The sequence below is a fragment of the Actinosynnema sp. NPDC049800 genome (genome assembly GCF_040656635.1).
Classification (GTDB): Bacteria; Actinomycetota; Actinomycetes; order Mycobacteriales; family Pseudonocardiaceae; genus Actinosynnema.
In genome coordinates this window covers 1-57,671 of the sequence record NZ_JBFAMT010000020.1, presented here as the reverse complement: position 1 = coordinate 57,671, position 57,671 = coordinate 1, and the positions used below count along the sequence as shown (strand labels likewise).

The following is a 57,671-nucleotide window of genomic DNA, read 5'->3' as shown; positions in this document are numbered from 1 at the left end:
ATCGGCGAGGTGTTCACCGTCAGCATGCTCTTGATCTTGGACAGCTGGTCCGCGAACAGGCCGACCACGCCGTCGGCGCCGACCACCCGCTGGTCGGCGACCGCGTAGCCCACCCGGGCGCCGGGCAGCACGGACTTGGCGAAGGAGCCCAGGTAGACGACCCGCCGGTCCTCGTCCAGGGCTTTGAGCGTGGGTATCCGGTCCGAGTCGCCGTGGAACAGCCCGTAGGGGTTGTCCTCGATCAGCAGGACGTCCTCGGCGGCGGCCACCTCCAGCAGTCGCAGCCTGGTCGCCACGTCCAGGCTCAGCCCCGACGGGTTGGCGAAGTCGGGCACCACGTAGCAGGCGCGCGGCCTGCGACCGGCGGCGCGCTCCCGCCGGATCACGGCGACCAGGTCGTCCAGGTCGACCCCGTGCTCGCCGGTGCGCACCGGGCGGACGGGCAGGTCGACCAGCCGCGCCGCGCCGGTCAATCCGACGTAGGTCGGTGACACCGCGAGCAGGACGTCACGCTCGTCGGCGCGCAGCGCGCGCAGCACGAGGAACATCGCCTCCTGGCACCCCACGGTGACCACCACCGATTCCGGGTCGATCGCGATGCCCTCGTCCAGCCGCAGGTTTTCCGCGACCAGTTCGTGGATGATCCCCTTGGTCCGACCGTACTGCAATACGATGCGCCGCACCTGTTCTTCGGTCCGCTCGAGATCTTGTGCGAGATAGCGGCAGAACTCGCGCAGATATCGGTGCACGTCCTCCAGGTCGAAGAACTCCTCGCTCGGCCGGCCGGCCGCCAGCGGTATCGCCTCCGGATAGTGGATCGCGACCTCGTTGAGGAAATTCATCGAGTTGAGCGCCGGGTCCTCCAACGCGCCGAACAACGTCCCGGTGGTCAGGTCCGCGATGTTCTCCGCGGTGACCGGCGGTGTGCTCACCGGAGGTCCCCCTCCGTGGTCCGACGGCGCTCGCGGGCGGCCACGACCGCGCGCAGCAGGTCGTCCAGCTCGTCGTCGGAGAGGTCGGCCAGCGCGGCGTCGCGGGCGGTGTCGTCGGGCGGGCCGGGAGCGAGTTCGGCCGACACGACCTCGGCGAGGGCCGCGATCGTGGGCGAAGTGACGATGCGGTCCATCGGCAGGGTGACGCCGTAGAGGTCGGCGATGCGGGCGGCGAACCGGACCGCGGTCAGCGACCCGCTGCCGCGGGCGAACAGGTTGTCGTGCGGGCCGATCGGTTCGGTGGTGCGCAGGAGCTCAGCCCAGATCCCGGCCATGGTCTCCTCGATCCGGTCACGCGACGGCACCGGGTCCTCGTCCGCCTCCGGCTCCGCGGTGACGGGCCTGACCACGCCGTTCGGCGACGGCTCGGTCACCGCCGACCAGTCCCCCTCGGGAGCGGGCACCGGTAGCTCCGCCACCGCGGTGTCCGCGGAGGCGTGCTCCAGCACCGCCACCACCGACCGCAGCAACCAGGCGGCGAACCCCGGGTCGGTGCGGTGCTCCAGGGTCAGCGTGCCGCGCTCGTCCGCCCGCAGGTCGAGGTCGGCTTCGGCGGTGCCCGTCAGGACGGCGTGGCCGCGCACGGTCACGCCGGGCAGGTCCAGCGCCGGTGCGGCACGCGGCCCGAAGGTGAACCGCGGCGCGGACAGGTCGACCTCGAGTTCCTCGGCGAGCTTCGTCAGCGGGACCTCGTCGTGCGACACCGCGTGCGCGGTGGCGTTCCGCACCCGGACCAGCAGGTCGCCGAACGCCGGTTCGCCCGCCAGGGACACCCGGACGGGGACCGCGTCGGCGAACGGGCCCGCGATCGGCTCCAGCTCCACCCGCACGCGACCGCCCACCGGCACTTCGACCACGAGGTCGTCCACCCGGGCGTACCGGGACAGCACCACGGCGTACGCGGCGAGGGACACCGTGGACAAGGTGGCTCCGACGCCTTCCGCCACGTCGACCAGTCGTCGGACCGCGGCGGGGTCGACCGCCGCCGTCACCCGGTCGGCACGGTGTCCGGTCGGGAGCCGCAGTGGTGCGGGCACGTCACGCAACACCTCGCGCCAGTGCTCCAGCTGACGCGCCAACTCCTCGCCGTCCAACCGCTCACGCTGCCACACGGCGTAATCCCCGTAGTCCATCCACGACGGAGGCAGCTCGGACAGCCCTTCGCCGTACACAGCGGACAGATCGGCGATCAGCATCGCCAGTGCGGAGCGGTCGGCGATGACCCGGTGCGCCACCAGCGTGAACAGGAACAGGTCCGCGCCGACCTCGATCACCGAGGCCCTCAGCAACGGCTCACGGGAGAGGTCGAACGGCTGCCCGACCAGCGCCGCGGCCATCGACTCGGCCCGTTCGACGTCACCGGGCACGACGACGTGCTCCACCACCACGCGACCGGTCTCCGAGACGACCTGCTCGCCGGAGGCGCTGACGCTCGTCCGGAGCGTCGGGTGCCGGGCGACCACGACGTCCATCGCCCGTTGCAGCGCGACGGGATCGACCGGACCGTCCAGCCAGGTCGCGTGGGACAGGGGCTCGGGCAGCGACAGTGCGTGCTCCTGCGCGAACGACAGCGGATACCGCACGAACTACCTCCCGTGGGGCGCGTCCGCCAGAGCCCGTTGCCGCATGAGGAACTTGCGGACCTTCCCGGTCGGCCCGACCGTCAGCTGAGCGTCGGGCACCACGTCGACCCGGCGCACCGTGCGCGCCACCGCCTCGCCGACCGCGGCGCGGACCTCCTCACCCCGGTCCAGCGCGGGGTCGGCGCCCTCGTGCAGCACCAGCAGCACGTCGGTGATCGGCGGACCGTCCTCCCGCCTGGTCGCCAGGACCGTGCAGTCGCGGACGTCCGGGCACCGGGCGAGGATGCGCTCCTCGGTCAACGCGGTGTAGAGCCAGTTCCCGTCGCCGAGGTCCACCGCGTCACTGGCCCGGTCGAGGTGGTAGTAGTAGCCCTCCTCGTCCCGGTACATCAGGTCACCGGTCAGGTAGTAGCCGTTGAGTCGGTTGCGGTAGGTGGCGGTGGAGTCGTTCCAGTAGCCGGGCGCGAGCGTCGGCGACTTGAGCCCGCACTGACCGACCTGGCCCACCGGCACCTCCTCGCCCGTCGTCACGTCCAGCAACGCCACTTCCGCGAACGGGTACGGCTTGCCGACGCAGCGGTCGTAGCGGTCGCTGCCGAGCCGGTGGCTCATGGCGAACGCGGCGTGGCCCATCTCGGTCGAGCCCAGCGTGTCGATGAACTTCGAGCCCGGCACGTCGACCACGCCGTCCGCCGTCCACACGGGGTGGCTGCCGACCGCGACGAGCTTGCGGATGTGCGCCTCGTGCGCGCAGTCGCCGGTGCTGGACCAGTTGCGCACCGAGCTCAGGTCGCGCCGGGACAGGTCGAACCGAGCCAGCTCCGCCCAGGTGACCGCGAAACCGAACACCCCGGTGGGCCGCCACCGCTCGATGGCGTCCAGGACCACCTCGCCGCTGTGCTCGAACGGCCCGCCCTGCCCGGACAGGCACAGCAGTTCGTAGCCGTTGCACAGCGCCTGGTTCACCACGATGATCCCGGCGGCGTGGGCGGCGGGCAGCACGGACAGCTCGCGCACCTGCCCGTGCGGCCTGGCTTCGGTGAGCCGCACCGCGCGCACCGCGGCGAACAGGGAGTGGTGCGAGTGCACGACCGGCGTCGGCATCCGGGTGGTGCCCGACGAGTGCGTGATCGCCACCGGGTCGTCGCCGTGGTGGCGGTAGGGCGGGGGTGCCTGGGCGGGGTCACCGGTGCCGGTCTCCGCGGCGTCACCCAGGACCGGCACGCCCAGTTCGTGGTCCCGCAGCGCGGCGTGGTCGGCGTCGACCAGCACGCCGACGCCGCGCAGCCGGCGGACGAACTCCGCGGCGACCTCGATCGGCATGCTCCCGTTCATCAGCGCCGGGATCGCACCGAGGTGGTTGAGCGCGAAGAAGTTGAGGAACACGTCGGCCGCCGACGTGACGAACACGGCGACGGGGTCACGTCGGCCGATCCCCTTGCGGGCGAACCAGTCCGCGCGCGCGGCGACGCGTTCGGCCAGGTCGCGCAGCGACAGCGGCGTCCACGCGGGGATGCCGTCCACGTCGACGTCGAAGGTCAGCCGGGGGGCGTCCAGGTCGGCGCCGTGCTCCAGCAGCATGGGCAGCACGTTGCCCGCGCCGACCCGCATGTCCTGTGCCAGCGCGGTGCGCAGGTTCGCCCGACTCATCAGACCTCCCGTTTGCGGAGAACAGTGGACCACCGAACGGAAGACACCAAGTCGGGTTCCCGCATCGGCGGCGGTGGGGCGGTGGCGCTCGGCGAACTGCGGCGGTGGCGATCGCCGGTCTCGTGAACCTGGCGACCGCGGGCGCGGGCGTGTGCACCGAGACTAGGTTCGCGATTCCCCTGTGGCAATCAGGCTTTCGGACGTGTCCGCAGTGGCTGCGGAGGACTTCGGGTTCCCGGCCAGCCGGGCCGTGATCGCGGCGCCGATCCGCGCGACCGGCTCCGGCAGCAGCATGTGCTCGTGCAGGCAGTCCACTTCGACCACGTCGACCGGTCCGCTCACGCAGTCGTCCCACGAGCCCACCTTCGCCTCGGTGGTCTGCTCGTCCTCGGTGGCGGACAGGAACAGCACCGGGCAGCGGACCCGACCGGGGCGATGCCGTTGTGCCACCGCGAGGTTGTTCCGGATCACGTGCGGCAAGGCGAGCAGTTGGCGATCCGGCCAGTCGTGCAGCCCCAGCCCGGGCCGACCGCGGACCACCTCCAGCATCCGGCGCACCGGGTCGGGGTCGTCCGGCTCGACCACCGGCTGGTAGCCGAGCTCGCGGAGCACGAAGTCGCACACCAGCCACAGGTCGTCATCGGCCACGCTGAGGCTGTTCGGCAGGCCGGGCAGCGTGTCACCGATGACGAGCAGGCCTACCTCGTGGCCGCGGCGCTCCAGTTCCTCGGCGATCGCGTGCGCCGTGTTGCCGCCGATCGACCACCCGAACAGGTGGTACGGGCCGTGCGGCTGGGTGAGCCTGATCCGGTCGGCGAAGTCCCGCGCCACCTCGGCCATGTCCACCGGGAGCGGTTCGGGCCTGCGCAGACCGCGCAGTTGCAGGCCGTACACCGGGTGCTCGGGCGCGAGGTGCGGCAGCAGCGCGAGGTAGCACCAGCTCGCACCGACCAACGGCGGCGCGCAGAACAGCGCGGGGCCGCCACCGCCCTCCCGCAGCGGCAGCACCAGGTCCAGGACGCCACCGGCGCGGCGGATGTCGGCCCGCCGCTGTCTCGCCCACGCGAACTCCTCGGCCGCCGGCAGCGCCTTCACCCTGGACCCGTCCACCGGACCGTCCTCCCGCTCGCGTGTGGTCACGTGCCGGACGCCAACTCGACCAGGTGGGCGGCGGCGGCCGCCGCGCCACCGGCGGCGGCGAACTCCGCCCCGATCCGACGGGCGTTGCGCCGGTAGTCCGGCTCGTCGAGCACCGCCCGCACCGCGGCGTCCAGTTCGGCCACTGTGACGTCGAGGATCGGCACCTCGATGCCCGCGCCCGACCGGGCCACCTGCCGCGCCAGCGCCACTTGCTCGGCCCGGACGGGCGCGACGACCATCGGCACCCCGAAGGTGAGCGCTTCGTTGACGGCGCCACCCGCGTGGCACACCACCGCGTCCAGCTTCGGCATCAGGTCGAGCATCGGCACCAGCTCGGCGGTGATGGCGTCGTCCGGGAAGGACTCCGCGGCCACGCCCGAAGTCACGAACACCGCCTGCACCTCGTCCGCCATGGGTGCGAGCACCGCGGCGGCCCGGTCGTAGAAGTCGCCGATCATGTGGCCGACCAGCGTGCCGACCGTCACCAGCACGTGCCTGCGGTCGGGATCCCAGCGGTGCCAGGGGAAATCGGGCGCGTTCGGCCGGGTGCCCAGCGCCGCGCCGGTGAGTACGCAGCGGTCCGGCAGCACAGCGTCGCCCACGAGTCCGGGCGTCATCAGGGCGATCACCAGGTGCGGCGAGAACCGGGGGTCGATCGGCTCGTCGGACAGGCCCGCCATCGCCACCGCCTGCGCCATCTTGTCGGCCAGGTAGTCCTCGAACCCGACGAGGTCTTCGGGCGGGGTCAGCTCCAGCGTGCCCGTGCACAGGGTCGCCCACGGAATGCCGTGCCGGTGCGCCACCAACGCACCGGCCAGCGCGTACTGCTCGGTGACGACGACGTCCGGCTTGTGCTCCAGCACAGCTTCATCGACGGGGCCGAGGGTGAAGCGGGTGAACGGGATCAGGTACCCGTCCCACATCGCCCGCACCCCGGCCATGCCCATCTCGTCGTAGCGGCGATAAGCCCGTGCGCCGGTGGGGTGCACGGTCACGTCCGGACCGACCAGCGGGCGCAGCACGTTCTCCGGACCGCACCAGACGACGTCGTGACCCGCGCGGGCGAGTTCCTGCCCGATCGCGAGCATGGGGTAGAGGTGGCCTTGCAGCGGCAGTACGACCAGCAGAAACCGCGACACCGCAACATGGTGGCACACATTGACGTTCCCCGGAACGACGTGGTGGGATCCCGAAGTGTGACCGCTCTCGACGCGGTGTCGGTGTACACACCGGCTTTCCGCGTTCCCCTCGAGGACTTGGCCGACCCGCTCGGCCTGACCGACATCCAGGTCAGGCTCTTCCGGCGGTTCCACGGGCTCGACCAGGTCCGGTTCGACCCGGACCGTTCGCCCGCCGAGCTGTTGCGCGCCGCCGTGGAAGGGCTCGCCGAACTGCGCGGCCAGGAGCACCGGGTCCGGTACGTGATCCACGGCCGCGCGATGCCGGTCGTCGTGCCGTACCCGCACAACCCGCTGCACGACGTCTGCCGTGAGCTGGGACTCGGTCACGCGCTGGCTTTCACCGTCACGCAACAGAGTTGTGCGAGCGGGCTGCTGGCGGTCGAGCTGGCCGGTCGGCTGCTCGCCCGCGACCCGGACGACGCCTTGGCGTTGGTGCTGACGGGCGAGAAGGCGTTCACCCGCCACGCCCGGCTGATTCCCGGCACGTCGCTGTTCGGCGAGGGCGCGTCCGCGTGCCTGGTGAGCGCCAACGGGCCGCGCGACCGGATGTTGTCCTTCGTGTGCGCCCAACGCGGTGAATTCGACGGCGAGTTCGGCGACCGGGAGGAAGAGTTCCAACGCCAGTACCGCCCGTCCCTGGCCGAGGTGATCAACCGGGCCGTCGCCGACGCGGGGCTCACCCTGGACGACATCCGGTTGGTCCTGCCGCACAACGTCAACGTCGTGACCTGGCAACGCCTCTGCTCGCTCATGGATTTCCCGGTGCAGCGGGTGCTGCTGTCGAACGTGCCCGACCACGGCCACCTGTTCTGCACCGACGCGTTCGCCAACTACCGCACCGCCAGGGAGCGCGACCTGCTCCGCGAGGGCGACCACTACCTCGTCGCGACCGTCGGCGCCGGAGCCGGGGCGACGTTCTCCGCGATGGTGTTCCAGCACTGATCCCACGTCCCACTCAGGAGGCCGCCATGACCGCACCGGACGCCCAGGTCGACAGCGCATTACGGGAACGCGTGGTCGAAGCCATGACCACCGTCCTCAAGCGGCTGGTCGAGCGCGAGGAGCCGATCACCGAGGACATGCAAATGGCCGACGAGCTGGGGGTCAGCTCGTCGCTGGGTTTGGAGCTGCTGCTGGAGGTGGAGGAGCAGCTCGGCATCCAGATCGACGTGGAGCGGATGCGCCCGGACGAGTTGCTGACCGTCGGCGAGCTGGCCACGTTCATCGCCGGCCACAGCCGGCCCTGGTGATGCGTCTGGTTTGCGCGGGGCGCAGGGCTTTCACCGGCAACGCCGACGTCCTCGCCGACGACGACCACCGCGCGCAGGTGACCGACTACTTCGCGGACCTCGTCCGACCCTTCGACGCCGGACCCCTCACCGACCTGTCCGGCCAGTCCTACGGCGAGATGGCGAAGGCGTTGGTGTCGGACGTCGTGCCCCCGACGGAGCCGGTCGACCTGCTGGTGCTGGCGTTCTCGATCCACGACGTGTGGCCGGGCCGGGCGACGGCGACCTACCTCAGCCACGTCTGCCCCGGCACGCCGATGTCGTTCGCCGTGTGCGACCAGGGCAGCGCGTCGCCGTTCACCGGTTTGCGGTTGATCGGCGACTACGGCGTGCGGCGGGCGCTGCTGGTCGTGGTCGAACAGGCCGCGCTGCCCTACGAGTCGGCGGCGGCGACACCGTTGGCACACCGGGGCGTGGCCATGTTGTACGAGGGGAGCGCGGGTGCCCGGGCTACCGAGGTGCTCCAGTACCCCGACGTGGGGCCGGATACCGTAGCCGAACTGGCTCGGCGAGGGGTGGCCGAGCTGTCGGCCGGCCACCCCGGCGCACGGGTCGCGCTGAGCGACTCGCTCGCCGCGGTGTGGCCGGACCACCCCGACCACACCCGCGCGCCGGCCGGGCAGCCCACGACGGGTGTGTGGTGGGATCTGGCCGGTGCGCAGGAGGACACGGTGCTGGCGGGCGACTACGACCCGGAACTGCGCTACCTCTGCCTCGCCCGGGTCGCCGCCGATCAGTCCTCAGTGGACTGATCGGCTGCCTCGGTCAGGCGCCGGTGACGGCCGGTCGGGGTTGTGCGCCGGTCGGCACGTCCGACCGGAACGCGGCCTCGACGGCCACCTCCTCCACCGCGTACAACATCGCTTCCACCTGCTCGGGAGGGAAGACCTCGGTGTCGTTGACCACCTGGAGGTACACGGCGTCCGGGTGGTCCTCGATGTTGACGAACAGCTGGTCGGTCCACCGGTAGACGAACTTGTGCCACATGACCTGCGTTTCGGGGAGCTTGGCCCTGATCTCGTCCTCGGTGAGGGGCGCGGCGTCCGCCACCGCGTCGGCCTGGGCCCTGGTGCTGAACCGCCGGTCGTTGATCCGGCACGTGATCCGGGCCGGGTAGCCGCGTTCGGCGTCCAGGCGCGCGGCCAGCTCCGCCAACTGGTCGGGGTCGTAGTAGGAGTTCATCAGGGCCGCGGTGCTGGCCTGGCGCGCCTGCGCGATCACGTCGTCGACCGTGCCGTCGAGGTCGAGGGTGAGCACGGCGTTCTGGACCACCGAGCCGATGACATCGGCCAACCCGGGCCGGTACCGGTTGCCCGCGGCCACGTGCAAGGTCAGCGGGTTGACGCCGGTGGTCCGGGCGATCGCGGTGGCGATCACCGCGAGCAACACCCGTCCGGTGTCCGTGCGGGTCCGCCGGGCGATCTCGACCACGGCCAAGTAGGCGGCCCGCGACTGGAACCGCACGTTGCGGCACCGCCGCCCCGCCTCGTAGTCCGGCGCACCCGACCCGCCGAACGTCAGCGGTGGCAGGGAACGGAGGTGGCCCTCCCAGTAGCGCATCGCCCGGTCGCTGACCCGCCGCAACTCCGGCGTCGCCTCCCGACGGGCGAGGTCGGCGAGCCGCACCGCGTCCGGGTCCAGCGGGCGGCCGACCAGCTCGCCGAGGTCGAGGTCGGTCATGAGCAGCAACCCGCCCACGCCGTCCACGACCATGTGGCCGAGGGTGAGCACCAGGTACACCGCTTCGCCCCGGTACTGCATCACGCCCATGCGCAGCGGCCACGGGGTGTGCTCTTCCAGCGGGGCCGCCATCCACTTGAGCCACAGCCTGTTGCCGTGGTCGACGGCATCGGTGCGGTCGAGGTGGTCGGCGAAGGTCATGACTTCCAGGTCGATCTCGCCCGACCCGTGCACCACCTGGCACGGCTTGCCCTCGTCGTCGGTGCCGAACCGCGTCCGCAGCGCGGGGTGCTTGCTCATCAGCCGGCTCAGGCGATCGGCGACGTCGGCGACGGTGAGGCCCTCCGGCAGGTGGTGCGCACCGCAGATGTTGTAGGTCCAGTCGCTGGTGCGCATGTCGTGGAGGATGGTCTTCTGCCCCCAGGTCAGCGGCGCGGTTCCCGCTCCGGGCCCGGAGAACGGCACGGGCACCAGGTCGTGGACGATCCGTTTACCCATCGGCTCTCCCGAAGATCACGCTCACGTTGTGGCCACCGAAGCCGAACGAGTTGGACATGACCGCGCCCACCGCGGCGGGCAGCGCCTCACCGCGGACGTGGTTGAGGTCGCAGGCCGGGTCGGGATCGTCCAGGTTGTGGGTCGGTGGGAGCAGCCCTTTGCGCATGGCGACGATGCCGATCGCCGCTTCGACCACACCCGACGCGCCGAGCATGTGCCCGGTGACACCCTTGGTCGAGCTGACCGGCGGCATGGCGTCGCCGTACACGCCGCGGATCGCCGCCGCCTCGGCGGAGTCACCCGCCTTCGTGCCCGTGCCGTGCGCGTTGAGGTAGTCGATGTCGCCTGTGGACAGTCCGGCATCCCGAAGTGCGATCCGCATGCTCTGCGCCGCGCTGGAGCCGTCGGGCCGGGGCGTGGTCGGGTGGTGCGCGTCGCTCGTCGCACCCCAGCCGAGCACCTCGGCGTGCACTGCCGCGCCGCGCGCCCGCGCGAAGTCGGACCGCTCCAGCACGAGCACGCCGGCGCCCTCACCGAGCACGAAACCGTTGCGGCGCCGGTCGAACGGGCGGCTCGCGGTGGTCGGGTCGGGCCAACCGCGGGCGAGGGCGAGCGCGTTGCCGAAGGCGTCGGCGAACGTCGGGAACAGCGGTGCCTCGGTGCACCCGCACACCACCACGTCCGCTTCGCCCGCCCGGAGGATGCGCATCGCCTCGCCGATGGACTGCCCACCGGCGGCGCACGCCGTGCCGGAGGACGACGTGTACCCCCGGATGCCGAACTTGATGGCGACCCGCGCCGCGGCCATGTTGGGCAGCACGCCGGGCAGCAGCAACGGGCTCACGCCCAGCCGACCGCGCCGGGACCGCTCCACGGCTTGTTCCGCGAGCGTCGCGAGCCCGCCGACCCCGGAGAGCACCACCGCGACGCGGTACGGGTCGACGTCGCGGCCGATCTCGATCCCGGCGTCGGCCAGGGCGTCGTCCGCGGCCCGCACGGCCATCACGATCGAGCGGTCCACGACGCGCGATTCCTTCGGCGGCAGAACGCTTTCCGGGTCGATGGCCGGTCCGATCGCGGCCGCGTCGAGCACGCCGTGCAGCGGGTGGTCCTCCGGCGGGCGCACGATCGCGGACCGACCGGAGCACACCGCCTCGAAGACCTCCTCGACCGCCGCGCCGACCGGACTGACCAGCCCGATCCCCGTCACGGCGACGCTCGCGCTCACGTCGCCGTTGCGGTCTGCGCGCGCCGGGCCACCTCGGCGCAGAACTCGCCGACCGTCATGGCGGCGAACCGCTCGGCCTCGTCCTCGTCGAACCGGACGCCGAAGTGGTCCTCCACCCGCAGCGAGAGCTCGGCCAGGGCCAGCGACTCGAGGTCGGCGCCTGCCGGGCCGAGCACCGTGTCGTCGTCCATGTCGGCGGTGCTGTACTTCATGATCGTCAACGAGTCGAAAAGGAACTGGCGGATCTCCGAATTCATGGCGGCACTTCCCCTCTCCGGGAGGTCAACGGGAATCTGCCCCACGGGGGTCTTGGCCGTCAAGCACGAGCCCGTACCCGAATATGGGCTATGGACCGCGGTTCGGAACAGCCTCAGAATGTGCGCCATGCCCTCGGCGATACTGGATCTCGTGACGCTCGGAGAGGCGCCGCCGGGGTCCCCTGCTGTCCACCTCGTCGGCGGGAAGACGCTGTCGTACGGCGACTTGGCCGCGCTCGTCGGCGAGGCCGAGAGATCACTGCGCCACGACACCAAGGCGTTGGTGCTGTGCGCGGGGGATCGTGACCTGCCCACCCTGTTGACCTACCTGGCCGCGCTGCGGCTCGGCCACACGGTCGCATTCCTTCCCACCTCCTCCGAAATACTTTCGAAGTACCACCCGGAATTCGTCGTGCCGGAGCCCGGCGGCGGGTCGGACCTGGCTGCCCGTGGCTACGTGCCCGTCGGCGAGGTGGGAGGATCGCACGTCTTCCGCAGGCGTTCGGCGCGACCGGCGGGTGGCATCTTCCCGGACACGGCGCTGCTGCTGTCGACCTCCGGTACGACGGGGAGCCCCAAAGCGGTGCGGCTGTCGTACGACGCGATGGCCGAGAACGCCGACGCCATCGTCCGCGCGTTGGGCGTCACGTCCGCCGAACGGGCGCCGACCACGTTGCCGATCACCCATGCCTATGGCTTATCGGTGGTGAACAGCCACCTGAGCGCGGGGGCGAGCATCGTGCTGACCGACCGGTCGCCGTTGTCGTTGGCGCTGTGGGACCACGTGACGAGGGCGGGTGCCACCTCATTCGCCGCCGTGCCGACGACCTACGCGGCGTTCGGACCGGCGCACGTGAACTTGTTGGAACGCACCGAGATCCGCACGATGACCCAAGCGGGCGCACGCCTCGGCGACGAGCTGACGATGCGGCTGGTGCGGATGATGCAGCGGCGGCAGGGCCGGTTCTTCCCCATGTACGGCCAGACCGAGGCCACCTCGCGGATCACGTGCCTTGACCCGGCCGCCCTCCCCGACCGCCTCGGCTCGGTCGGGACGGCGGTGCCCGGCGGCGTCGTCACCATCGCGCCCGTCGAAGCACACGGCCGGGCCGCACCCGGCGAGGGCGCCGTGCACTACCGCGGTCCGGGCGTGATGCTCGGCTACGCGACCGGTCGCGACGACCTCGGCCGAGGGGCCGAGGTGGACGTCCTGGACACGGGCGACCTCGGATACCTGCGCGACGGCTACCTCTACCTCACCGGCCGCACCAAGCGGATCGTCAAGGTGCTCGGTGTCCGCACGAGCCTGGACGACCTGGAGCGGATGGTCGAGCGGTCCGACCACCCGTCCGCCGTGGTCTCCGACGACGACGTGGTGTACCTGTTCGGCGCGGGCGACCCGGATGTGCACGAGCAGCAGCGGCGGCACCTCGCCGAGGCGCTGGGGGTGCCGAGCCGGCACGTGGCGGTCCGCCACGTCGACCGCCTGCCGCGGACCCCCGGCGGCAAGGTCGACTACCCGGCGCTGGCGGCGGCCGTGGACGCCCGGGAGGTCGGGTAGTGGAACTGACGCACTGGCGACAGCTGTCCGATCGCGGCCCGGACCTCGTGCTGTGCCTCGACTTCCCTGGCGGACGGGCCGCGGCGGGGTTCGCGGACCTGGCGTCCGGTGTCCCGGTGGACGCCTGCTTCCTGCACATCGCCCAGCCGGGCTCGGGGTCGCTCGACGCGTGCGTCGACCGCTGGGTGGCAGACGTGGCGGCGACCGGCCGCCCGGTGCGCGCGGTGCTGGGGTACTGCGCCGGGTCGTCGCTGGCCACCTGCGTCGCCGATGCCGTCGCCGAGTCGGCGCCCGCGCCGGTGACCCTGCTCTTCGACGCCGCGGCGACCACGGCCGGTTCGTTCGGCGACCAGTTCACGTCCACCATCGAGACCTCCGCGGACCACCTGACCGCCGAGGAGCTGGACGACGCTCGTGCCTTGGCGGACGGGCTGGTCGAGGCGCACCCGGACGACCTGCCCCGCATCGCCGCGGCCCTGGTCGACCGGTACGACGCGTTGATGGGCGAGGTCGCCGCCCGGCTGTCGCTCAACCAGTTCTTCCGGCAGCAGCTCACCGGCGGGTTCACCGCTTACGTCGACTACATGCTGCTGGCCGCCCAGGGCCGGTTCGACACGCGCTCCGGGACGCCGTTGTTCGTGTCCTCGAAGGACCACGAGCCGCCCGTGGACGACGTCCGACGCCTCCCGCTGGACTTCGACCACGCCGACCTGCTGCGCGAGCCCGCGGTGCACGACCTCGTCGCCGAACTGCTGATAGGAGAGCGCCCGTGGTGAACGTGGCCGAGATAGCCGACGTCCTGTCCGCGCACCCCGGCGTCAGCCGGGCCGAGGTCGCCGTCGTGCGCCACGACGGCCGTGACGTCACGGTCGCCGCGGTCGAGCTGACCGAGTACCTGAGCGGGCCGGTGCTCCGCAACCACGTGCACCGACAGCTGGGCGAGGACTGCGGGCTCAACGGTGTGTTCGTCGTGGACCAGGTCCCGATGATGGACGGCGCGGTGGACGCCGGGCAGTTGGCGGCGGCCGTCGCCGACGGCCGGTGCACCCTGTTCGAGGATCCGCGCGACGACGTCGAGCGGCGGGTCGCGGAGATCTGGTCGGCGCAGATGGACGTGCGGCCGGTCGGCGCGACCGACGACTTCCTGGAGCTGGGCGGCGACTCGCTGTCCGCGCTCGGCATCATCGCCGCGCTCGAAGCGGAGTTCGACCGGCCGTTGGACGTGTACGAGTTCATGAGCGCGTCCAACGTCCGGCGGCTGGCCGAGGTTTTGCGGTAGCGATGACCCTCTCCGTGCACCGGCGGATCGCCGACATCGCCCGCGCCGAACCCGGTCGGACGGCCCTGATCGGGTTCGACGCCGACCTGGCCGAGCAGACCATGTCGTGGGGGGAACTCGCCGGGTCGGTTGACGACGCGGTGGCCGCGCTGCGGGCGGCGCTCGACCCGGACGTGCCGTCGTGCGTCGTCGTGGAGGCGGCCAACACCCTGGCCGCCGCGACCGGCATCGCGGCGGCGCTCGCGGCCGAGGTGCCCGTCTTCGCGCTGAACCCGGCCACCCCCGCGGCCGAGCGGGACGTCCTGTTCGGACTGATCGGCCGCCGGTACGGGCACGTCCACCTGATGGACGCCTGGAACCGGCCGGGGCCGCCGATCGTGTCGGCCACGCCGCCGTCAACCCGGGACGGCGCCGCGGCCTACCTGCTGGCGACCGGCGCGAGCACGGGCGTGCCGAAGGTCTCGGCGCGACCGGGGCCGTTGCGCTACGACCCCGCGCGGACGCCGTCGCTGGTGATCCGGCAGACCGGTTGGCGGACCGGCCAGCGGCAGCTCATCGTCGGTCCGCTGTACCACGCGGCGCCGTTCACCGTGTTCGTGGACGCGCTGCTGGACCTGAACACCGTTGTGCTGCAACCGTTCTTCGCTGCGCAGTGGACCGTCGACCTGGTGCGGCAGCGCCGCATCGAGTGGGTGCAGCTGACGCCGACGCACATGCGCGAGATCCTGATGCTCGCCGACGCGGACCCGGCGGCCTTCACCAGCGTGCGCGCGCTCCTGCACACCGCGGCCGCCTGCGACGCGGAGACCAAGCGCGGGTGGATCGACCTGCTCGGCCCCGAGCGGGTCTTCGAGCTGTACGGCGCGACCGAGGGCATCGGCGTGACGCTGGCCCGCGGCGACGAGTGGCTGGCCCGGCCCGGCACCGTCGGGCGCGGTGTGCTGACCCAGCTCCGCGTCCTGGACGACGACGGCAGGCCCGTCGCGCCGGGCGAGGCCGGCACCGTGTTCATGCGCACCCCACTGCGGGTGGGCCGGTCCGACTACGTCAACGACCAGGTCGTCCGCACCACCCCGGACGGGTTCGCCACGGTGGGCGACCGCGGCAGACTCGACCGCGACGGCTACCTCTACCTCGAACCCCGCGACCACGGCACGATCAACGTCGGTGGTGAGAAGGTCGACCCGAACGAGGTCGAGGCCGCGTTGCTGGCCCACCCCGCGGTGGTGGACGCCGTCGCGCTGGCCGTGCCGCACGGGACCCTTGGGTCGGTGGTCGGCGTGCAGGTGGTGCTGCTACCCGAGGTGAGCGTCCGCAAGGCCGAACTCGCCGCGCACTGCGGCCGGCGCCTGGCCGGCTACAAGATTCCCAAGCACTTCGCGTTCGTCGACCGACTCCCCCGCTCGGCGGCCGGGAAGATCCAGCGCTGGCGGCTCGCCGCCGATCACGAAGGCGGTGCACCCACACCATGAACCCGACCGTGGACGACGTGCTCGACACCGGTTACCGGCACCCCCGCGACCCGGTGGAGCTGTGGCTGGCCCGGCAGTGGCAGGAGGTCATCGGGTTCGCCGTCGGCATCCGGGAGAACTTCTTCGAGCTGGGCGGCAACTCCCTGGACGCGGCGCGGGTCGTCAACGCCGTGTTCGAGGAACTGGGCGTCCAGCTGCCCCTGAACGTGATGACCGAGCACCCCACCGTGGAAGGCCTCGCCGCCCGGCTGCGCGACCACAACGGGCAGCTGTCCGACCCGCTGGTGGAGATCCAGCGCGGCGACGGGACCGCTCCCCCGTTGTTCCTGGTCCACCCGGCCAACGGGCAGGTCGGCCCGTACGCCGGGCTCGCTCAGGCGCTGGGCGAGGAGTTCACCGTGTTCGGGCTCCAGGCGGCCGGGCTCTACTCCGAAGTCGACCCGGTCGCCTCTGCAGGTTCCCTGGCGCAGACCTACGTCGAAGCCGTCCGCGCGGCGTGGCCGACCGGCCCCTACCTGCTCGGCGGCTGTTCTACCGGTGCGGCGGTCGCCCACGAGATGGCCGCCCGGCTCACCGAGGACGGCGCCGAGGTTCGGCTGCTGGTCCTGGTCGACGCCGAGCTCCTGGACATCGGACCCCGGTTCGACCAGCCGCCCGATGACCTGGTCGCGGTCCTGGACCGGTGGAAGGAACTCGACCTCGTGCCGTCGGACGCGACCCCCGAGTTCGTCCGGCGTTCGGCGCGCGTGTGGCAGGCGAACGAGGTCGCCGTCCGCGACTGGGAACCCCGGCCGTACTCCGGTCCGCTCGACGTCTTCCTCAGCCCGTCGGGAGACCGGCCGGCGTTCGTGGACTGGCCATCGGCGGTGACGCGCGAGCACACGCCGCATGACGTGGCCGGCGCGCTGCGCGGGTTGATCGGCTGATCGGGATGAGCACCTCGATCGACACCGGTCAGCGCAGGCGGCGCGTGCGGCTCACGCCCGTCGACGCCATCCAGGTCAGCTCCGAGGGATCGCGCGCGGGCGAGGGACCCGTCACCCTCGGCCAGCTCAACATCCTGCAGTGGTTGGGGCGCGACGCCGACCACCCCAACGCGGTCCTGCGCGTCGAACTGCCCGTGCTCGACGGCAGGTCCGTGGACGACGTGGTCGAGACGGCCGCCGTGCTGGTGGCCAGGCACGAATCCCTGCGGACCACCTACGTCCGGGGCGAGCACCCCCGTCAGGTGGTCGCGGCGACGAGCACGTTCACGCTCCACGTGTGCGCCCTCGACGGGGGTCCGTGGGGGCCTCGCGACCGCTCGGCGGTGGCCGGGAGGCTGCTCGTGTGGTTGGGGGAACGGCGCGACACGGCGGCCACCACGCTGCGGATGGCGGTGGCCACCGACGAGCAGGGCACGGTCATCGCCTGCGTCGCGGGGTTCTCTCACCTGGCCGTCGACTTCGGCGCCATCGAGGTGCTCAAGCGCGAGTTCACCGAGATGCTCGCGCACCCGGACCTCCGGCAGGTGGGCGAGCCCCGCCACCAGCCGCTGGACCAGGCCGAGCTGGAGGCGACACCCGCCGAGCGGCGTCGGACCCGTGCGGCGAACGACTACGTGCGGGAGCTGGCGCGGCGGCAACCCCGCTGCCTGCTCGCGCTGCCGGGGGCCACGCGGTCCGGCGAGTCGCTGGCGGTGGAGCTGTCGTCGCCGGCCGCCGCGATGGCGGTGCGACAGGTGGCGGCACGCACCCGGTCCAGCCGGTCCTCCGTCGTGCTCGCCGCGACGTGCGCGGTGCTGGCACGGCGCACCGGCTACCGGGAGCTGGTGTTCCCGTCGCTGTCGAGCAACCGCTTCGACCGCCACCTGGTCGACTTCGTCGGTCCCCTGGCGCAGGGCAACCTCGTCGCCGTCGAGGTCGGCGACCGGAGCTTCGACGCACTGGTCAAGCACACGTGGACCGCGGTGCTGGAGGCGAGCAGGCACGCCAGGTACGACGGCGTCGAGCGCGGCGCGTCGGACGAGCGGATCCAATACGAGCGGGGTGTGCACTTCCTCTACGACCCGTTGTTCAACAGCCTCGTGCCCGAGTCGTGGTCCGGGGTCACTGCGGGCCTCCGGCACCGGCCGGATGAGATCACCGCCGCGCTGCGGCGGACGGCGCTGCGGTGGCGTCCGTTGCCCTACGACGCGACGCCGGTGCGGTTGAACCTGCACGAGGTGGACGGCCGGGTCCTGCTCGACCTGTGGTGCGCGGACACCGGACTGGTGCCCCGGGCCGAGGTAGAGTCGTTGTTGCTGGCCGTCGAGCGCCTGCTGGTCGGTGCGGCCGTGGGTGACCTCGACGCCTCGCGCACCCGCGAGGTCATCGGCCTGGACCCCGTCACCCGCACCTCGAACTGGGTGCTGGTCGACTCGTGCTGGGTCGACCTCGCCGAGGTGCAACAACTGCTGGACGAAGCCCTGGCGCCTTCGACGGCCCGCGTCTTCGGCTCGGTCGACGGCCGCGACCTGGTCGCCTACCTGACCGCGACCGACGCCGTGCGGACACCCGAACAGGCCCATGCCCGTTGCCTGGCCGCACTACCCGGCCGTCTCAACGCCATCGCCCCACGCCACTACGTCCTGTGCCCCACCGCCCCGTCCGACGCGTCGGACCCCGCCGCGTGGCCGCCACCCCTCACCACCGGCACCGGGCGTTGACCACTCCGAAGCCCAGCACGGCAATGGCGTCATGCGCGACGTGGAGCGATCCGCTTGGCGGTTCTGCCGCGGTTCGGACTGGGCCTGCGGGCCGTTCGGGTGGTCGAGCGGCGAGTTCGGCGGGCCGTACGGCCCGCCGAAGATCCTGGACTACGGCGGTTCGGCCTCGTGCGGCGCGGGTTGCCACCGGGCTGTGGCCGCCACCGAGTACCGACACCAGGTGAGGCAGTACCCCCGCAGTCAGTTCTCGATCGCCTGGTAGACAGCGGTCCAGAGGTCGTGCCACATCGGCAACCTCTGGTCACCAGTGTGCGCTCGCTGCATGAAGAAGATCGCCGTCATGTCCTGCTCAGGATCGTTGTACCAGGCGGTGCCGTAGAAGCCGCACCACCCGTAGCTGCCGACCGACTGGCCGAACGGGCTGCGGTGGGACCGGACCGACATCCCGAGACCCCAACCCATCTCGTCGAAGAACCCCGGGTGGAACCCGGAGCCGGCCCGCTGCTCCGAGGTGAGCTGGTCGGTGGTCATCAGCGTGACCGACGGTCGGGAGAGCACCCTCCTGCCGCCGTGGGAGCCGCCGGCCAACAGAGCCGAAGCGAAGGCGAAGTAGTCCTGGGCGGTCGAGACCAGTCCGGCGGCACCTGATTCGAACGTCGGCGGCCGGCTCCACTGCCCGTCGGGGCCGTCGTCCACGACCTGCCCGCCGGTGACCGCACTGGCACGTTGGTACGCCGTCGCGAACCGGCCGATGTCCTCGCCGCGCACGCTGAAGGCGGTGTCCTTCATCCCGAGCGGATCGCAGATCCGCTCGCGGAGGGCGTCTCCGAAGGACATGCCGGTGGCCCTGGCGATGAGCACGCCGATCACGTTGGAGGCGGTGTCGTACATCCAGCGCTCACCCGGTTGGTAGGCGAGCGGAAGCGCGCCCAGCCCTCGCATCCACTCGTCCGGCGACGTGTAGTCGAGTGCGTTCAGCGCGTCGACGATCGGTACCCTTCCCGGTCTGGTCGGGATCATGCCGATGCCGCAGGTGAACGACAGCAGATCCCACAGCGTGATCGGGCGTTGCGCCGCGACGGTGTCGTCCAGCGGCCCGTGGAAATCGGCGAGCACGGTCATGTCCGCCAGCTCCGGGAGCAGGTCGTCAACCGGCTCATCCAGGCGCAGGGTGCCGTCGTCCACGAGTGTCATCGCGCACGCGGCGACCATCGGCTTGGTCATCGAGGCCGTGCGGCAGATCGTGTCGGCCGCCATCGGCGTCCCCGCGCCCTCGCCCTCGAAGGCGATGGTGCCCGCCGCTTCGACGTGCACCTCGCCGTGGCGGCCGAGAACCGCCACCGCACCGGGCACGAAGCCGGACTCGACTTGGCGCTCCAGCAGCTCTCGCACCCGAGCCAGCCCTCTCGACGAGAAGCCACCGGTGACCACTCCCCCGCACCTCATCCCATCCGTCCGCGCTCGCCTGGTCGCGCAACGACCGTAGCCCTTCCGCGACCAGGCCGGGAGAAGACTTCGTCCCGCCACTACGGCTTGGCGGCACGTTCGGCTGCACGCCCTTCGGCATGTGCGGATGTTCGTCGACATGCCAGGTTCGGTGCACGTGGTCGGGCATCCGCTCGATCCGGAATCATCGGCAGACGGGCTTCCGGCGGTTGCCGTACGTCCGCTATGCCGACGACACCCTGCTCGGGTTCGCCGGACCCGAGGATCGGGGATCGTTCGGCACCCTGGTTGATCATAGGTACAGCCCTTGGTTGGAGATCTTCTTGCGACAGAAGGATCTCCGACCAATGGCTGCGTGATCAGTGTGGGACCGACGGGCGTCGAATCGCAGGTTCAGGGCCGTATGCGGGAAGGTCCCGGACACGGACAGGTTCACCCGCTGCCGGACATCGCCCGGTTACCCTCGTACCGTGCGGATCCTCTTCTCCAGCCTCGGCCATTACGGGCACACCTACCCCCTGTTGCCGCTCGCGATCGCCGCGAGGGAGCTGGGCCACGACGTCGACTACTTCACCGGCGCCGCGTTCGCCAACACCCTCACCGCGCGCGGCATCGAGCACATCGTCGGCGGCATCGAGGTGCCTGAGGCGTTCGCCATCGCGACCAGTGACGCCCGGCCGAGGAGGCCGGAGGACGTCACCGAGCGGGTCGCGTACACCTTCGCCTCGGTGATGCCGCGCCGCTTCGCCACCGAACTCGCGCCGGTCATCGCCGACCGCAAGCCGAACCTGGTCGTGCACGAGTTCGGCAACCCGGGCGCGGGCCTCGCCGCCGACGTCGCGGGCGTACCCGCGCTGTGCCACTCGTTCGGCCGGATGTGGCAGGAGCCCGACTTCGCCGAGGCCGCGCTCGCCCACCTCACCGACCTCGGCGCGGAGTTGGGCGTCGAGATCCCGCGGAGCGATCCCCTGGTGCTCGGCCACCCGTACCTCGACGTCTGCCCACCGTCGTTGCAGAACCCGGCGTTCCTGACCTCGTCGGTGCACCGAACCCCACTGCGGCCGGTGCCGTTCACCGAGCCCGGCGAGCTGCCTTCGTGGGTGCTCGAACACCGCGAAACCCTGGTGTACCTGACGCTGGGCACGGCCTTCGGCGTCGTGGAGGTGCTGCGCACCGCTGTGGAGGGTCTGGCCGCGTTGGACGTGAAGGTGCTCGTGGCGACCGGACCGACGGTGGAACCGGACGCGCTCGGCGAACTGCCGGACAACGTCGTGGTGCTCCCGTGGGTCCCGCAGGCCGACCTGCTGCCGCACGTCGACCTCGTGGTGCACCATGGCGGGTCCGGCACGACCATGGGCACGCTGGGCGCGGGCGTGCCGCAACTGGTCATACCGCAGGCGGCGGACCAGTTCAACAACGCCGACATGGTGACCGAGGCCGGGCTCGGCGACCGCGTGCTCGGCGCGGACGTGACCGCCGAGGTGTTCACGGCCAAGGCGAAACGACTGCTCACCGACGACGTCGTGCTCGGCGCGACCCGGGCCGTCGCCGCCGAAGTGGCCACCATGCCGTCACCGCACGACGTGGCCCGCACGCTGCCCGACTACGCCTGACGGGACTGTGGAACGAATGGCTCGGGCGCACTTTCGGTGGCCTCGGACCACGTTGGGGTCCCCGGCCTCCTCGGGCAACTCGGTAGCACGCCGTTGGACGCCATCTCGGCATCGAGCTCGGCGATCCGCCGACGAGTGCGACGTTGTCGATGCTCGTCGTCTCCAGCAGCTGCCCGGTGGCGATCAGCTCGTCGCAGCGCCAGGTCAACGCAGGCAGAGCCGAGCCGTTGGACACCGTCGCCGGTGACAACGACTACGGCGACGGCACATCCGGCGGCGCGCACCGACGACAGCCCTCGTTCAACTCACCGCCCGGGACATCGTCCTTGCCGGCCAAAAGTTCCCCATAACCGCGCGACTTCCACCGGACACACGAGACGCCATCCGGATCACCGTAGTCAACGAGCCGCTGGACCGACCGGAGCAACATCCGGTGAGGTGCGCGAGAAGACCGTGCGGATCCACGAAATCACTTCCTTGGAGGTGCTCGCACCCCTGTGCTTGTATGCCCCGGGGACTCCTGGCAGCCGGTTGAGGATCGGTGCCCGTACGACGTGAGAAAACGCGGCAATGCACCTGCGGCCGATTCGACGAGCGGTTGGTCGACGAACCGCACCACCAGAGGATCCGCGGGAGCGCCATGACGACCGGAACACCTCCCGCGACGGCCGGGTTGCGCGTCACGTGGGCGAACTGGGTGGACGAGGCGGTGCGGCCGCGGTTGCGGATCGCGAGGCTGTTGCCGTCCGGTGGTGTGGGGCTGGTCGTGTTCCTGGCCGTGCTCCACTTCGTGTTGGGCCTGTTGCCGGTGGCCTTCGTGGTCGCGACGAGCGTGATGCTCGGCGAGGTGCCCGCCGCGGTCGGCGGCGGGGTCGGCAGCGCGGCCTGGGACCGGCTGACCTCGATCTTCCTGCTCGCCGCCGGCGCGTTCCTGCTCACCCAGATCCTCACCCCCGTGGGCAACGCCCTGGGCCAGCAGTTGCGGCGACGGGTGGACAGCGCGCTGCGGGACGACGCGATGGCGTTGATGCTGCGGCCGGTCGGCACCGGACCGTTGGAGGACCAGCGCACGCTGGACGAGCTGAACGAGGCCGTGCGCGCTTTCGAGCGCGACTGGGGCACACCGGGGCAGGCGTGTTTCGGCCTGGTGGCGCTGATCGCCCGCTACACCCGGCTGGTGGCGCTGGTGGTGGCCATCGGGCTGACGATCGGTTGGCCCGCGGGGCTCGGGGTCGGTGCGGCGGTGCTGGCGTTCCGCTACGGCCAGCGCGGCGGGCTGCGCAAGTACTCGCGGGTGGGGCGCGACCTCATCGGCAGGATGCGCGAGATCGGTTACCTGCACGAGCTCACGATGACCGACGTGGCGGCGAAGGAGATCCGGGTGTTCGGCCTCACCGGCTGGCTCGCGGATCGCTACGCGGCCGTGTGGGAGACCGTGCGCAACACCTTCGAACGTGCGCGCCGCCGCGTCTACCTGACCCCGTACCTGCTGCTGACGGCGCTGGGCCTGTTGGCGGCGGGTGGCGCGATGGTGTACGCCGCCCAGCTCGCCGCGACCGGGCGGGTGGGCCTGACCGCGTTGGCGCTCGGGGTGCAGGCGGTGGTGCTGGCGATCTCGCTGGGCGGCTACTACGCCGAGGCGGACACCAGCACCCAGTTCGCGATGCTGTCGCTGACGGCCCTGCAACGGTTGCGCGACCGGCTGGACGAGTTGGACGACGGTCAGCCCCCGCCGGGTCGGGCGCAGGTGCCGCCGGGCACGCCGGCCGCGTCGCTCAGGTTCGACCGCGTCGGCTTCCACTACCCCGGTTCGGACCGCACCGTGCTCGACGGCATCGAGCTGGACCTGCCCGCCGGGCGGTGCACGGCCGTGGTTGGCGTCAACGGCGCGGGCAAGACCACGCTGGTGAAGCTGCTCGCGCGGCTGTACGAGCCGACATCGGGTGCGGTGCGCGCGGACGGCGTGGACATCGCGGAGTTCGACCCGGTGCTCTGGCGGCGTCAGATCGGCGTGATCTTCCAGGACTTCGTGCGCTACGAGCTGACCGCGGCGGAGAACATCGCGCTGGGCGCGGCGCACGTCCCGGTCGACCGCGCGGTGGTGCTGCGCGCCGCCGAACGCGCCGGGATCGCCGAAGCACTGCTCGCCCTGCCCGACGGCCTGGACACGCCGCTCTCGCGGGCCTACCCGGGCGGGACGGACCTGTCCGGCGGGCAGTGGCAGCGGATCGCCATCGCCCGTGCGCTCTACGCCTTGGATGCGGGTGCCACGGTCCTGGTGCTGGACGAGCCCACCTCGGCGCTGGACGTCCGCGCCGAGGTGGCGTTCTTCGACCGGTTCGTGGAGCTGACGCGCGGGGTGACCTCGCTGCTGATCTCGCACCGGTTCTCCAGCGTCCGGCGGGCCGACCACATCGTGGTGGTGGACGGCGGGCACGTGGTCGAGCGCGGCACGCACGACGAGCTGATCGCGGCGGGCGGCCACTACGCGCGCCTGTTCACCTTGCAGGCGAAGCGGTTCGCGCACGGCCTGGACGACTCGGAAGCCGACGACGTGCCGGACGGTGACACGGCCACCGGGTACCCGGCGGTCGACGGCGCGGCGGCGGACGCCGTGGTGGAGGGGGTCAGCCGGTGATCGAGGTCGTCCGCGGTGGCTGGGAGCTGTTCCTCATCGCCTGGCAGGAGAGCCGGTACCGGTTGGTGCTCGCCGTCGTGCTCATGATCGCCCAGGCGTCGGCGATGCCGCTGGCCGCGCCCGCCCTGGCCGCGCTCACCGACTCGGCGCTGGCCGGCGACGTCCGGGGTGCGACCGTGGCGGCGGTGCTGGTCGTGGTCGCGGTGATCGCCGCGCTCACCGCCGGGCACTTCGCCCACATCTTCTACTTCGAGCTGGGCGACCGCGCCGTGCCGCGCCTGGAGCGCGAGCTGATCGAGATGACCAACGGCTCGGCCGGGTTGGAGCACCACGAGCGGCCCGAGTACGCCGACAAGATCCAGCTGCTGCGCCAGGAACTGCACCGGGCCGGGTGGGGCTCGATGGAGGGCCTGCTGAACAGCCTCGGCCTGCTGGTGGCGATCTCGATCACCGCGATCCTGCTGGCACGGCTCAACCCGCTGCTGTTGCTGCTGCCGCTGGCCGCCGTGCCGCCGCTGCTGCTCGGGCGGCGGGCGGAGTCGATCGTCAACGCCGCACGCGAGCGTTCGGCACCGCCGTCCCGGCACGCCAAGCACCTGTTCGAACTCGTCGCGAACGCGGCCTCGGCCAAGGAGCTGCGCGTCAGCGGGCTGCAGTCGGAGCTGCGCTCGCGCCAGCGCCGGGCCTGGGACGAGGCGTCGGCACAGCTGTGGCGCGGTGAGCGCCGGGCCGTGGTGCTGCGCACCAGCGGCGAGCTGTTCTTCGCGGTGGCCTACGTGCTGGGCACGCTGCTCGTGCTGCGGGACGCGGTGGCCGGTCGCCGCGGCGTGGGCGACGTCCTGCTCGTGCTGACCTTGGCGTCCCAGGTGAACCAGCAGGTGACCTCGTCCGTCGCCACGTTGCAGGAGATGCAGCGCACCGGGCGGGTCATGGGCAACGTGCGCTGGGTCCGCGCGCTAGTCGCGAGCCAGGCACCTCCCCCGCCCGACCGGGACGTGCCCCGACGCATCCGCGAGGGCATCGAGGTGCGTGGTGTGTCGTTCACCTACCCGGGCACCGACCGGCCGGTCATCGCCGACGTCGACCTCACCCTGCCCGCCGGCGGCACGGTCGCGTTCGTCGGTGAGAACGGCGCCGGGAAGACCACCCTGATCAAGCTGCTGTGCCGGTTCTACCCGGTCACCACGGGCACGATCTCGTTGGACGGCACGGACTTCGCCCGCTTTCCCGTGGACGGGTGGCGTGCCCGCGTCGCCACCGGGTTCCAGGACTTCGCCCGGTTCGAGCTGCTCGCCCGCGAGAACGTCGGTGTCGGCGAGCTGGCCGAGATCGAGTCGGCCGACGCCGTGCACGACGCCCTGCGCCGCGCACGCGCCGAGGACGTCCTGGACCGCCTCGAGGACGGTGTCGAGACCCAGCTCGGCAAGACCTACGCCGACGGCGTGGAGCTGTCCGGCGGGCAGTGGCAGAAGCTCGCGCTCGGCCGGGCGATGATGCGTCGCGACCCGTTGCTGCTGGTCCTCGACGAACCGACCGCGGCGCTCGACGCGCAGGCCGAGCACCGGTTGTTCGAGCGGTACGCGGCCGGTGCGCGTGAGGTCGGCCGGCGGACCGGTGCCATCACGTTGCTGGTCTCGCACCGGTTCTCCACCGTGCGCATGGCCGACCTGATCGTGGTGGTGGCCGACGGACGCGTGCGGGAACAGGGTTCGCACGACCAGCTCATGGCCGCGAACGGCCTGTACGCCGAGCTGTACTCGATGCAGGCGGCAGCTTATGCGTGAGGTGTGGTCGACGGCCGACGTCGAGCGGTCGGCCGCCGAGCGGTCCGCGCCGGACGTGTGGGACTACATCGCGGGCGGCAGCGGCGAGGAGGTCACGCTCGCCGCGAACCGGGCCGCGTTGGACCGGGTCGCGGTCGTGCCGCGGGCGCTGGTGGACGTCTCGGCCTGTGACACGGGCTGCGAGCTGTTCGGCGTCACGTCCTCCCTGCCGCTGGCCGTGGCCCCGATGGCCTACCAGCGGCTGATCCACGACGGTGGCGAGCGCGCGGTCGCGGCTGCCGCGGCGGCGGCAGGTGTGCCGTACGTGGTGAGCACGCTCAGCTCCGACCCGATCGAGGACGTGGCCGCGGCGGGCGGCACGACGTGGTTCCAGCTGTACTGGCTGCGCGACCGCGAGGTGGTGGTGAAGCTGCTGCGCCGTGCCGAGGAGGCGGGGTGCCGTGCGGTGGTGCTGACAGTCGACGTGCCGGTGCTCGGGCGGCGGCTGCGGGACCTGCGCAACGGGTTCGCGCTGCCGTCGTGGGTCAAGCCGGTGAACACCGACGGCGAGGTCGGCGGACGGGTGCCCGGTGACTCGGTGATCGCCCGGCACACCAGCGCGGTGTTCGACCCGTCGTTGAGCTGGCGTGACCTGGAGTGGATCCGGGCGCACACGAACCTGCCGCTGGTGCTCAAGGGGGTGCTCGACGCAGGTGACGCGGCCCCCGTGCGCTTGCGGTCCCACCGGTCCACCAGCGCGCCAGCGACCAGCCCCAGCAGCAGGTACGGCAGCGCACGCACCGCGGCCAGGGCGCCCGCCGCCGCGGGCGATCCCGTGACGGCCAGCACCAGGAGGGGATACGCGAGCTGTGACACGGCGTTGCCGAACTCGGACAGCGCCTGACCGGTCCACACGGTCCGATAGACCCTGGCATTCCCCACCCGCGACGGGCGAACCCTTGGCCGAGAACGCCGGGCAAGTCCTATGGTGCGGTCGGTCGTGGGCGTGTGACGTGCAGGCAGGCCGCGGTCATGAGCAGCAGGCGGCCCGCGAAGGCCAGCGGCAGGTGGACGGTCGCTCCGCCGACCACGAGCGCGATGCCGAGCAGCGCCGCCCACGCCCTGGTCGAGGTGCGGTGCGCGGGTGGCGGGATGGTCGTCCGGCCGGAGAGCGCGCCGGCCAGGAGCGGGTCGGTGGTCTCCAGCCGGCGTTCGATCCGGCGGAGTTGGCGGCGTTCGTACCGGGTCACCGGGTCCTCCTTCCCGCGACATCAGCCGTCGTGCTCGGTGTCGCGGTCGGTCGGGGCGAGGTACTTCTCGGTGGTCGGGTCGATGCCGGTGTCGTCCTGGTCACGGTTGAGCACGGAGTAGTGGGATTCGGCGCGCATCCGTTCGACCATGTGCGGGTAATGCAGCTCGAACGCGGGCCGTTCGGAGCGGATGCGGGGCAGTTCGGTGAAGTTGTGCCGGGGAGGCGGGCAGCTGGTGGCCCATTCCAGCGAGTTGCCGAAGCCCCACGGGTCGTCGCGGCCCGCCGGTTCGCCGAAGCGGTAGCTGCGGAAGACGTTCCAGATGAACGGCAGGACCGAGGCGCCCAGGACGAACGAACCGATGGTGGAGATGGTGTTGAGACCGGTGAACTGGTCGCTCTGCAGGTAGTCGGCGTAGCGGCGCGGCATGCCCTGGTTGCCCAGCCAGTGGTGCACCAGGAAGGTCAGGTGGAAGCCGATGAACGTGGTCCAGAAGTGGATCTTGCCCAGCGTCTCGTCCAGCATCCGGCCGGTCATCTTGGGGAACCAGAAGTAGATGCCCGCGTAGGTGGCGAACACGATCGTGCCGAACAGCACGTAGTGGAAGTGGGCCACGACGAAGTAGGTGTCGTGGACGTGGAAGTCGATCGGCGGCGAGGCGAGCAGGATGCCGGACAGGCCGCCGAACAGGAACGTCACCAGGAAGCCGACGCTGAACAGCATCGGTGACTCGAACGTCAGCTGTCCCTTCCACATGGTGCCGATCCAGTTGAAGAACTTGATGCCGGTCGGGATGGCGATGCCCACGACCAGGCCGGAGATCCACAAGTCGGCGCCCACGCCGGGGCTGTGGATCGCGCTGGACAGCGGCGTGTAGGCGGTCCAGCCGAAGTCCGGCGCGCCGGCGGGCGTGAGGAACGAGCCGACCGCGATCAGGCCGCCGAACAGGTACAGCCAGTACGACATCGCGTTGAGCCGCGGGGAACGCCACGTCCGGCGAGCCGGTCTGCAACGGCAGGACGAAGTTCGCGAACCCGAACACGATCGGGGTCGCGTACAGCAGCAGCATCACCGTGCCGTGCATGGTGAACAGCTGGTTGTACTGCTCGTTGGACAGGAACTGCAGCCCCGGACGCGCAAGCTCGCCGCGCATCAGCAACGCCATCAGCCCGCCGACCAGGAAGAACCCGAACGACGTGGTCAGGTACATCAGGCCGATCATCTTGTGATCGGTGGTGCGGAACAGGCGCAGCAACGCCGATCCCTTGAGACGGGGCCGGGCGGCCTCTCGGGGGACGATCGGGGTCGGTTTGAGCGTCGTCATGACCATCCTCGACTCACAGGGGCGGTATACCGGCCCACCGGCACGACCGACCGCTTCCACGTTCCGGATTCGAACTCCGACCGTTCCGCCATTGACGAGCCGACCACCGCCAGGCCGACCCTCCCGCCGAGGTCTCCGCGGTGCCGACCGACGTGGTCCCGGCGAACCCGCGGCCGGAGCGGCAAAGTGCATCCGGCCCCGGCGGGTCGGGCGCGCCGGCGTTCGACGTCGACCGGCACCCTCAGGCGGCCCGGGACAGCGCGGTCAGCGGCGCGGCGGCGTACGGCGCGAGTCGACGGGCCAGGTCCGCCTGCGCCAGGCCGGGCGATCCGAACCCGGTGTCGGGGTGCCGGCCGCCCTGGAGCAGCGCGTCGACCGCCCGCGGTCCGGGCACGAGGTCCGTGCCGAACCACGCCTGCACGATCAGGTCCTCGCCGCTGTGCGTCTCCACCGCCGCAGCCCAGCCGCTGCGCTGGTCCCACAGCATGGCCGCCTCGCGGTCCGGGAAGACCGGGAGCCTGCTGTCCAGTTCCAGGAACACGGTCGCGGGCCCCTCGGCTTGCACGTACGAGCACTCCGGGATGATCCCCAACTCGTGGGTGACCGACCGCGCGTAGCCGCGCGGCGCCCTGACCAGCAGGTCGTTGAACTGCGATGTCATCTTGCGTCGCCGTCTTCGTCCAACCGTCGGGTGAACGCGCCGGCTTCTTGACGCACTGGATCAGTACCCCACACGGGGAGACGAAACCACCCATTCGGGTGACAGGCCGGATGGCTGACGTCCGGACGTCGCCGCTCCAACCGTCGCTGCCGCTCGACGGTGGGGGTGCTCGTCCGGCGCCGCGGCGGGAGCATCGCCGCATGTTCGTTCCGGCAGGTGTGACGACGGTGTGCGCAGGGCAAAAGTGGTATATGCAACGGGCCGGCGGTGCCCGGTGCGGCGGAGGAGGCTGGGGAGGTGGGCGGACAGCGGGATGGAACCGGTGACCAGGTCGCGATCGGGTTGGCTCATCGGATCGACGAGGTCACGGGCGCCTTGGCGGAGCTGTCCGCGGTCCTCGGACAGGAGGAGCAGCTGCCGGTCGTCCTGGACCGGGTCTGCCGACAGGTGGCGCAAGCCGTCCCTGGAGCGGATGCCGTCAGCGTGACCGTGCTGGGCCCGGACGGTCCGCAGACCGCGGCGGCGACCAGGCAACCGGCGCTGGACGTGGACTCCGCGCAGTACCGCACCGGGACGGGGCCCTGCCTGAAGGCCGGCCGGACGGGCCGGGTCCTGCAGGCGATGGTGACCGAGACCCGGGACCGGTGGCCGCTGTTCTCGGAGGCGGCCAAGAGATCGGGCACACCGCCTACCTGTCGGCTCCGCTGCACGTCGACGAGACGCGGTCCGGTTCGCTCAACCTCTACGGCACCGGGGAGCACGGGTTCGGAGAACTCGACGCGGCGATCCTGGAGCTGTACACGACCAGCGTCGAGGCGGCGTTGCTCAACGCCCGGCGCTACCTGCGAGCTCGCCGGCAGGCGGCCGAGCTGGGCCAGGCGTTGACCACCCGGGCCGTCATCGACCAGGCCAAGGGGATCCTCATGGCGGTGCAGCGCGATTCCGACACGACGGGGAGGCAGCCGTGACCGGCAACCGCGACCAGCACGAACACATCGCCTCGGGTGCCTCACCCGAGGACGTCGGACGCCGGAACGACGATCTGGCGGTCCATCTCGCCGAGGTCTCCCGCACGCTCGAAGACCAGGACGACGCCCAGGACACGCTGGACGAGATCGCGCGCGCCGCCGTGGACATGATCCCCGGCGCGCGGGACGCCGGGATCATGATGGTGGTCGGCAAGCGCGAGGTGCGGACCGTGTCCCAGACCGGTGACGTGGTCGGCCAGGTGGACCAGGCCCAGTACGACGCCGGGCAGGGACCGTGCCTGACCGGCCTCTTCGAGCACAAGACGGTCACCATGTCCGACATGGACGCCGAGCAGCGGTGGCCCGCGTTCACCGAACGGGCCCGCAAGCTCGATGTGGCCGCCATGGTGTCGTTCCGGCTGTTCGTCGCCGACGACAACCTGGGGGCACTCAACCTCTACTCCCCGAACCGCAGGCCTTCGACGAGGACGCCGAGCACGTCGGCATGCTGTTCGCCTCCCACGCTGCGGTCGCCCTGGCCGGCGTGCTGAAGCAGGAGCACATGTCACAGGCCGTCCAGGGCCGCGACCTGATCGGCCAGGCCAAGGGCATCCTCATGGAACGCCACAAGCTCACCGCCGACCAGGCGTTCACCGTCCTCGTGCGCACCAGCCAACGCACCAACATCAAACTGCGCGACCTCGCCACGCACCTCGTGCACACCGGCGAACTCCCCACCGCACCACGCTGACCCACCTGGACGCCGGACGACCATGCGCCCCGCGGGCAATGGCCCACGCTCGCACCGCCTTGCGGACCGTCCGCGGGTCGCGTGACCGCGGCGTCAGTCCTTCGGGGAGTCATGCCCAGTTCATCGGCGAGTAGCGCCACTTCCCGTGCGCCACGTCCCGTCTGGGCGAGGTGCAGGACTGCCGCCGTCATGTTCACGGCCTCGTCGAACTCCTCGCCGACGACCCCTCCCCGATGCGAACGACTCGCGCACCACGTCCCGGCGGCCGTCATCGCGTACCCGGCGCCGGAGTGTCCGACGACCACCACCCACCGCACAGCCACGTCGTCCCCGACACCACCCACTCCCCGGCACGGTCCACACCACAGCTCGCTGCGCAGCGGAAATGCCGAGGTCCGGCAACGGATCTGCCTGATCGCCCGGACGTCCCCCACCCTCATGGGGCATCACCGCGTTCTCGACCTGGTCGCTGTCCAAGCTGCGCGCCCAATCTGCTCGACCGCGGCACCGTCGCGGCGATCAGCCGGGAGACCCTGCGCCGCATCCTGCACACCGGCGGCGTGTCCTGGCATAGCACCTCCACCTGGAAGAGCTCCACCGATTTGGGCTTCCTGACGAAGATGCACCGGATCCTGAGCCTCTACGACCATCCGCCCGACGACGGCCGGGTGATCCGCGTGGACGAGTTCGGACCGCTGAACCTGATGCCCGGCAAGCGCAAAGCATGGCGTCAGGTCAGGTCACCGCGCCGATTGCGGGCGACCTACAACCGCCACCACGACGTGATGCCCATACTCGCCGCACTCGACCTGACCACCGGGAAGATCCACTACCGGATCCGGCGGCGCGGCGAGCTTCTGGGACTGCTCTGAAGCCTGCGGACACGGTGGCCGCACCAACGACTCCGCCTGGTCAGGGACAACTTCTCGCCCCACCGTCATCCCGATGTCCGCGACTGGGCCGCCGTCAACGTCGTCGAGCTGGTGTTCCTGCCGACCTACAGCTCCTGGCTGAACTGGATCGAGGCCGAGTTCACCGCCGTGCGCTACTTCGCCCTCAACGGCACCGACCATCACACCCACGCCGAACAGGCCGTCGCCATCGCCGCCTACATCCGCTGGCGCAACGCCCGAGCCCGACCCAAGACCGGCTTCGCCACCGACTCACCTGATTCGCGGCTGGACCCATTACTTGATCAGAGTTGCGCGACGCAGCACTTGGTGCGGGCTGCTGGTGCGACAGGTCAGTGTATTAGGGCGTGCGCGCCGGTCCGGTGGTTCGGCGCTTCGCGGGGCGGAGGTAGCGCTCCAGTCCGTTGAGCTTCTGGTCGGCGATGAACGTCGACCGCTCGTTGATGATGACGTCTTCGGCGTGTCGGATGCAGGCCCACGCGGAGTCGCCCCACGAGTCGGCGACCTTGACCTCGACGGGGTTGTCACAGGGGTTGGACAAGCCGAGCTGGCACGTCCGGGGGTGCTCACCGTCGAGATGGCCGGCCGCGAGGTGGCGCAACTGGCCCGCCAACTTCGCCGACGCGGTGGCGTGCGCTCCGGGAGCCTCGTCCAGGCCGCGTTCGGCACGCACCGCCTGGATGGCGGCCAGGCGCAGCTCCAACTGGTCGGCGACGATCCCGGCCAGCGCGGTGAGCGTCGCGACCTGGGTGTCGGTGACCTCGCGGGGTTCGCGGTCGATCACGTTGACCGTGCCCAGCCGGTGCCCGTCGCCGGTGATGATCGGCGCGGCGGCGTAGAAGCGCAGGCCCAGCTCACCGCGCACCAGCGGGTGGTCCAGGGTGCGGGGGTCGACCGCACCGTCGTTCACCACATACGCCTCGTCCTGCAACACGGCTGAGGCGCACAGGCCGGGCTCGGTGCCGATCTGGGTCACGCCCGACAGACCGTGACAGGCCGCGAACCACACGCGGTCGACGTCCACGATCGTCACGGTCGCGATCGGTGTGCCGAAAACCAGCGCGGCCACTTGGGCGATGCTGTCGAAAATACCATCGGCGGGCGCGTCCAAAATGTGGTACCGATGGACCGCCGCCAGACGCTCTGGATCGGTGTGAGTGGGCACGCTAGCAACGATAACCGAGGATCACCGCAGGCCCGGACCGTGACCAATCTTGTGACCGTGCCGCGCGCCACGTTTGACCACCGATAGCAGCGGGTATACGCGTCGGATCGACTCTCGTTGCCGGACGAGCAGGTAAACGCCGTAGCACGGTCAAACGTCGACGCATGCCGGTCAGTGTTTCATCAGTGAAGCCGGTACCCACGTGACCGATGTAGACCAGGCCCGATTCGTAGTAGGAACCCAGCAGAAGGGACCCGACGGTGCCGGAACAGCGCTGTGCCTGCCGATAACTCCATTCATGCAGGTGAGAAGCACGGCCAGGACACGAGTCGCGACCTGCATCCGCTAGCGCAACGCCCGACCCGCCTCAAGACCGGCTTCGCCACCGACTCACCAATTCGCGGCTGGACCGATTACCCGGCCAAGGTTGCGTGACACCGCACTACGACCTGCGGCCACGTGGCGTCTCGGACAGTTTCACGGCGAACTGCCCGCTGGCCGCGACGGGCCTAAGCGACCACGACGCGACGAGATACGACGGATCGAAACAACACCACGCACCATCGGTGATGGTGTGGTTCTTCCTGGCCACGCTGCTGGACGAGGATTTGATGCGCCGTACCTCGCCTTACGGCGAGAATCTTCGGCGGTCGTGCACGACCGGGTGCCACGAAGGTGACACACCGCTGTATCGATGCTCACGAAGAACCCTCGACCTTATCAGGTTACAGCACAGACCTCGCATCCGCTGTGGAATGCGGAATCTTCGCCCCGCCGAACCGTCCGATCGGCGCACGTGCCGCGGCCGATGTCCGAGGCCGCCCTCAACGACCCGATCGGAACCCGATCACCCTCCGGCTCGGCGTCAGTACCCACTGCGCATCGACCACCCCGCCACACGTGCCCGCTCGGCAGAGGGCCGGCGAGCCCCGGCGGCGGACATGATCACCTCTCGGGTGAGCGCGGTCGCGACGTAGTTACCCTTTGACCGCGCGGGTCGGAGCCCGCTCAGGACGACCGCGCTCAGCGGCAGTGGGAACGGGGTGCGGTGATGACCGAGCCGACAGCAGGCGGCGCGGACGAAGTCCTTCAACGGCTCGACGAGGTCACCGGAGCCCTGGCGGGGCTGTCCTGTCCCGGGTGTTGGACGAGGAAGAGGACTGGACCGCGTCTGCCGCCAGGTCGTCGGCGCCATCCCCGACGCCGACCTGGCCAGCGTCACCGTGCTGCGCGACGGCACCCCCGAGTCCCTCGCCTGGGCCGACCGGCACACCCTGGAAGTGGACCACGCCCAGTACCGGGCCGACGAAGGCCCCTGCCTGGAAGCCGCCGAGTCCCGACGAGTGCAGCGCGTCGCCGTGGCCGAGGCCGCCGACCGGTGGCCCGCCTTCAGCAAGGCGGCAGGTGACCTGGGCATCGGCAGCTACCTGTCCGCGCCGCTGGTCATCGACGACGTGTACCACGGCTCGCTCAACCTCTACGGCCGGCACACGCACGGCTACCGCGAACTCGAAGCCGCCCTGCTGGAGCTCTACACCACCGCCGCCGAGGCCGCCCTGCGCAACGCCCGCCGCTACCTCCACGCCCGCCGACAGATCGACCAGCTACGCGACGCGCTCACCTCCCGGGCCGCCATCGACCAGGCCAAGGGCATCCTGATGGCCGTCCACCGCGTCTCCGCCGACGACGCGTTCGCGATGTTGGTCGACCGGTCGCAGCGGGAGAACCGCGAGCTGCGCGACCTGGTCGAGCACTTCGTCGACGAGACCACTCGCCCCGAGGGCTGAACACCCGGCCTGGTGGCCCCCCGCCGCGCGTCGACCGAGCCCGCACGCGCATCGGTCATGTCGAACACCCGGTCGGTTTCGAGGTCGCGCACTGTCGTGCGCGGTGTCGGCAGCGGCGTGCGCCGTGGTCGTCATACGACCGGATTACCCGTGGCCGCGGACGGCACACCGGGGCGATCAGTCCTTGAGGGGGTCGTGGCCCCAGTTCATCAGGGAGTAGCGCCACCTCGTGTGCTCGACGTCCCCGTCGGGGCGCTGCGCGAGGTGGCGGTGGACGTAGCCGACCACCTTGCGCATGTGTGCCTGGTCGTCGTCGGTCAGCTCGCCCTTCTTCTTGCGCAGCAGTTCCACGATGCGCCTGCCGGACTCGTGCCCGACCGACTCCCCGCCGTCGGACTGGCCCACCGACTTCGACTCGTCGGTGGCCAACCACCGCTCCAGCTCGGTCGCGGTCATGTTCACCGCGTCGTCGAACTCGCCGCTCACGAGTCGTCCTTGAGCGCGGAGGGCTTGTGCACCGCGTCCTTGCCGCTCTTGTCGCTGCGCACCCGGTACTGCGGGTTGTCCTCGGAAGCGCGCACCGTCCGTCCTGCGGCCTCGGTGTCCTCGGTGATCCCCTCGACCACCTCACCGTGCACCGTCTGCCCGTGGCTGGACCAGGTGACCTCGTCACCCTTGTCGAACTTTTCCTCACCCATGAGCGCAGTCTGTGTCGTCCGACCGGCCCCCGCACGGCGGTGGGCGCCGGCCGTGCCACTTTCACCCGGTGGGATGGCCGCCGCGATGAGCGGGCCGCGGTCGCGCGGATCGTCGGGACGTGGTCAGCGCCAGAGCGGCTGCCCCACACCGAGAAGTCGGTTGAGGGCCACGCCCAGCACGGTCGCCAGCAGCACGCCCGCGGCGATGGCGAGCAGTTCGCGCGTCGGGGTGAGCAGGCCCAGGCTGATGATGAGCGTGGTCGCGCCGGCGGGTGGGTGGGGGCAGTCGAGCAGTCGCAGGACCAGCGCGGTCAGGGCTACGGCGAGGGCCGCGGCGCCGACGCGCACGCCCGTGACGCCCTCCTGGATGACCGGTGGGTGCTCGGTCAGGCCGAACAGAGCCAGGCAGCCCGCCCCGGCCAGGATCGCCACGCCGTGCCCGATCAGGGCGCTGCGGGGCGCGGCCGACTTCTGCAGAGGCGATTCGAAGAACAGCATCACGGTCGGGCCGAGGCTGGGGAAGAGGTAGGGCTGCTTGACGAGCAGCGCGACCCCGCCCACCGCGGCGAGCACCGCCAGGCACAACGCGAAGGCGTAGCCCCCGGCCCCGAGGCTGCCCACACGGCGTTCGGCGGCTCCGAGCACGCCGCCCGGCTTCTCGTCCGCGCCGCTCACCGGGCCGCGATGAGGGCTTGGGGCGCGGCCTGCTTGATGCGGGTGCGCAGCCAGGTCAGCTGGCGGGCGGTCTCCTGCTCGCACGAGGTGACGACGTCGAGCAGTTCACGGTCGCGCAGCCCCTGAGCGGCCTGGCCGACCACCGTCCAGGTGATGTCGGTCAGGCTGGCCAGGGTGTAGAGGTCCTGGAGGTCGCGCAGCAGGCCGACGGGGCCGCTGCGGGTGGACTCCAGTTCGGCGGCGTGCAGGCGCTCGGGCTCTTCCTCGCGGTGCTCGCCGTAGCGCTCCACGACCGGTGCCAGCGCCTCGGCCTGCCGATCGACGCGACCGGCGAGGACCTGGCAAGTGTGCCACACGTCCGGCTCCTCGCCGTGACCGCGGCCGACCTCGCGGAAGGCGTCGGCCAGCGTGGTCAGGGAAGTGTGCAGCAGTCCCAGGTAAGTGGCCAGGTGCATGGGTCAGCCCTTCGGCGCGGCGTGCGGCAGCACGTTCGGGGTGCGGTCGGGGGTCGGCGGCGGCGAGGGCGGGTCGACGGGGGTGGCGTCCTCGTGCACGTCGTCCTCCCCCGTGGTCGCCGGGACACCGGCCGGGTCGTGCGGCGCTGACGCCGTGGTGGTGGGCCCGGGAGCGGGGCCGGTGGCGTCCACCAGCTTGGTCACCCGCGCGGCGGCGATCTTGAACAGCGGCTGCTTGGACACCGGGTCCCACTCCGTGAGCGTCAGCTCGTTGGCCGCCCGCGCGTGCTCGTCGCCGTCGGTGTCCCAGTAGCCGTAGTGGAAGGGGACGAAGACGACACCGTCACGGCCACGCCCCACCCGGGCGGGTGCCTCGACGTGGCCGCGGGGTGATTCGACGCGGACCAGATCGCCCTCGGACACGCCCAGGGCGGCGGCGTCGGCCGCGGACAGCTCCACCCAGGGCTCGGGTGCGGCCCGGCGCAGCTGCCGGGCGCGGCCGGTCTTGGTGCGGGTGTGGAAGTGGTAGGCCGTGCGGCCGGTGGTGACCAGGAACGGGTACTCGTCGCTCGGCTGCTCCGGCGGCGGCGCGTAGGCGGCGGCTTTGAGGAAGGCACGGCCGTCGGGGCGTTGCGCCTTGTACTGCTCGGGCGAGGTGGTGCCGCCGGTGAGCAGGTCGTGACCGTAGTCCTCGCACACGTCGGGGTGGGTGGGGAACACGCCGTCGGGGTAGAGCCGGTCGCAACCCTCGGGGTGCTCCTCGTTGCAGGGCCACGGGATTCCGCTGCCGCCGCGCAGCTTGTCGTAGGACAGGCCGGTGTAGTCGCACAGTCGACCCCGGGAGCACTCCTGCCACGCCTTGAACGCGCCTTCGGCGTCCTGCCACTTGATCAGCGGTGCGCCGTCGAGGTCGCGGAAGTCCATGCGGCGGGCGTAGTCGAGGAAGATGTCCAGGTCCGACCGCGCCTCACCCGGTGGGTCGACGGCCTTGTCGGACAGGTGCACGGTGCGGTTGACGTTGGTGAACGTGCCCTGCTTCTCGCCCCACAACGCCGCCGGCAGCACCACGTCGGCGTACTCGGCGGTCTCGGTGCGGAAGCCGTCCTGCACCACCACGAACAGGTCCTCCCGCGCGAGGATCTCGCGGATGCGCGGCAGGTCCGGCAGCGACACGGCCGGGTTGGTCGCGGAGATCCACAGGAACTTGATGGAGCCCTGCTCGGCGTAGCGCCAGATCTGCATGGCGTGGGTGGGCGGCGCCCAGTGCGGGATGGTCAGCGGGTCGACGTTCCACAGCTCGGCCAGTTCGCGGATGTGCTCGGGGTTGTCCCAGTTGCGGAAGCCGGGCAGGTCGCCGTCCGCGCCGCACTCACGGGTGTTCTGCGCGGTGGGCTGCCCGTTCATCTGCAGGATGCCGCACCCCGGCCGGCCGATCAGGCCGCGCAACAGGTGCAGGTTGTTCACCTGGCACGACGCCGCCGTGGCCTGGTGGGACTGGTAGAAGCCCTGCAACACGGTCGACAGCACGCGGCCGGAGGTGCCGAAGATCCGCGCCGCGCGCCGCAGGTCCTGCGGGTCGACCCGGCAGATACCGGCGACGTGCTCGGGCGTGTACGGCTGCACGGTGGCGGTCAGGTCGCCGTAACCGAGGGTGTGCGCGGCGACGTAGTCGTGGTCGACCCACCCGTTGGCGATCAGCTCGCGGATCAAGCCGTTCATCAGCGCCTGGTTGGTGCCGGGCAGCGGCGCCAGGTGCACTCCGCCGGACTCCACCGCCGCCTCGGCCACCTTGGTGCGGCGCGGGTCCACCGCGACCACCACGGGCCGGTCCGGGCCGTGCAGCCGGTCCAGCACGCGCGCCCACAGCACGGTCTGCGTCTCGGCCATGTTGTGCCCGAACAGGAACAACGCGTCACAGGAGTCGATGTCGGTGTAGCTGCCGGGCTGGCCGTCGGAGCCGAAGCTCTCCTTCAACGCCGCCGCCGCAGTGGCCGTGCACAACCGGGTGTTGCCGTCCATGTGCGGCGTACCCAGACCGGCTTTGCCGATCACGCCGAGGGTGTAGTACTCCTCCAGGAACAGCTGCCCGCTGGTGTAGAAGCCGTGCGACAACGGGCCGATCTCGTCCAGCAGTTCGCGGGAGCGCCGCACCACCAGGTCCATCGCGGTGTCCCAGTCGGACTCCACCAGCACACCGCCGCGCCGCACCAACGGACGGGTCAGGCGGTCGCTGCCGTTCCACTGCCACGACCCGTAGAGCCCTTTGGGACCCAGGCGACCGTGGTTGACCACGTCACCGGCGCGACCACGCACGCCGACCATGCGCCCGTCCTTGACCGCGATGTCGCAGCCGCAGCCGTTGCTGCACAACACGCACGCCGACTGCACCCACCGCTCCACGTCGGACTCCGCCACACCAGCGTCCAGGTGCAGGTCGACCCGCACCGGCCACGGCGCGTCCTTGGCGTGCGGCGTCCGGGCACCCCAGATGTCCGCGATCCGGTCGGCCACGTGCCCTCCCTCGGTCCCGTGTGATCACCGTGTCGACTACCCGCCACGACGACCGTCAACCGCACCGTCCACCGGACCGCGATGGTGCGATGGGCAACCGTCGGCCCTCACCGCTCCACGACTGGTCGGTCTGCGCTTCCAGGACCGGGTCCGACGCCACTGCGAGCAGCGCTTCTCGCGTGCCACCAGCGCCGATGCGACAACGGTCCACGATGTCGCGGTAGATCCGGTGGAGGTCGGTGGCGACGCGCGTGGGTGTGTGGCGCTGTTCGACCCGGTCGAGCGCGGCGACGGCGAACGCGGCCCGTGCCGTGCGGTCACCGAGCAGCCGCCGGGCCGCGCGGCCGAGCGCCGCCGGATCGCCCGCGCCGACCAGCAGCCCGGTCACCCCCGCGATCACGGTGTCGCTCAGGTCCCCGGTGGTCGAAGCGATGACCGGTTTCCCGCGCGCCATCGCCTCCAGCACCGGGGTCACCGGGCCCGGTACACGGGGGACGTGCACCACGACGTCGGCAGAGTCGATCAGGCGCTCGGCGATCAGGGAGTGGCGGTCGACCTCCCGGATCCGATCGGCGACGCCGAGCTTGCGGGCGCCGTCGAGCAGCCGGGTGACCTCTGCTCGCGCCCCGGAGGTGACGGTTCCGCCGTGGACCACCACCAGTTCGGCTTCGGGCAGCCATCGCAGCGCGGCGATCGCGGTGTCGGTGCCGTCCTCGGGCCGCAAACGGCTGTGGCAGAGCAGTCGTGGGCGCCCGGCCGCAGCACTCGTCTCGTTCTGCGTCCGCCGGAGTTCGTCGTCGACGGTGTCGACGACGATGCCGATGTCCGGTCTCGCCACTCCCCGGCCGGCCAGCCCGGTCGCCTCGGCCTTGCCGGTCACCGTGTAGTGGTCGGCTTCGGGAACGGAGTGCGCGGCGGTGGCGTAGGAGCACCAGTCGGCCACCAACGGGATTGCGCTCTCCGCGATCATGGCGCGGGCGGTCGCGGTGGAGCGCACGCAGAAGGCGTGCACCACATCGGCCCGCCCCAGCTCCCGCCGGTCGCTCGACCCCGCTGTGCCGTCCTCGCCGCCGGCCATGCGGACCTGCTCGTACCGCCCCGGGCCGGGTGGTGCCTGATGGGTCGGCGCGTAGTGGACCACGTGGTGCCCTAGCCTGGCCAAACCACGGGCGAGCAGACCCGCGTCCCGGTGCCCACCGCCGTCGAGGTCGACGAACGCCACCGTCACGGACGCTGTCACGCCCTCGGTGGCGTCCTCGAACGGCATGGCACCTCCACTGCTGCGTCACCGCGCTGCCGGGCCGGGGTCCCTCGGCCGGTCGACAACGTTCTCTTGACCGTAACCGGGGAGAACGGGCCGTGCAGGACGTCACGTGCCCGGAAGCGCCCGTCCATGCCGGATGCGCCGCCCTGGTGGTCCGTTGGCGTGTGCGGAAAAAGCAGGAGGCCCCTGCAGATTCCGCTGCGAGCACCGACCTCCGAGCATCACCGGCTGGCCGCGGACAGTTGGTCAGCCGTCGCCCGACTACGCCCGTCGACGACCGCAGGTCCGACCGCGGGTCGGCTATGCGCCGCCTCCTCGACCGCGCCCGCTGCAGGTCTCGGCGGACCTTCGAGGTGCGTTACCGTGGAGGTGTCGGCGGGTGTTCAAACAGCAGCATCCTGGTTTCCGCCCCATTGCCCGGCCTCGCGGCCATCGTACGGGGGTATGAGCTGTCAAGGAGCCTGTTGATGACGCGTGATCCGGATGTGCCGGCCTTCGAATCGGCCGCGAGGAGGAGGCCTGTTCCGGAGGGGTCCTCGACATGACCGCACCAGGGCAAGCGGCCGGCATGCGCAGTTCTGGACTGGTGGACCGGACGTCAGGGCTGGGTGCGCACGACCACGTGTGCTGGCGCTACACCGCGCCCGACGAGCTGCGCGCCCGCGCCCGCGACTTCCTCGCCGACGGCCTCGCCCAGGGGCTGCAGGTCTGGTACGTCGCCCCCGGCACGGCCGCCGAGCTGACCGGGGACCTGCGCGGGGTCGACGGGCTGGATGTGGGGTTGCGGACCGGACCGGAGCGGAGCGGTCCGGGTCGTGTCGCTCGACGCCACCTACCCGGTCGACGCCGTGAAGGTAGAGCCCGGCGCTCGCGACGCGGAACAGGTTGAGCGGCAACGTGTCGAGTCGGCCACCGACGACGAAGAACGCGTAGAAGACGTCGTTCCAGACATAGAGGCAGATGAGGATGGTGGCGGTGGCCGGCACAGGGCGCAGCATGGGCAGCACGACCCGGCGGAACTCGGTGAACGGGCCGGCGCCGTCGATCTGGGCGGCCTCCTCCAGCGACACCGGGATCGTGCGGACGAAACCGGTCACGAAGAAGATCACCGTGGACAGGTAGATGCCCCTGTAGACGCCGATCATGCCGACGGCGGTGCCCGCCAGACCGAGGTGACGCAGCAGGAGGACCACGGTGACCACGGCGGACGGCAGCACGATCCCCCTGATGGCCAGGGCGTAGAGCACGGCGGTAAGGCGGGTGGCACGCCGGGCCGGCACCCGGGAGGCGAGCGATCCGACGGTGAGGACGCCGGCGACGGTGGGAACGACGACCAGCAGGCTGCCGAAGAACGCGGCCGGGACCTCGCCGTCGGTCCACACGGTGGCGAGGTTCTTCCACAGGTGCCACTCGGAGGGCAGCGCGAGGTTCGGAGAGAGGGCTTCGCCCTGCGATTTGCAGGCGGTGACGACGACGAGCCACAGGGGTATGCCGATGACGGTCGCGCCGAGCAGGACCGCCACGATCGGCTGGAGTCGGGTCCACACGCGTGCGTCGCTGAGCCGGGGCGCGGTACGGCGTGGTGCCGAAGTCGTCACAGGATCTCCTCGCGCTTGCGCAGGAAGCGGATGACCGGGAACGCCATGAGCGCGACGAGCAGGAACAGCACCAGGCTCATGGTGGTGGCCTGGGCGAACAGGCCCTGGCCGAAGGTCCGGTAGATGAAGATGTTGAGCAGCTCGGTGGTGCGGGCCGGTCCGCCGCCGGTAGTGGCCTGCACGATGTCGAAGCCGTTCATCGAGCCCAACAGGGCCGTGGTGACGTTGAACGTCACCGCGGGGGCCAGCAGCGGCGACTTGATCGCCCAGAACGCGCGCCAGCGCGACGCGCCGTCGATGTGGGCCGCCTCCAGCAGGTCTTCCGGGATGGCCGCATCGGGCACTTGGCGCCCGCCGAAGCCGTCTAACCACCGTCAACGCCGACGAATCGCGGCTGGAGCAATCGACATCGAGTCTCCATTGCACGTCGCCGTAGATCGATCGTGTTTGAGCCGCTCCCGCCGCACACGATCTTGGCGTCGCACTGTCTTACGCTTCACGCTCTGATTGAGACGTAGTGGGATCAGCGGTGTAGACCCGGTGACGGCCACCGTGTGCGGGAGTTCGACGGACGGAGTCGCGTGGGGTGCCGTCCAAGCGGGTGAACTCCACTATCTTCACCAAACACTCGAAGTTAAACTGGGGTTCGACGGGCATCGAAACTTTCGTGAACGATTGATCGACCACAGGTTCGAATGGAAAGGACAATGCTCGCGCAGTCATCCGGGAGGTGCGACAGCATGATTGAAGGCGGCGTGGTGGCGGCATACTTGGCTGCGCTACTCGGTGGGGCGGCCAAGCGTTTCGTTGATGGCCGTATCGACGGTGGCCTCAAGAGCCTCTATGATCGCGTGACGAACAGACTTGGTGGTGGAGTTGTGCGCGATCTGCAGGACAATCCCAACGATGCGAGCACGCAAAATCGGGTGGCCAGGGCCGTGGAGAACGTAGCGGCAGTGGACCGGCGCTTCGCGGAAGATATCGCCGCCATCGTTGATCAACTCGATCGGGCGGGCGGCAGATCATTTGTGAACAGCATTCAAGCGCACACGGTGATCCAGAATCAAGGTGGTGACCAGGCTACGCATGGCGGCGTCATCCACAAGACCTCGATGCGATCTTCTCGCCATCCGTCCGATTATTCCGGTGCGCCTGTATGGGTCAAAGTGGTGACGGCACTCGGCGCAGTCCTGGCGTTGGGCGGGATGGTCTTGCTCGTCGTGGATGTGGCCACAGTGATGTCGTCGGGACAGGACGAATTCGGGCGTCCCCTGCCTCCGGGTCTTGCGGACCTCAAGAGAGGGGGCCTCTTGTTCATGTGCGGCTTGGCTGTCCTCCTGTTGGGAGCGGTAGGGCGGTCGATGTCCCGACGCGGTTGGTGAGCGATACGGCAGCGGGAGACGCGCCCGCCGCCTGGACCACCACCCGCTGCTCATCAGGCCACCATCCCCTTCCGCAGCGACCGCTGGTGGTGGACGCGACTGCGGCCTGGCAGCCCGCCGAGTGCTCCACCACGACCGCCCGCCCGGTCAGGTCCGCCGGCACCGCCCGCAGGACCTCCGCCGCGTAGCGGACGGTGATCGGCAGCCCGGTGTTGGGACTGCGCCCGAATCCCGGCAGGTCCGGTGCGGCGACCGTGCGGACCGCGCCGGCCGCACCGGGGTCGGCGCCAGGTGGCTCGTGTCCACCGCCATCCCGTGCACGAGGGGCAACCTCACCTTGATCCTCCCCTGGTTGTTCGGAGTCGGTGATCCTCCCCTCGTTGCACGGAGTCGGGTTACTGGATGATCACTCATCTCAGTAGCCCAGAGGACAACCCACGATGCCCAAGCGGTACCCACCCGAGTTCCGGCGCAAGGTGCTCGACCTGGTCGCGTCCGGCCGCCGCGTCGCACAAGTCGCGGCGGACCTCGACATCAGTGACCAGACCATCTACGCCTGGCGCCGCCAGGAGCTCATCGACACCGGACAGATGCCCGGCACCATCAGCACCGACAACGCCGAACTGGTCGCCGCGCGTTGCCGCCCGATCACCCCGCGCCGCAGAGCGGGCGCTGCCCGGACGGCCGAACCGCTCCACGTTCTCCGGCGTGTCGGGCACGTCGAAGGTTGTGCCGTCGATCGCCAGCACCCGCCAGGTCCGATACCACGAACCACGGCTCGTCGGTTCCGCCAACGGCTTCGCGACCTGTTCGAACAACGCCTTCAACGGCGCCGCGCCCAGCCTGACCCGTGCCCGGGAGATCGCCGCGGTGGTCGGCACCCACCACGGCCGCGACCACCGCGCCGCTCACGACAGGCCCTCGGTCAACAACCGGGCCACCTCTTCATAGCCCTGACCGGAGAACAGACACATCGCCAGCACGAAATAGACCACCACCCGAGACGGCAACAGCCGGTCACGCTGCCCCTCCCGCCCGGACTCGGCAACGACCCGGTCCACCAACTCGGACGGAAACGTCCTGGTCAACAGGCCGATCACGATCCGATCCGACAACCGCGCATCCGTGACCGGCTTAACCTGACCAGGCCGTGGTATCCAGGCACCTCCTGGACGATCAACCTACCCGGTTGACCCTTAAGTCACTGGTATTGCATCTAGGCGCGGTTGTGGGACTGCAACGGTGGCACCAAACAGCGCTTCACCTAGACCTCGGGCAAGCAGCTCCAGGTGAACGGCATGTGCCCGGACGCCTCCAACCGGGGCACCACCAATGGCACCGCGATGGTGGTCTGGGACTGCAACAACCAGACCAACCAGCAGTGGAGCCTGCACGTCTGAACCGACGGTCGAGCTCGGGCAACAGCCCCGCCTGGCCGGCTCGTTCCCTCTCGCAGGGAGCGATCCGCCACGAAAAGGCGTGGCTGTTGCGCCCGAGCCGGCCTTTCCTCGACCGGGATCCGGTCCGATCGGCATCTGGGGTGCACAGCGCCGGAACGCTACGCGCCGCCGGGCGTCCGATTGTTTCGGGGGCACAGGCGAAACCGCTCGCCGCACGAGGCTCCCACCAGCTACCGTCGTGGATCTACGGGGGTGGGAGCGTGGCCGGTTTACATCTGGTCGGGCGCGAAAGCGAACTCGCGGCTGCGGGCGACGTGCTGGCGCGGGCCGAGGGAGGTGCCGCCCGGCTGCTGTTGTCCGGCGAGCCGGGCATCGGCAAGAGCGTGTTGTGGGAACGCGTGCTGGCCGACGCCGTCGGGCGCGGCTACGCGGTCCTGTCGTGCCGCCCGGTCGAGTCGGAGGCGCGGTTGGCCTTCGGCGGCCTGGTCGACCTGCTCGACCGCGTGCCGGACGACGTCCTGGCCCTGCTGCCCGGGCCACAGCGCACCGCGCTGGAAGTCGCGCTGCTGCGTCGCCAGGCCGACGACGGCGCGGGCGACCCGCGCGCGGTGTGCATGGCGGCGCTGAACGTCATCCGCTCGCTGGCCGCGCGCACGCCGGTCGTGCTGGCCGTGGACGACGTGCAGTGGTTGGACGAGGCCAGCACGCGCGTGCTGGAGTACGTGCTGCGCCGGCTGGCCGACGAGCACGTGGCGGTCGTGGTGTCCGTCCGAGACAAGGAGGGCGACCCCGCGCCGCTCGGGCTGGCCGGGCAGGACGACCTGGTGCACATCCGCCTGGGCGGGTTGAGCATGGGCGCCCTGCACCGGATGGTGCGCTCCGCGTTCGGCCTGCCGCTGCCGCGCCCCACGCTCATCCGGCTCCAGCGGACCTCGGGTGGCAACCCGTTCTACGCCTTGGAGCTCGCCGGTGTGCTCGGTCGCGACGGCGGCGCGACCGTGCCAGGCCTGCCGCTGTCCGCGCCGCGTGCGTTCAGCGAGCTGCTGGAGGACCGGGTGGTCGCGCTGCCGGATCCCAGCCGGGACGCCTTGCTCTACGCCGCGGCGCTGGCGCAGCCCAGCCTGGAGCTGGTGGCCCGGGCACTGGGCGACGCGGAACTGGCCGAGGAGGCGCTGGCCGACGCCGAGGACCACGGCATGGTCGAACTGGTGTCCGGCGCCGTCCGCTTCACCCACCCGCTGCTGCGCTCGGCGGTCTACTCCGCCGCGCCGAACGGGCGACGGCGGCGGGTGCACCGACGACTGGCGGCCGTCGTGGACGATCCCGAGACCCGCGCGCTCCACCTGGCTTTCGGCGCGAGCGGCCCGGACCCTGTGGTGGCCGAGGCGCTGGACGGCGCCGCGCTCGCCGCCCGGCAACGCGGCGCGCCCGAGACCGCCGCCCGGCTGTGGGAGCTCGCGGCCGGCCACGTGGTCGACCCGGTCCGCAAGGCTGGGCTGCTCGTCTCGGCCGCGCAGTGCCTGTTCTTCGCCGGCGACGCGAACCGGGCCCGTGACCTGTTCGAAGCGGCCGTCGCCGACCTGCCGGCAGGGCCGGAACGGGTGGCGGCGCTGCTGGAGCTGGCGGTCGTGGTGTTCTACGGTGACGGGCCGGTCAAGGCCACCGCGCTCAGCGACGAGGCGCTGGCCTCAGCGGACGACCCGGTGCTGCGGGCGACGGCCTACCTGCGCCGGTCGTGGTTCTGCCAGAACGACACCGCCCTGCGCTACCGCAACACCCGGCAGGCGCTGGAGGCGATCACCAGCCACGAGGCCGCGGCGCCCGACGACCTGGTGGCGTGCATCCTGGTCAGCAGCGCCTACTACCGGCTGCTGGCCGGCGAGGGGCTGTGCGACGACGACCTGCGGCGGGCCGCGGCCCTGGTGTCGCCGGCCAACGAGTCCCGCGACGCGCGGATGGCTCGCAGCCTGCTGCGGGTGATCACCAAGTACACCGATCCGGTGCGGGGCCGGCAGGAGTTCGCGCGGTCGCGGCACGCCTCGCTCGACCGGGGCGACGAGGCGGTCGCCATGCACGAGCTGGTCCACCTGACCGAGCTGGACGTCTGGCTGGGCGACTGGTCCCTGGCCGACCGGGAGGCCGCGGAGGCCGTCGACGCCGCCGAACAGGCCGGGCAGCGGCCGTGGATCGCCTACTCGCTCTACACCCGCGCGCTGGTGGACGCGCACCGCGGCGACGACGACACGGCGCTCGCCGCGGCGACCGAAGGGCTGCGCATCGCCACCGAGTTGGACGACTCGTGGGTCGTCGTGCACGTGCGGGCCGTACTGGGCTTCGTCGAGCTGTCCCGGCACGAGCCGGCGGCGGCGAGGGCGCACCTTACCGCGGCACTGGAGGTCTGCGCGGCGGTCGGGCTGGCCGACTTCCCGATCAGCTCGCTGTACGGCGACCTGATCGAGGCGACCGCGGAGCTCGGCCTGGTGGCCGAGGCGGAGGCGCTGCTGGCCGACCTGGAGCGCCGCCGCGACCTCGCGCCGCGGCCGTGGATCACCGCCGTGGCGGCCCGGTCGGCCGCGCTGGTGCGGATGGCGTGCGGTGACGTGGCCGGCGCGCACGAGGCGCTGTGCTCCGCGCCGGTGCTGCCGATCCCGATGCCGTTCGAGCAGGCCCGCACCGACCTGGTGCGCGGCCGGGTGCTGCGGCGGCGCAAGGAGAAGCTCGCGGCACGCGAGGTCCTGCTGGCCGCCGGGCGCGAGTTCGACCGGCTGGGCGCGCCCCGCTGGGTCGAGAAGACCGACACCGAGCTGCGCAGGTTGGGGCTGCGCCGCGACGACGAGCACGGCCTCACCGCCGCCGAGCTGCACATCGCCCGGCTCGTGGCCAGTGGGCTGAGCAACCGGGAGGTGGCCGCGGCGGCGTACGTGACCGCCAAGACCGTCGAGGCGCACCTGAGCCGGATCTACCGCAAGACCGGCGTCGGCTCCCGCCGCGAGCTGGCCCGACTGGAGTTCCTGCGCAAACCGCCGGACTAACTGTGGGGTCGCTCCCCGATTCGTCGGGGGGCACCCGGACCGCACGATCGGTGCATGACAACGACGGAGACGACAGGGCGGCGGGCGACGCGGCTGTTCCTGGTGGAGTGCTACCTGCCCGGTGCGGACCCGGACGAGGTGGCGACCGCGATGCGCTCCGTGGTGGCGGCGGGTCGGGAGGCCGCCGCGTTCGCCTGTTGCCTGGCGATCCCGGGCGACGACAGCTACTTCTGCCTCTTCAACAGCGGCACGACGGAAGACCTGGAGCTGACGTTCCGCCGGGCCGGGGTGCCCTTCGAGCGGATCGTCGAGGCCACCCAGGTCAGCCTGGGCGCGGCGGAGGCAGCACTCGCACGACTGGGGGAATGATGCGCAACCCGGAAAGCCTGACGATCCCGATCGAGCTGGACCGCACCACGCACCGCCCGTTGCAGGAGCAGTTGGCCGAGCAGCTGGCCGGGGCGGTCGACCGCGGCCTGCTCACCGTCGGTTGGCGGCTGCCGTCCACGCGGACGCTGGCCGAGCGGCTGGACATCTCGCGCGGGGTCGCCCTGGCCGCCTACGAGATCCTCTACGCCCGAGGTTACCTCGAGGGCCGCCGGGGTTCGGGCAGCTACGTCGCCGACCGAAGGGCGGACCCGCCCACCACGCCCCTCACGCTCCCGGCGTCGACGCGCAACGCCGACCGGATCGACTGCACACCCGGGCGGGCGACCGAGGACGGGTTCCCGCTGGCCGCGTGGCGGGCGGCGTGGCGGCACGCCAGCTTCCAGCCGCCACCGCTGGGCGAGCTGCCGCGCGGCGGCCTGCCGGAGCTGCGGCGGGCGATCGGCGAGCACCTGCGGCGGACCCGCGGCCTGGCGTCCGACGAGCACGAGGTGCTGATCACCGCCGGCATCTCGCACGGGATGCTGCTGGCGATGGAGACCTTGGGCGGCGGGCGGCCGCGCGTCGCGGTGCCGGACCCGGCTCCGCCGGCGCTGAGACGGGCGGTCGAGCGCGGCGGCGGCACCGCCGTGGCGCTGCCAACAGACCGGGACGGCGGGTGGACCGGCGCGGTGCCGCCGTCCTGCGCGGCCGTGTTCGTCTCACCCGACGGGCAGCCGCCCTTCGGCCCGGTCATGTCGGCGCTGCGCCGCCAGCAGCTGGCTGACTGGGCGCGCCGGGAGGACGGCTACCTGCTGGAGGTGGCCGACGACCACGTCGTGCCCTCCGCCGCGCCGTTGCCCCGGCTGCTGCACCTGGCCGGCGAACGCACAGCGGTGGTGGGCGACTTCCGCACTGTGTTCACCCCGTCGCTGCGCGTCGGCTACGTGCTGGTGCACCGCGACATGCTCGACCCGGCCCGGTGCACGCTCCAGGACCACGAGCAGCCGTCGCACACGGCCCAGTCGGCCATGGCGCGGCTGCTGGCCGAGGGCAGCGTCGTGCGCCGCCTGCACCAGCTCGGACGTCTGTTCGAGCACAAGGACGCCGTGGTGCGGGCCGCGCTCGCGCCGCTGGAGCCCGCGGTCCGGCTCGCGCCGCCCGGCGCACCGGGCACGGTCGTGGTGCACCTGCCCGACCGGATCGACGCCGAGCAGGCGCACGCCGAGCTGCTCGGGCGCGGCGTGGTGGTGCCCACGCTGGCGTCGTTCCACCTGCCCGGCCGCCCGACGGGCAACGGGCTGGTCCTCGGGCACGGGCACCTGCCCGACCGGGCGTTGCGCACGGCACTGGGCGAGTTGGTCGCCGTGCTGCGCGCCGCCCACCCCGTGATCGACCGGGCGAGTGGCCTGTAGCACCGGCCGTCCCGGTTCCCCGCGCGGTGATCCGCGCGGTGCAGCACGACGAAACGAAGGGGAGGAGTTTTCGTGAACATCCGCAAGGGAATCGCGGGAGCCGCGCTGGCCCTGGCCGCCGCCGCGCCCGCCGTGACCACCGGCGAGGCATCGGCACTGCCGGCATCCGCGTGGATGCCCGCCTACGGCGCCTACACCGCGGTCTACGACGAGTGGCACGCGATCGTGGGCGAGTCGTCCTGGGAGGACATCTACGTGTCCTGCCAGACGCACGGCCCCGGTGGTGTCTGGGGCACCCAGCTGTACCTGTGGTCTTGGGTTCCCGGCGCGACGCCCTCGGGTGGCGTGTGGGGGTACGTCGACTCGCGCAACGTCGACAACTACAACCAGAACGGCATCTCGGGCATCTCGTGGTGCGTGTACGGCGACACTGGCGGCGGCGAGGGCGGCGGCAGCCCCTGGTGACCCGTCCGAGGCCGGCCCCGCCCCTTCCTGGGGGGAGGGGCGGCGCCGGCCGTCTCGTGGTCAGACCTCGTCGTCATCGCCTCGGCGCAGTTCCCGGCGCGCGTCGGACACCGACCGCGCCAGCTTCGGCAGCCTGCTCGCGCCGAACAGCAGCACCAGCACCAGCAGGATCAGCAGGATCTCCGTCGTTCCCAGCGGCACGGCACGCTCCTCTCAGGACAGGGGGACGGTGTCGGTGTGGACCAGCCGGGTGGCGGCGATGCCGTTGTTGCCGTTGCGGTGCTGCTCGAACTCCTCGACGGCCAGCCTCAGCGGACCGGCGCCGGTGGGCAGCGACACCGTGCCCGACCAGGTCAGCTGACCGCCGCCGGTGGTCGGGTCGGCCAGCACCGCGGTGTAGGACAGCCCGGCCGGCTGCCAGCGCAGCACCGGGTCGGTCACGCCGTCGAGCGGCCGCTCCACGGTCACCCTGATCTCGTTGAGGTGGCCCGACTGGGTGAGCGTCGCGCCGGGGCCGGTCACCTGGACGGTGCGGGTGGGGCCGCTGCCGGTCACCACGACCGTGCGGTCGGGCGCGACCTGCATGAAGTCCGCCGTCACCACCGAGGACAGGTGGCAGTCGACGACCGACTTCGGCTGGAAGCGGGCCAGGGCCAGCCGCACGAACGGGAAGTAGCCCTCCAGCGCAGTCTCACCCTGCCGGGTGATGCGGATGTCGGAGTACCACAGCTTGCGCTCCGCGTCGAAGGCCACGTCGTGCGCGGCGACCTTCAGCCCGGTGGTCGGGAACTCGGGGACCGTCATGCCGGTGCCGAAGTAGGTGGCCAGCGGGAACGAGGTGTCGAGCACGTCGTCGGGCACCGAACCCGAGTGCTGGGTCGCGTCGTTGCCCCACATGGTCACCGCGCCCCGCAGGTGTTCCGGCACGTCGCTCGCCGGGTCCGGCCACAGCAGCACGGCCAGCTTCTCGCCGTCGCCGCTGGACCACCACGGCCGCTCCAGGTACACCCGCAGCCCGCCGCCGCGCCGCACGCTCTGCCCCGGCGCGGGGTTCTCCCAGCGGAAGATCGGCACGACCTGGCGGATCTTCGGCGCGGCGGGGCGCGCCGAGCTGAAGATGTCCTGCTCCAGCACCGCGGCCGCGCTGCGGGTGTCCGGGCGGACGAACGACACCTCCAACGTGCGCGGCGACGTGAGCCCGCCGTTCGCGGTGCGGCGGAAGGTACCGGTGGCCGCGTCGGTGACCACGTAGTCGCCCGGCGCATTCCGCGGATCGCTCCCCGGCGGGGCGGGCTGGTACTGGTCGCCGGTGGCCTTGTCCACCACGACCAGGTGGGCCGGGTCGACCGGCACGCCGAGCACGTGCTGATCGCCGCTGAAGGCGACCTCCCGGCGCTCCTGGAAGAACTCGCCGAAGCGGGTCGCGGCCCGCACCTCGTACCGCACGTGGCGGTACTTGGTGTCGCCGAACTCGTGCCGCGCCTGGAACTGCACCGCCTCGGTGGCCGGCGTCGCCCCCTGCACCGGGTCCAGCGCCACGGTGATCGGTGCGGCCCGGAAGTCGCGGGTCGGGACCTCGTCGGACACGCCGTCGTCCACCGGCATCCGCCAGCGCGCGGCGAACTCCACGCTGCCGCTGCTCTTGCGGCTGACCCGCATGGACGACCCGAGCAGCGCGTGCGTGGAGCCGATCCGCCCCTCGTTGGGCCGCTTGGCGGTGACCCCGGCGATGTCCGGCACGGTCAGCGGCTTGCGCACCGCGTGCACCAGGGTCAGCGTCCGGGACGGGGTGAACATCCAGTGCCGGCCGCCGACCACCGACTCCCGGACCGCGTCGATGTTCACCTGGTCGGTCGGGTGGGCGGCGTTCCAGTCGGCCGCGCCCTGCTGGATCAGCGGCCACAACGCCATCAGGTTCAGGTCGGCCGCGTCGAACTGGGCGGAGAGCTGGAGCTGGTAGCTGTCGCCGGGCATGAGCCGCACGGTCAGCAGGCGCGCGGACTCGGTCCACGTCCAGCCCGGCGTGCCCTGCTGGAGCCGGATGCGGAAGCCCTTGGCGACCGGCCAAGTGGCCGGGTCGACCGCGGTGATCGTGGTGGACGTGGTGCTGCCGGGCAGGCCGCGGACCAGGATCCGCCGGGCCAGCGGCTCGGGCAGGTACGGCACGGGCAGCTGGTCGGTGTCGTAGTACCAGTACCGGTCCGCGGGCGCGGGCAGGGCGCGCGCGGAGGCGTGCTGCTCCAGCACGGCGGCGTCCCGCGTGGCCAGTTCGGCGTAGCGGGCGGCGTCCATCGGCCTGCCGGTGGTGCCCTGGTCGAGCATCCCGTGCTGCTCGGCGACCTGCACCGTGGTGCGGGGCGGCAGGACGTGGCGGTCGACGGTGCCCACGGCGGTGTCGGTGCCGGTGTTGCCGCGCAGCACCATCACCTCCAGCGACTCGCCCTCGCCGGGTGCCGAGCGCAGCAGCACCTCCGGCGCGGCCACCGGCTCGAACCGGCGGAAGGTCTCCACCGGGGTGCTCGACACCGCGTCGGTGACCGCGTCGGCCTGCTCGGTGGACAGCGAGTTGCCCGCGATGTCCACCACCCGCGCCCGCAGCCGGTACCGCCGGCCGAACCGCAGTCGCGGCAGGGCGCGCGCGCCGAACCGAGTGCGGAACGGGAAGTCCGGGTCGAGCGGCGCCTCGCCGTCGGCCAGGCCGTTGTCACCGGTCAGCGCCTTGCCGGGGCGGCCGACCGCGAGGCTCCAGCCCGCCCAGTGCACCAGCGACTCCTGGATGTACAGGTCCTCGTCGCCGGTGGCGCCGGAGGTCGTCGGCGCGGTCTGCGCCGCCGTCTCCTCCAGCACCGGGACCGCTTCACCCGTGCGCGCGAACACGTACGTGCCGTCGCGCCACATCAGGGAGAACCACTGCCCGGCGTTCTCGTCGCGCACGTCCCACCGGTAGCCCCGCACCACGTCGTCGGCATTGAGCGCGATGTTGTCGGTGATCTTGTCCGGACCGGCGAACGCCGCGTCGTTGAGCGCCCGGCCGCGCTCGATCCGGCCGGCCAGCCGGACGGCCCGGGACAGCCTGCCCACCGAGAACCCGGCCGTGCGCAGCGCCGGCAGCGCCTGCTCGTCCGGTGTGCTCGCACTGCGCTTGCGCACCTGTCCGCCCTGGTCGACGCGCATCCGGGTCACCGTGTCGGCGAACTGGCGCACGGCCAGCGCGGCGCTGTCCGGGTCGACCTGCACCACGGCGAACCGGTCGGCGTCGCCCACCCTCAGCAGCCCGTCGCGCAGGTCGCTGTCGGAGTCCAGCGGGGTCGCGGTGAACACGTGGCCCTGCGCGCCCTTGCCCACCCGGCACCGCATCGTGGGCCGCACGTGCACCGCCGAACCCGTGCCCAGCAACGGGTTCAGGTCGGTGACCACCCGCACCCGGGTGACCTGCTCGTTGCCGCGCACCAGGGACAGCACGGCCGGGTCGGTCGACTCGAAGTCCAGCACCAGCCCCAGCAACCGCTGGAGGTGGTGGTGCTCCCGGGTCATCGCGACCACCTGGTGGAAGTCCAGCTTCGGCGCGGGCAGCGGTGGCAGGTCACCGACCACCGGATCCCGTCTGCGGTGGAACCGCTCCGCTTGCAGGAAGGTCAACCCCATCCCGTCGGCGGTGGTGGCGTCACCGGGCCGGAACGGCACCGCGCACTGCGCCGGGTCCTGCGAGTCGGGGCTGAACATGCGCTCCAGCTGGCTGCGCAGCCGCCGCTTGCGGTCCAGGCCGGATTCGGTCCCGTTGCCGTCGAACTCGAACCCCACGGGGCCGAACGCGTCGGCCGCGGCCAGCTCGTCCAGCGTCGGGAACCGCTCGGGTGACCGCGCACCGAACCTGCCGTAGCGCTGGTTGACGAAGTCGCGCACGTGGCGGGTCGGGTAGGAGCGGATCCGCCGGCGGGTGAACCTGGTCTGCGCGTGCCCTTCGACGCGCGAGGTCCGGGTGAACAGCGCCGTCCAGCGCCGGCTCTCCGGTTTGGACACCCGTGTGGCCGTGGCGCGCACCGGGCTGCCGGCCTGGTCGAGGATGTCGGGGAACTCCAGCCGGAACGCCGCCGGTGAGACCCGCGCCGGCCAGTCGAGCCAGTCCGGGAACCCCTCCAGCGTGCCCGGCGCGGGCTCCGGCAGCAGGCGCGGCGCGACGTGCACGGAGAAGCGGACCAGGTCCAAGCCGGGGGTGACCCCGTTGGGCAGCACGGTCCAGGTGATGGTCTGCTTGCTCATGATCACGCTCCGACGGGTGCGAAGGCGGCGCAGTAGCTTGCCCAGTCCTGCTGGGTGAAGGCCGCGCCGAACGGGTGTGCGGGCACTTCCGGCGCGGCGGCCAGGGCCGCGCGATCCCCGCCCGCCGCGCGCCCGGCGGCGGGCGCGGAGGTCTTGGACAGCTCGCGCCGGGTCCGGACGGTGAAGGTCTCGCTGTAGAACCACGTCTCGATCGAGACGCTCACGCTCGCCTCGCCGACGAGCGCGGAGCTGCCGTCGGTCTTCTTCTGGTACGTGAGGCCCAGGTAGAACTCGATCGACACGCTGACGATGCCGAGGAAGTCCAGGGCGCCGCGCAGCCGCAGGAACGCGGTGAGGCCGGCCTGCGAGCGGACCACCTCCGCGCCGTTCTCCACGACCTTGACCTTCTCCAGCAGGTAGGAGATGCCGCCGACGGCCTCGACCCCGCCGCTGGCGATGCCGACGTCCAGCGCGAACGCCGCGCCGAAGGTGAACCCGACGTCCAGCCGTTCCAGGCCGTCGGCGCCCAGCGCGATGCCCGCGTAGCCGCCGCCGGCGAACCAGGAGATGCGCAGGTTGAACGGCCGGTCCCGGGTGTTGAGGTCGAAGACCACTCGCACCGAGCTGCCGTCGAACGGGATCGCGACGGAGGCGGCCACCGCCAGTTCCTTGAGCTCGAAGATCCCGAGCGACACCGTGGGCAGCCCGAACCGCAGCCCGGCCTGGACCCCCGAGGTGCCCGCGGTGATCTCCACCTTGCCGCCCAGGAACGAGCACAGCTCGGCCAGTTCCTCGACGAACTCGAAGGCGTTGTGGAAGCTGACCTCGCGGATGCGGCAGTCCACGGTGGGTTTGGCGCCGCCGGTGTGCTTGAACCGGAAGTAGTCGAACTTCACCGAGATGACCTGCCACGACTTCTTGCCGAACAGGTTCAGGGCGAAGTCGCGCAACTCGCCGTCGACCCGGTAGGTGGACTCGACCCCGTCCTGCACGGGGTCGGTGTAGACGGCGTGCACCTTGAGCGTCTTGGCGTTCGGGGCGGTCGACAGCGGTTCGAAGACCGGCAGCTGCTTGGGCCCCTCCTGCAACGGGGGCGTCCAGAGCAGCGTCCACTCGTGGACGCCGACGTCCTCCCGGAAGTGGTGGCCGAGCTTCGGCACGACGAGCGCGTTCTGCTCGCCCTCGAGCGGGGTGGACAGCAGGTCCTTGATCGCGAGACCGCCGAGCACCTTGGCCTTGGTGGGGTCGGCGAACACCTTCGCCGGGTCGTAGTACTCCGTGGCCGCCTGGGTCACGTCGCCGGTGATCGTGCCGTTCTTGGCCGACCGCCCCCGGATGCCGCCGTTGGGCGTGGCGACGCCGGTCGAGGCGGCGGGGAACTCCAATGCGGGCGGCACCGGAATCGCCGGGTGGGTGGCCAGGTAGACCGCGCCCCTGTTCCCGGCGTGGTCGATGCCGCCGTCCAGGTAGGCCGCGGCGTACACGAACGACGTCGTCGCCGTCGCGGTTCCGGTCAGCGCGGCGACGTCGGGCAGCCGCAGCGCGGCCAGTTCCAGGCTGGGGACGAACGGCGCCCGGCCGGCGGCCACCAGCGTGCTCATCGAACCGTTGGCGGCCACCGAGTTGAACACGAGCTGGTCGGTGGTGGCCGCGGTGCTGCCCACCGGGTACGGCCCGCGCTGCGCCAGGGCGATGGTGCGGCCCCCGGTCTCGGCGGTGCGCACGGCGCCGGCGGCGGGGTCCGGGGAGTTGCCGGTGTTGTAGGCGTTGCGGAGGTCGGTGAGCAGCCGGGTGGCGTTCGTGTCGGTGACCGTGCTCTCGGGCACGAACACCACCGCCGCGGAGAAGTCGACCTCGACGCCGTCGTGGTCGGTCCCGCGCAGGTGGAAGGTGACCGGGGTGTCCGGCGCGGCGGCGGCCCGCGGCACGAACGACCGGACCGTCGTGGTGGACCCGGTGACGAAGTCCGAGCGCGGGTCCTTCAGCGGCGGTGTGGTGCGGGTGACCACTCGGATCGCGGTGAAGGGCAGCTCACGACCGGCGTGCGGCATCGTGTCGTCGCCCGCGTAGGCGCGCACGGGTTGCTGCACCACGATGTGCTGGCTGCGGTGCACGTAGGCGTACCAGGGGCCGGGGGTGCCGTCGGGGTTGGGGCGGCGCCCGAACCGGCGCTCGGCGAGGTTGACGAGCGAGGCGCGGTGACCGTAGGGGAACAGGAAGCCCGCGTCCTCGGTGCGCACGAGGTGGTCGCGGCCCAGGGTGGCGCGGTGCTGCCAGCCCTTGAGCCCGAGTCCGCCGGTGGGCGGGTAGGTCCACCGGCCCTCGGCGTCGAAGGTCGCGCCCAGGCTGCTCAGCGTCAGCTCCGTCACGTCGATCGGCTTGGGCAGGGCCGGGTCGAGGCTGGTGCGCAGGGTCGGGTCGGCCGACAGCCGGACGATCGAGAACCGCTGCCGCGGCGTCAGCACGTGCGCGATGTCCTCGGTCCCGGGCACCGACGTCGGGTTCTGCACCCATGTGGCCATCTGCGGGTCGGAGAGCCAGATGGCCCGAACCGTGCGGCCGGTCGCGTGGTCGTCGACGGCACCGGACCCGGTCTTGGCGCCCAGGCGGGTGTGCCACAGCTCGGTCCACCCGTTGCGGGTGACCGGTGCGGCGGAGTGCTGCCAGCCCTCGTTCTCGTTGGGTGACAACAGGATCCGCCACGGCAGCTCCAAGGCGGTCTGCGTGTCGGTCGGCGCGACGAGCGCGGACGCGGTCTGGGTCCTGGTCGCGGTCGGGGCCAGGCTCGGGACGAAACCGGTCCACGCCAGCAGCGCGTCCACCGTGACCGCCATCGGCAGTGCGGCGGTGATGTCGAAGGCCAGCCGGCTGCGGCCGGCGACCCTGGTGGCGAGCGGGATGTCGGTCAGGCGCAGCGGGTCGGTCAGCATCCGCTCCAGCACCGCCTGCGGCGGGAAGTGCACCACCAGGAACGCGCTGCCCGTGGTGACCTTGCGCAGTTCGGCGCCGCCGGAGGTCTGCACCACGTCGGCGTTGAACAGGTCGACCCGCAGGTTCAACGAGTCCTCCCGGCGGCGCAGGTGCAGCGACCGGGTCGCGGCGGCGGCCAACACGACGTCACCGGTCGCGTCGTCGTCACCCGTGGGGCCGCCCGCCGACGCGACCGCGAGCACCAGGCCGCCCGCGCCGGCCAGGTACAGGAACCGGCGGCGGCTGAGGTTCTTGCCGGGGTCGCCCGGCGGTGGCAGTTCGTTCTCGCTCATCGCTCGTCCTCTCGTGTGCGGTCGGTCGACCGGGCCTGGGTCCCACTCGTGCTGAGCGAGGTCGGACCGCCCCCGCCGGGGGTGCCACCACCTGCGGCAACCGACCGAACAGAA

The 57,671-nt window shown here is 71.5% G+C and carries 49 protein-coding genes and 4 pseudogenes (1 of these 53 running past the window's edge); 26 read left to right on the top strand and 27 right to left on the bottom strand.

From position 1 onward, the window contains the following. The 5 genes from AB0I91_RS23235 to AB0I91_RS23215 form a co-directional block, all read right to left on the bottom strand. Positions 1 to 932, bottom strand: the 5' portion of a protein-coding gene (locus AB0I91_RS23235) for an aminotransferase-like domain-containing protein (protein ID WP_499638712.1). The gene continues 400 nt to the left of window position 1, outside the view; 932 of the gene's 1,332 nt are visible here — the first part of the coding sequence; the start codon lies at positions 930 to 932; its stop codon lies beyond the left edge, outside the window. Then, a complete protein-coding gene (locus tag AB0I91_RS23230) occupies positions 929 to 2,575 on the bottom strand; it encodes a condensation domain-containing protein (RefSeq protein ID WP_499638710.1) in 1,647 nt (548 codons plus the stop codon). The genes AB0I91_RS23235 and AB0I91_RS23230 overlap by 4 nt, the downstream gene beginning before the upstream one ends. Positions 2,576 to 2,578: 3 nt before the next feature. Next, positions 2,579 to 4,225 (bottom strand): class I adenylate-forming enzyme family protein, encoded by a 1,647-nt coding sequence (locus AB0I91_RS23225; protein WP_499608996.1) that lies wholly within the window; start codon positions 4,223 to 4,225, stop codon positions 2,579 to 2,581. 162 nt (positions 4,226 to 4,387) lie between these two features. Beyond that, positions 4,388 to 5,365 (bottom strand): alpha/beta fold hydrolase, encoded by a 978-nt coding sequence (locus AB0I91_RS23220; RefSeq protein WP_498782312.1) that lies wholly within the window; start codon positions 5,363 to 5,365, stop codon positions 4,388 to 4,390. Then, positions 5,362 to 6,504 carry a glycosyltransferase gene (locus tag AB0I91_RS23215; protein WP_499609000.1) on the bottom strand — a complete coding sequence of 381 codons (1,143 nt, stop codon included), beginning with the start codon at positions 6,502 to 6,504 and terminating at the stop codon, positions 5,362 to 5,364. Before AB0I91_RS23215 ends, AB0I91_RS23220 begins: the two co-directional genes overlap by 4 nt. Positions 6,505 to 6,561: 57 nt before the next feature. Here AB0I91_RS23215 and AB0I91_RS23210 point away from each other — a divergent pair, with 57 nt between their 5' ends. Genes AB0I91_RS23210 through AB0I91_RS23200 form a run of 3 tightly spaced genes read left to right on the top strand, consistent with a single transcriptional unit; the run spans position 6,562 to position 8,587 of the window. Beyond that, on the top strand, positions 6,562 to 7,488 hold the full coding sequence (locus AB0I91_RS23210) for a 3-oxoacyl-[acyl-carrier-protein] synthase III C-terminal domain-containing protein (protein ID WP_499609002.1): 927 nt from the start codon (positions 6,562 to 6,564) through the stop codon (positions 7,486 to 7,488). Between the two features lie 26 nt (positions 7,489 to 7,514). Continuing rightward, the gene (locus tag AB0I91_RS23205) at positions 7,515 to 7,796 is read left to right on the top strand and encodes a phosphopantetheine-binding protein (protein WP_498782306.1); all 282 of its coding nucleotides are present in this window, start codon (positions 7,515 to 7,517) and stop codon (positions 7,794 to 7,796) included. Next, entirely contained in the window at positions 7,793 to 8,587 is a 795-nt protein-coding gene (locus tag AB0I91_RS23200) for a hypothetical protein (RefSeq protein WP_498782304.1), read from the top strand. The genes AB0I91_RS23205 and AB0I91_RS23200 overlap by 4 nt, the downstream gene beginning before the upstream one ends. Before the next feature lie 13 nt (positions 8,588 to 8,600). Here AB0I91_RS23200 and AB0I91_RS23195 read toward each other — a convergent pair whose 3' ends face one another. The 3 genes from AB0I91_RS23195 to AB0I91_RS23185 are packed head-to-tail and all read right to left on the bottom strand — an operon-like array spanning position 8,601 to position 11,498. Continuing rightward, positions 8,601 to 10,013, bottom strand: a complete 1,413-nt coding sequence (locus tag AB0I91_RS23195; protein ID WP_499638708.1) for a condensation domain-containing protein — start codon at positions 10,011 to 10,013, stop codon at positions 8,601 to 8,603. Next, positions 10,006 to 11,241, bottom strand: coding sequence for a beta-ketoacyl-[acyl-carrier-protein] synthase family protein (locus AB0I91_RS23190; protein WP_499638706.1), 1,236 nt, complete (start codon positions 11,239 to 11,241; stop codon positions 10,006 to 10,008). The genes AB0I91_RS23195 and AB0I91_RS23190 overlap by 8 nt, the downstream gene beginning before the upstream one ends. Next, positions 11,238 to 11,498 carry a phosphopantetheine-binding protein gene (locus AB0I91_RS23185; RefSeq protein ID WP_499609012.1) on the bottom strand — a complete coding sequence of 87 codons (261 nt, stop codon included), beginning with the start codon at positions 11,496 to 11,498 and terminating at the stop codon, positions 11,238 to 11,240. Before AB0I91_RS23185 ends, AB0I91_RS23190 begins: the two co-directional genes overlap by 4 nt. Positions 11,499 to 11,649: 151 nt before the next feature. On the opposite strand from AB0I91_RS23185, the gene AB0I91_RS23180 reads away from it, so the two are divergent. The 6 genes from AB0I91_RS23180 to AB0I91_RS23155 are packed head-to-tail and all read left to right on the top strand — an operon-like array spanning position 11,650 to position 18,496. Then, entirely contained in the window at positions 11,650 to 13,059 is a 1,410-nt protein-coding gene (locus tag AB0I91_RS23180; protein WP_498782297.1) for an AMP-binding protein, read from the top strand. Next, positions 13,059 to 13,835 carry an alpha/beta hydrolase family protein gene (locus AB0I91_RS23175; protein WP_498782295.1) on the top strand — a complete coding sequence of 259 codons (777 nt, stop codon included), beginning with the start codon at positions 13,059 to 13,061 and terminating at the stop codon, positions 13,833 to 13,835. The genes AB0I91_RS23180 and AB0I91_RS23175 overlap by 1 nt, the downstream gene beginning before the upstream one ends. Next, a complete protein-coding gene (locus AB0I91_RS23170; RefSeq protein ID WP_499609016.1) occupies positions 13,829 to 14,338 on the top strand; it encodes a phosphopantetheine-binding protein in 510 nt (169 codons plus the stop codon). Before AB0I91_RS23175 ends, AB0I91_RS23170 begins: the two co-directional genes overlap by 7 nt. A gap of 2 nt (positions 14,339 to 14,340) precedes the next feature. After that, positions 14,341 to 15,810: an AMP-binding protein gene (locus AB0I91_RS23165; protein ID WP_498782292.1), complete on the top strand. Its 1,470-nt coding sequence runs from the start codon at positions 14,341 to 14,343 to the stop codon at positions 15,808 to 15,810. Then, positions 15,807 to 16,736, top strand: coding sequence for a thioesterase domain-containing protein (locus AB0I91_RS23160; protein WP_499638704.1), 930 nt, complete (start codon positions 15,807 to 15,809; stop codon positions 16,734 to 16,736). Before AB0I91_RS23165 ends, AB0I91_RS23160 begins: the two co-directional genes overlap by 4 nt. Before the next feature lie 5 nt (positions 16,737 to 16,741). Further along, positions 16,742 to 18,496, top strand: a complete 1,755-nt coding sequence (locus tag AB0I91_RS23155) for a condensation domain-containing protein (RefSeq protein ID WP_499638702.1) — start codon at positions 16,742 to 16,744, stop codon at positions 18,494 to 18,496. A gap of 240 nt (positions 18,497 to 18,736) precedes the next feature. Here the strand turns inward: AB0I91_RS23155 and AB0I91_RS23150 are convergent, their stop codons facing one another. Continuing rightward, positions 18,737 to 19,888, bottom strand: a complete 1,152-nt coding sequence (locus AB0I91_RS23150; protein ID WP_499609024.1) for a serine hydrolase domain-containing protein — start codon at positions 19,886 to 19,888, stop codon at positions 18,737 to 18,739. A 524-nt stretch (positions 19,889 to 20,412) separates the two neighbouring features. On the opposite strand from AB0I91_RS23150, the gene AB0I91_RS23145 reads away from it, so the two are divergent. The 4 genes from AB0I91_RS23145 to AB0I91_RS23130 all read left to right on the top strand — a co-directional run bounded on the left by AB0I91_RS23145 (position 20,413) and on the right by AB0I91_RS23130 (position 26,860). Continuing rightward, positions 20,413 to 21,555: a glycosyltransferase gene (locus AB0I91_RS23145; RefSeq protein WP_499638700.1), complete on the top strand. Its 1,143-nt coding sequence runs from the start codon at positions 20,413 to 20,415 to the stop codon at positions 21,553 to 21,555. Between the two features lie 640 nt (positions 21,556 to 22,195). Beyond that, a complete protein-coding gene (locus AB0I91_RS23140; RefSeq protein WP_499609028.1) occupies positions 22,196 to 24,193 on the top strand; it encodes an ABC transporter ATP-binding protein in 1,998 nt (665 codons plus the stop codon). Next, positions 24,190 to 25,977, top strand: coding sequence for an ABC transporter ATP-binding protein (locus tag AB0I91_RS23135; protein ID WP_498782280.1), 1,788 nt, complete (start codon positions 24,190 to 24,192; stop codon positions 25,975 to 25,977). Before AB0I91_RS23140 ends, AB0I91_RS23135 begins: the two co-directional genes overlap by 4 nt. Beyond that, complete coding sequence (locus tag AB0I91_RS23130; protein ID WP_499638698.1) at positions 25,970 to 26,860, top strand: alpha-hydroxy acid oxidase; 891 nt, start codon at positions 25,970 to 25,972, stop codon at positions 26,858 to 26,860. The genes AB0I91_RS23135 and AB0I91_RS23130 overlap by 8 nt, the downstream gene beginning before the upstream one ends. On the opposite strand, the pseudogene AB0I91_RS23125 reads toward AB0I91_RS23130, so the two are convergent. The 4 genes and pseudogenes from AB0I91_RS23125 to AB0I91_RS23110 form a co-directional block, all read right to left on the bottom strand. Beyond that, a pseudogene (locus AB0I91_RS23125) lies at positions 26,746 to 26,979 on the bottom strand (hypothetical protein); the annotation flags it as partial. The gene AB0I91_RS23130 and the pseudogene AB0I91_RS23125 overlap by 115 nt on opposite strands. Beyond that, positions 26,940 to 27,206 (bottom strand): DUF3040 domain-containing protein, encoded by a 267-nt coding sequence (locus AB0I91_RS23120; RefSeq protein WP_499638696.1) that lies wholly within the window; start codon positions 27,204 to 27,206, stop codon positions 26,940 to 26,942. The gene AB0I91_RS23120 and the pseudogene AB0I91_RS23125, both read right to left, overlap by 40 nt. 21 nt (positions 27,207 to 27,227) lie before the next feature. Further along, positions 27,228 to 28,530, bottom strand: a pseudogene (locus AB0I91_RS23115) (cytochrome c oxidase subunit I). Between the two features lie 241 nt (positions 28,531 to 28,771). Next, the gene (locus tag AB0I91_RS23110; RefSeq protein WP_499638694.1) at positions 28,772 to 29,191 is read right to left on the bottom strand and encodes a DUF6292 family protein; all 420 of its coding nucleotides are present in this window, start codon (positions 29,189 to 29,191) and stop codon (positions 28,772 to 28,774) included. A 644-nt stretch (positions 29,192 to 29,835) separates the two neighbouring features. Here AB0I91_RS23110 and AB0I91_RS23105 point away from each other — a divergent pair. The 5 genes from AB0I91_RS23105 to AB0I91_RS23085 all read left to right on the top strand — a co-directional run bounded on the left by AB0I91_RS23105 (position 29,836) and on the right by AB0I91_RS23085 (position 32,229). Next, complete coding sequence (locus AB0I91_RS23105; RefSeq protein ID WP_499638692.1) at positions 29,836 to 30,159, top strand: ANTAR domain-containing protein; 324 nt, start codon at positions 29,836 to 29,838, stop codon at positions 30,157 to 30,159. Beyond that, the gene (locus AB0I91_RS23100) at positions 30,156 to 30,710 is read left to right on the top strand and encodes a GAF domain-containing protein (RefSeq protein WP_499638690.1); all 555 of its coding nucleotides are present in this window, start codon (positions 30,156 to 30,158) and stop codon (positions 30,708 to 30,710) included. Before AB0I91_RS23105 ends, AB0I91_RS23100 begins: the two co-directional genes overlap by 4 nt. Continuing rightward, positions 30,665 to 30,910 carry an ANTAR domain-containing protein gene (locus tag AB0I91_RS23095; RefSeq protein ID WP_499638688.1) on the top strand — a complete coding sequence of 82 codons (246 nt, stop codon included), beginning with the start codon at positions 30,665 to 30,667 and terminating at the stop codon, positions 30,908 to 30,910. Before AB0I91_RS23100 ends, AB0I91_RS23095 begins: the two co-directional genes overlap by 46 nt. Before the next feature lie 290 nt (positions 30,911 to 31,200). Continuing rightward, positions 31,201 to 31,782 (top strand): transposase, encoded by a 582-nt coding sequence (locus tag AB0I91_RS23090; protein ID WP_499638686.1) that lies wholly within the window; start codon positions 31,201 to 31,203, stop codon positions 31,780 to 31,782. Between the two features lie 3 nt (positions 31,783 to 31,785). Continuing rightward, positions 31,786 to 32,229 (top strand): transposase, encoded by a 444-nt coding sequence (locus tag AB0I91_RS23085; protein ID WP_499638802.1) that lies wholly within the window; start codon positions 31,786 to 31,788, stop codon positions 32,227 to 32,229. On the opposite strand, the gene AB0I91_RS23080 is transcribed toward AB0I91_RS23085, so the two are convergent. Next, on the bottom strand, positions 32,162 to 32,986 hold the full coding sequence (locus AB0I91_RS23080) for a GAF domain-containing protein (protein WP_499638684.1): 825 nt from the start codon (positions 32,984 to 32,986) through the stop codon (positions 32,162 to 32,164). The two genes, AB0I91_RS23085 and AB0I91_RS23080, sit on opposite strands and share 68 nt — an antisense overlap. 1 nt (position 32,987) lies before the next feature. Next, positions 32,988 to 33,290, bottom strand: coding sequence for an ATP dependent DNA ligase (locus tag AB0I91_RS23075; protein WP_499638800.1), 303 nt, complete (start codon positions 33,288 to 33,290; stop codon positions 32,988 to 32,990). An 856-nt stretch (positions 33,291 to 34,146) separates the two neighbouring features. Between AB0I91_RS23075 and AB0I91_RS23070 the strand changes: the two genes are divergently transcribed. Continuing rightward, positions 34,147 to 34,773 carry an ANTAR domain-containing response regulator gene (locus tag AB0I91_RS23070; protein ID WP_499638798.1) on the top strand — a complete coding sequence of 209 codons (627 nt, stop codon included), beginning with the start codon at positions 34,147 to 34,149 and terminating at the stop codon, positions 34,771 to 34,773. 177 nt (positions 34,774 to 34,950) lie between these two features. Here the strand turns inward: AB0I91_RS23070 and AB0I91_RS23065 are convergent, their stop codons facing one another. The 8 genes from AB0I91_RS23065 to AB0I91_RS23030 all read right to left on the bottom strand — a co-directional run bounded on the left by AB0I91_RS23065 (position 34,951) and on the right by AB0I91_RS23030 (position 42,318). Continuing rightward, positions 34,951 to 35,259 (bottom strand): DUF3140 domain-containing protein, encoded by a 309-nt coding sequence (locus AB0I91_RS23065; RefSeq protein ID WP_073896918.1) that lies wholly within the window; start codon positions 35,257 to 35,259, stop codon positions 34,951 to 34,953. Further along, a complete protein-coding gene (locus tag AB0I91_RS23060; protein ID WP_499638682.1) occupies positions 35,256 to 35,471 on the bottom strand; it encodes a hypervirulence associated TUDOR domain-containing protein in 216 nt (71 codons plus the stop codon). Before AB0I91_RS23060 ends, AB0I91_RS23065 begins: the two co-directional genes overlap by 4 nt. Before the next feature lie 123 nt (positions 35,472 to 35,594). Then, positions 35,595 to 36,146, bottom strand: coding sequence for an HPP family protein (locus AB0I91_RS23055; RefSeq protein WP_499638680.1), 552 nt, complete (start codon positions 36,144 to 36,146; stop codon positions 35,595 to 35,597). Next, on the bottom strand, positions 36,143 to 36,601 hold the full coding sequence (locus tag AB0I91_RS23050) for a hypothetical protein (RefSeq protein WP_499638678.1): 459 nt from the start codon (positions 36,599 to 36,601) through the stop codon (positions 36,143 to 36,145). The genes AB0I91_RS23055 and AB0I91_RS23050 overlap by 4 nt, the downstream gene beginning before the upstream one ends. A 3-nt stretch (positions 36,602 to 36,604) precedes the next feature. Further along, a complete protein-coding gene (locus tag AB0I91_RS23045) occupies positions 36,605 to 39,112 on the bottom strand; it encodes a molybdopterin oxidoreductase family protein (protein ID WP_499638676.1) in 2,508 nt (835 codons plus the stop codon). A gap of 55 nt (positions 39,113 to 39,167) precedes the next feature. After that, complete coding sequence (locus AB0I91_RS23040; RefSeq protein WP_499638674.1) at positions 39,168 to 40,379, bottom strand: glycosyltransferase family 4 protein; 1,212 nt, start codon at positions 40,377 to 40,379, stop codon at positions 39,168 to 39,170. Positions 40,380 to 40,828: 449 nt separating this feature from the next. Continuing rightward, on the bottom strand, positions 40,829 to 41,974 hold the full coding sequence (locus tag AB0I91_RS23035; protein ID WP_499638672.1) for a carbohydrate ABC transporter permease: 1,146 nt from the start codon (positions 41,972 to 41,974) through the stop codon (positions 40,829 to 40,831). Beyond that, complete coding sequence (locus AB0I91_RS23030) at positions 41,971 to 42,318, bottom strand: carbohydrate ABC transporter permease (protein ID WP_499638670.1); 348 nt, start codon at positions 42,316 to 42,318, stop codon at positions 41,971 to 41,973. The genes AB0I91_RS23035 and AB0I91_RS23030 overlap by 4 nt, the downstream gene beginning before the upstream one ends. Positions 42,319 to 42,714: 396 nt before the next feature. On the opposite strand from AB0I91_RS23030, the gene AB0I91_RS23025 reads away from it, so the two are divergent. Both AB0I91_RS23025 and AB0I91_RS23020 read left to right on the top strand, forming a co-directional pair. Continuing rightward, positions 42,715 to 43,356, top strand: a complete 642-nt coding sequence (locus AB0I91_RS23025) for a hypothetical protein (RefSeq protein WP_499638668.1) — start codon at positions 42,715 to 42,717, stop codon at positions 43,354 to 43,356. 440 nt (positions 43,357 to 43,796) lie between these two features. Further along, positions 43,797 to 43,883, top strand: a pseudogene (locus tag AB0I91_RS23020) (hypothetical protein); the annotation flags it as partial. A 294-nt stretch (positions 43,884 to 44,177) separates the two neighbouring features. Here the strand turns inward: AB0I91_RS23020 and AB0I91_RS23015 are convergent. After that, positions 44,178 to 44,456: pseudogene (locus tag AB0I91_RS23015) on the bottom strand (transposase domain-containing protein); the annotation flags it as partial. Between the two features lie 198 nt (positions 44,457 to 44,654). Between AB0I91_RS23015 and AB0I91_RS23010 the strand changes: the two are divergent. From AB0I91_RS23010 to AB0I91_RS22990, 5 genes are all read left to right on the top strand, one after another. Beyond that, complete coding sequence (locus AB0I91_RS23010; protein WP_499638796.1) at positions 44,655 to 44,756, top strand: RICIN domain-containing protein; 102 nt, start codon at positions 44,655 to 44,657, stop codon at positions 44,754 to 44,756. Between the two features lie 260 nt (positions 44,757 to 45,016). Next, positions 45,017 to 47,788 carry an ATP-binding protein gene (locus AB0I91_RS23005; RefSeq protein WP_499638666.1) on the top strand — a complete coding sequence of 924 codons (2,772 nt, stop codon included), beginning with the start codon at positions 45,017 to 45,019 and terminating at the stop codon, positions 47,786 to 47,788. A 54-nt stretch (positions 47,789 to 47,842) separates the two neighbouring features. Continuing rightward, positions 47,843 to 48,157, top strand: a complete 315-nt coding sequence (locus AB0I91_RS23000; protein WP_499638664.1) for a hypothetical protein — start codon at positions 47,843 to 47,845, stop codon at positions 48,155 to 48,157. Continuing rightward, positions 48,157 to 49,569 carry an aminotransferase-like domain-containing protein gene (locus AB0I91_RS22995; RefSeq protein ID WP_499638662.1) on the top strand — a complete coding sequence of 471 codons (1,413 nt, stop codon included), beginning with the start codon at positions 48,157 to 48,159 and terminating at the stop codon, positions 49,567 to 49,569. The genes AB0I91_RS23000 and AB0I91_RS22995 overlap by 1 nt, the downstream gene beginning before the upstream one ends. A 72-nt stretch (positions 49,570 to 49,641) precedes the next feature. Next, entirely contained in the window at positions 49,642 to 50,034 is a 393-nt protein-coding gene (locus AB0I91_RS22990; protein ID WP_498782266.1) for a hypothetical protein, read from the top strand. A 60-nt stretch (positions 50,035 to 50,094) separates the two neighbouring features. On the opposite strand, the gene AB0I91_RS22985 is transcribed toward AB0I91_RS22990, so the two are convergent. From AB0I91_RS22985 to AB0I91_RS22975, 3 genes are read right to left on the bottom strand one after another with little or no spacing between them, the layout of a single operon-like run. After that, complete coding sequence (locus AB0I91_RS22985) at positions 50,095 to 50,235, bottom strand: twin-arginine translocase TatA/TatE family subunit (protein ID WP_499618849.1); 141 nt, start codon at positions 50,233 to 50,235, stop codon at positions 50,095 to 50,097. 12 nt (positions 50,236 to 50,247) lie between these two features. Beyond that, on the bottom strand, positions 50,248 to 54,294 hold the full coding sequence (locus tag AB0I91_RS22980) for a hypothetical protein (protein WP_499638660.1): 4,047 nt from the start codon (positions 54,292 to 54,294) through the stop codon (positions 50,248 to 50,250). A gap of 2 nt (positions 54,295 to 54,296) precedes the next feature. Further along, the gene (locus AB0I91_RS22975) at positions 54,297 to 57,557 is read right to left on the bottom strand and encodes a hypothetical protein (RefSeq protein WP_499638658.1); all 3,261 of its coding nucleotides are present in this window, start codon (positions 57,555 to 57,557) and stop codon (positions 54,297 to 54,299) included. Positions 57,558 to 57,671 lie beyond the last annotated feature (114 nt).

Bases quoted from the DNA above. Each gene is read 5' to 3' on its own strand.
- AB0I91_RS23225 (WP_499608996.1), bottom strand. From the start codon at position 4,225: ATGAGTCGGGCGAACCTGCGCACCGCGCTGGCACAGGACATGCGGGTC.
- AB0I91_RS23205 (WP_498782306.1), top strand. From the start codon at position 7,515: ATGACCGCACCGGACGCCCAGGTCGACAGCGCATTACGGGAACGCGTG.
- AB0I91_RS23195 (WP_499638708.1), bottom strand. From the start codon at position 10,013: ATGGGTAAACGGATCGTCCACGACCTGGTGCCCGTGCCGTTCTCCGGG.
- AB0I91_RS23185 (WP_499609012.1), bottom strand. From the start codon at position 11,498: ATGAATTCGGAGATCCGCCAGTTCCTTTTCGACTCGTTGACGATCATG.
- AB0I91_RS23165 (WP_498782292.1), top strand. From the start codon at position 14,341: ATGACCCTCTCCGTGCACCGGCGGATCGCCGACATCGCCCGCGCCGAA.
- AB0I91_RS23160 (WP_499638704.1), top strand. From the start codon at position 15,807: ATGAACCCGACCGTGGACGACGTGCTCGACACCGGTTACCGGCACCCC.
- AB0I91_RS23155 (WP_499638702.1), top strand. From the start codon at position 16,742: ATGAGCACCTCGATCGACACCGGTCAGCGCAGGCGGCGCGTGCGGCTC.
- AB0I91_RS23140 (WP_499609028.1), top strand. From the start codon at position 22,196: ATGACGACCGGAACACCTCCCGCGACGGCCGGGTTGCGCGTCACGTGG.
- AB0I91_RS23130 (WP_499638698.1), top strand. From the start codon at position 25,970: ATGCGTGAGGTGTGGTCGACGGCCGACGTCGAGCGGTCGGCCGCCGAG.
- AB0I91_RS23110 (WP_499638694.1), bottom strand. From the start codon at position 29,191: ATGACATCGCAGTTCAACGACCTGCTGGTCAGGGCGCCGCGCGGCTAC.
- AB0I91_RS23095 (WP_499638688.1), top strand. From the start codon at position 30,665: ATGCTGTTCGCCTCCCACGCTGCGGTCGCCCTGGCCGGCGTGCTGAAG.
- AB0I91_RS23060 (WP_499638682.1), bottom strand. From the start codon at position 35,471: ATGGGTGAGGAAAAGTTCGACAAGGGTGACGAGGTCACCTGGTCCAGC.
- AB0I91_RS23050 (WP_499638678.1), bottom strand. From the start codon at position 36,601: ATGCACCTGGCCACTTACCTGGGACTGCTGCACACTTCCCTGACCACG.
- AB0I91_RS23040 (WP_499638674.1), bottom strand. From the start codon at position 40,379: ATGCCGTTCGAGGACGCCACCGAGGGCGTGACAGCGTCCGTGACGGTG.
- AB0I91_RS23025 (WP_499638668.1), top strand. From the start codon at position 42,715: ATGATTGAAGGCGGCGTGGTGGCGGCATACTTGGCTGCGCTACTCGGT.
- AB0I91_RS23010 (WP_499638796.1), top strand. From the start codon at position 44,655: ATGTGCCCGGACGCCTCCAACCGGGGCACCACCAATGGCACCGCGATG.
- AB0I91_RS23000 (WP_499638664.1), top strand. From the start codon at position 47,843: ATGACAACGACGGAGACGACAGGGCGGCGGGCGACGCGGCTGTTCCTG.
- AB0I91_RS22995 (WP_499638662.1), top strand. From the start codon at position 48,157: ATGCGCAACCCGGAAAGCCTGACGATCCCGATCGAGCTGGACCGCACC.
- AB0I91_RS22980 (WP_499638660.1), bottom strand. From the start codon at position 54,294: ATGAGCAAGCAGACCATCACCTGGACCGTGCTGCCCAACGGGGTCACC.
- AB0I91_RS22975 (WP_499638658.1), bottom strand. From the start codon at position 57,557: ATGAGCGAGAACGAACTGCCACCGCCGGGCGACCCCGGCAAGAACCTC.